Annotated in this window: 51 protein-coding genes (1 of these 51 running past the window's edge); 24 read left to right on the top strand and 27 right to left on the bottom strand. The window is 42.2% G+C overall.

The features are described from left to right. Nucleotides 1-946 carry the 5' portion of a molecular chaperone DnaK gene (dnaK, locus tag H6G32_RS13290; protein ID WP_190458924.1) on the bottom strand. 1,106 nt of this gene lie to the left of the window's left edge, so the window shows 946 of its 2,052 coding nt (coding positions 1-946); it begins with the start codon at nucleotides 944-946; its stop codon lies beyond the left edge, outside the window. Nucleotides 947-1,265: 319 nt separating this feature from the next. Here dnaK and H6G32_RS13285 point away from each other — a divergent pair, with 319 nt between their 5' ends. From H6G32_RS13285 to H6G32_RS13275, 3 genes are all read left to right on the top strand, one after another. Then, a complete protein-coding gene (locus tag H6G32_RS13285; RefSeq protein ID WP_190458922.1) occupies nucleotides 1,266-2,114 on the top strand; it encodes a M28 family peptidase in 849 nt (282 codons plus the stop codon). 159 nt (nucleotides 2,115-2,273) lie between these two features. Then, nucleotides 2,274-3,764: a site-specific DNA-methyltransferase gene (locus H6G32_RS13280; RefSeq protein WP_190458920.1), complete on the top strand. Its 1,491-nt coding sequence runs from the start codon at nucleotides 2,274-2,276 to the stop codon at nucleotides 3,762-3,764. Nucleotides 3,765-3,769: 5 nt separating this feature from the next. Beyond that, nucleotides 3,770-4,816: an XcyI family restriction endonuclease gene (locus H6G32_RS13275; protein ID WP_190458918.1), complete on the top strand. Its 1,047-nt coding sequence runs from the start codon at nucleotides 3,770-3,772 to the stop codon at nucleotides 4,814-4,816. A 19-nt stretch (nucleotides 4,817-4,835) separates the two neighbouring features. Here H6G32_RS13275 and H6G32_RS13270 read toward each other — a convergent pair whose 3' ends face one another. Beyond that, nucleotides 4,836-5,741, bottom strand: a complete 906-nt coding sequence (locus H6G32_RS13270) for a bestrophin family protein (RefSeq protein ID WP_190458916.1) — start codon at nucleotides 5,739-5,741, stop codon at nucleotides 4,836-4,838. 167 nt (nucleotides 5,742-5,908) lie between these two features. Between H6G32_RS13270 and H6G32_RS13265 the strand changes: the two genes are divergently transcribed. Further along, the gene (locus H6G32_RS13265; protein WP_190458914.1) at nucleotides 5,909-9,556 is read left to right on the top strand and encodes a hydantoinase B/oxoprolinase family protein; all 3,648 of its coding nucleotides are present in this window, start codon (nucleotides 5,909-5,911) and stop codon (nucleotides 9,554-9,556) included. Nucleotides 9,557-9,890: 334 nt separating this feature from the next. Here the strand turns inward: H6G32_RS13265 and H6G32_RS13260 are convergent, their stop codons facing one another. Then, nucleotides 9,891-10,508, bottom strand: a complete 618-nt coding sequence (locus H6G32_RS13260; RefSeq protein ID WP_242046583.1) for a hypothetical protein — start codon at nucleotides 10,506-10,508, stop codon at nucleotides 9,891-9,893. A 293-nt stretch (nucleotides 10,509-10,801) separates the two neighbouring features. On the opposite strand from H6G32_RS13260, the gene H6G32_RS13255 reads away from it, so the two are divergent. Continuing rightward, nucleotides 10,802-11,119, top strand: coding sequence for a hypothetical protein (locus H6G32_RS13255; protein ID WP_190458912.1), 318 nt, complete (start codon nucleotides 10,802-10,804; stop codon nucleotides 11,117-11,119). Further along, the gene (locus tag H6G32_RS13250; protein WP_309232588.1) at nucleotides 11,116-11,406 is read left to right on the top strand and encodes an aspartyl protease; all 291 of its coding nucleotides are present in this window, start codon (nucleotides 11,116-11,118) and stop codon (nucleotides 11,404-11,406) included. The genes H6G32_RS13255 and H6G32_RS13250 overlap by 4 nt, the downstream gene beginning before the upstream one ends. Nucleotides 11,407-11,579: 173 nt before the next feature. On the opposite strand, the gene H6G32_RS27405 is transcribed toward H6G32_RS13250, so the two are convergent. The 3 genes from H6G32_RS27405 to H6G32_RS13235 form a co-directional block, all read right to left on the bottom strand. Beyond that, entirely contained in the window at nucleotides 11,580-11,699 is a 120-nt protein-coding gene (locus H6G32_RS27405) for a hypothetical protein (RefSeq protein ID WP_190458910.1), read from the bottom strand. Between the two features lie 160 nt (nucleotides 11,700-11,859). Continuing rightward, the gene (locus tag H6G32_RS13240; protein WP_190458908.1) at nucleotides 11,860-12,213 is read right to left on the bottom strand and encodes a hypothetical protein; all 354 of its coding nucleotides are present in this window, start codon (nucleotides 12,211-12,213) and stop codon (nucleotides 11,860-11,862) included. A gap of 508 nt (nucleotides 12,214-12,721) precedes the next feature. Beyond that, nucleotides 12,722-13,786, bottom strand: a complete 1,065-nt coding sequence (locus H6G32_RS13235) for an NAD(P)/FAD-dependent oxidoreductase (protein ID WP_190458906.1) — start codon at nucleotides 13,784-13,786, stop codon at nucleotides 12,722-12,724. A 152-nt stretch (nucleotides 13,787-13,938) separates the two neighbouring features. On the opposite strand from H6G32_RS13235, the gene H6G32_RS13230 reads away from it, so the two are divergent. Together H6G32_RS13230 and H6G32_RS13225 are read left to right on the top strand one after the other, a co-directional pair. Next, complete coding sequence (locus tag H6G32_RS13230) at nucleotides 13,939-14,781, top strand: YaaW family protein (protein WP_190458904.1); 843 nt, start codon at nucleotides 13,939-13,941, stop codon at nucleotides 14,779-14,781. After that, nucleotides 14,763-16,178: an O-antigen ligase family protein gene (locus H6G32_RS13225; RefSeq protein ID WP_190459004.1), complete on the top strand. Its 1,416-nt coding sequence runs from the start codon at nucleotides 14,763-14,765 to the stop codon at nucleotides 16,176-16,178. Before H6G32_RS13230 ends, H6G32_RS13225 begins: the two co-directional genes overlap by 19 nt. A 193-nt stretch (nucleotides 16,179-16,371) precedes the next feature. On the opposite strand, the gene ung is transcribed toward H6G32_RS13225, so the two are convergent. From ung to H6G32_RS13210, 3 genes are all read right to left on the bottom strand, one after another. Further along, nucleotides 16,372-17,067: a uracil-DNA glycosylase gene (ung, locus tag H6G32_RS13220; RefSeq protein WP_190458901.1), complete on the bottom strand. Its 696-nt coding sequence runs from the start codon at nucleotides 17,065-17,067 to the stop codon at nucleotides 16,372-16,374. Nucleotides 17,068-17,399: 332 nt separating this feature from the next. Next, nucleotides 17,400-18,809 carry an ATP-binding protein gene (locus H6G32_RS13215; RefSeq protein WP_190458900.1) on the bottom strand — a complete coding sequence of 470 codons (1,410 nt, stop codon included), beginning with the start codon at nucleotides 18,807-18,809 and terminating at the stop codon, nucleotides 17,400-17,402. An 873-nt stretch (nucleotides 18,810-19,682) separates the two neighbouring features. Then, a complete protein-coding gene (locus H6G32_RS13210) occupies nucleotides 19,683-20,123 on the bottom strand; it encodes a hypothetical protein (RefSeq protein ID WP_190458896.1) in 441 nt (146 codons plus the stop codon). Between the two features lie 488 nt (nucleotides 20,124-20,611). Here H6G32_RS13210 and purB point away from each other — a divergent pair, with 488 nt between their 5' ends. From purB to H6G32_RS13190, 4 genes are all read left to right on the top strand, one after another. Further along, nucleotides 20,612-21,907 carry an adenylosuccinate lyase gene (gene purB / locus H6G32_RS13205; protein ID WP_190458894.1) on the top strand — a complete coding sequence of 432 codons (1,296 nt, stop codon included), beginning with the start codon at nucleotides 20,612-20,614 and terminating at the stop codon, nucleotides 21,905-21,907. 368 nt (nucleotides 21,908-22,275) lie between these two features. After that, nucleotides 22,276-22,824, top strand: a complete 549-nt coding sequence (locus tag H6G32_RS13200) for a DUF4126 domain-containing protein (RefSeq protein WP_190458891.1) — start codon at nucleotides 22,276-22,278, stop codon at nucleotides 22,822-22,824. 699 nt (nucleotides 22,825-23,523) lie between these two features. Then, nucleotides 23,524-25,533, top strand: a complete 2,010-nt coding sequence (locus H6G32_RS27295; RefSeq protein ID WP_190458889.1) for a histidine phosphatase family protein — start codon at nucleotides 23,524-23,526, stop codon at nucleotides 25,531-25,533. Between the two features lie 220 nt (nucleotides 25,534-25,753). Then, entirely contained in the window at nucleotides 25,754-26,188 is a 435-nt protein-coding gene (locus tag H6G32_RS13190) for a Crp/Fnr family transcriptional regulator (RefSeq protein WP_190458887.1), read from the top strand. Nucleotides 26,189-26,264: 76 nt separating this feature from the next. Here H6G32_RS13190 and hemH read toward each other — a convergent pair whose 3' ends face one another. Next, the gene (gene hemH / locus H6G32_RS13185) at nucleotides 26,265-27,431 is read right to left on the bottom strand and encodes a ferrochelatase (RefSeq protein WP_190458884.1); all 1,167 of its coding nucleotides are present in this window, start codon (nucleotides 27,429-27,431) and stop codon (nucleotides 26,265-26,267) included. A gap of 98 nt (nucleotides 27,432-27,529) precedes the next feature. On the opposite strand from hemH, the gene H6G32_RS13180 reads away from it, so the two are divergent. After that, nucleotides 27,530-28,153, top strand: a complete 624-nt coding sequence (locus tag H6G32_RS13180) for a class I SAM-dependent methyltransferase (protein WP_190458883.1) — start codon at nucleotides 27,530-27,532, stop codon at nucleotides 28,151-28,153. Nucleotides 28,154-28,667: 514 nt separating this feature from the next. On the opposite strand, the gene argJ is transcribed toward H6G32_RS13180, so the two are convergent. Both argJ and gatB read right to left on the bottom strand, forming a co-directional pair. Next, complete coding sequence (gene argJ / locus H6G32_RS13175; RefSeq protein ID WP_190458881.1) at nucleotides 28,668-29,909, bottom strand: bifunctional ornithine acetyltransferase/N-acetylglutamate synthase; 1,242 nt, start codon at nucleotides 29,907-29,909, stop codon at nucleotides 28,668-28,670. 355 nt (nucleotides 29,910-30,264) lie between these two features. Then, nucleotides 30,265-31,740, bottom strand: coding sequence for an Asp-tRNA(Asn)/Glu-tRNA(Gln) amidotransferase subunit GatB (gatB, locus tag H6G32_RS13170; RefSeq protein ID WP_190458880.1), 1,476 nt, complete (start codon nucleotides 31,738-31,740; stop codon nucleotides 30,265-30,267). 160 nt (nucleotides 31,741-31,900) lie between these two features. Between gatB and H6G32_RS13165 the strand changes: the two genes are divergently transcribed. Together H6G32_RS13165 and H6G32_RS13160 are read left to right on the top strand one after the other, a co-directional pair. Then, nucleotides 31,901-32,242: a hypothetical protein gene (locus tag H6G32_RS13165; protein ID WP_190458878.1), complete on the top strand. Its 342-nt coding sequence runs from the start codon at nucleotides 31,901-31,903 to the stop codon at nucleotides 32,240-32,242. 11 nt (nucleotides 32,243-32,253) lie between these two features. Then, nucleotides 32,254-33,015: a hypothetical protein gene (locus H6G32_RS13160; protein WP_190458876.1), complete on the top strand. Its 762-nt coding sequence runs from the start codon at nucleotides 32,254-32,256 to the stop codon at nucleotides 33,013-33,015. Nucleotides 33,016-33,259: 244 nt separating this feature from the next. Here H6G32_RS13160 and H6G32_RS13155 read toward each other — a convergent pair whose 3' ends face one another. The 7 genes from H6G32_RS13155 to H6G32_RS13125 form a co-directional block, all read right to left on the bottom strand. Next, nucleotides 33,260-33,787 (bottom strand): PEP-CTERM sorting domain-containing protein, encoded by a 528-nt coding sequence (locus tag H6G32_RS13155; RefSeq protein WP_190458873.1) that lies wholly within the window; start codon nucleotides 33,785-33,787, stop codon nucleotides 33,260-33,262. A gap of 122 nt (nucleotides 33,788-33,909) precedes the next feature. After that, nucleotides 33,910-35,835 carry an alkaline phosphatase gene (locus tag H6G32_RS13150; protein WP_242046582.1) on the bottom strand — a complete coding sequence of 642 codons (1,926 nt, stop codon included), beginning with the start codon at nucleotides 35,833-35,835 and terminating at the stop codon, nucleotides 33,910-33,912. 43 nt (nucleotides 35,836-35,878) lie between these two features. Continuing rightward, complete coding sequence (locus H6G32_RS13145; RefSeq protein ID WP_190459000.1) at nucleotides 35,879-36,079, bottom strand: hypothetical protein; 201 nt, start codon at nucleotides 36,077-36,079, stop codon at nucleotides 35,879-35,881. A gap of 87 nt (nucleotides 36,080-36,166) precedes the next feature. Continuing rightward, nucleotides 36,167-36,637 carry a hypothetical protein gene (locus tag H6G32_RS13140; RefSeq protein ID WP_190458871.1) on the bottom strand — a complete coding sequence of 157 codons (471 nt, stop codon included), beginning with the start codon at nucleotides 36,635-36,637 and terminating at the stop codon, nucleotides 36,167-36,169. Then, nucleotides 36,637-37,479, bottom strand: a complete 843-nt coding sequence (locus H6G32_RS13135) for a cation diffusion facilitator family transporter (protein ID WP_242046581.1) — start codon at nucleotides 37,477-37,479, stop codon at nucleotides 36,637-36,639. Before H6G32_RS13135 ends, H6G32_RS13140 begins: the two co-directional genes overlap by 1 nt. Nucleotides 37,480-37,816: 337 nt before the next feature. Then, complete coding sequence (locus H6G32_RS13130; protein ID WP_190458869.1) at nucleotides 37,817-41,521, bottom strand: CHAT domain-containing protein; 3,705 nt, start codon at nucleotides 41,519-41,521, stop codon at nucleotides 37,817-37,819. A 506-nt stretch (nucleotides 41,522-42,027) separates the two neighbouring features. Next, nucleotides 42,028-42,717 carry a hypothetical protein gene (locus H6G32_RS13125; RefSeq protein WP_242046580.1) on the bottom strand — a complete coding sequence of 230 codons (690 nt, stop codon included), beginning with the start codon at nucleotides 42,715-42,717 and terminating at the stop codon, nucleotides 42,028-42,030. Between the two features lie 312 nt (nucleotides 42,718-43,029). Between H6G32_RS13125 and H6G32_RS13120 the strand changes: the two genes are divergently transcribed. Continuing rightward, nucleotides 43,030-44,937: a DNA polymerase III subunit gamma/tau gene (locus tag H6G32_RS13120; RefSeq protein WP_190458865.1), complete on the top strand. Its 1,908-nt coding sequence runs from the start codon at nucleotides 43,030-43,032 to the stop codon at nucleotides 44,935-44,937. Between the two features lie 40 nt (nucleotides 44,938-44,977). On the opposite strand, the gene H6G32_RS13115 is transcribed toward H6G32_RS13120, so the two are convergent. Then, a complete protein-coding gene (locus H6G32_RS13115; RefSeq protein WP_190458862.1) occupies nucleotides 44,978-46,396 on the bottom strand; it encodes a glycosyltransferase in 1,419 nt (472 codons plus the stop codon). A gap of 251 nt (nucleotides 46,397-46,647) precedes the next feature. On the opposite strand from H6G32_RS13115, the gene ebsA reads away from it, so the two are divergent. Together ebsA and H6G32_RS13105 are read left to right on the top strand one after the other, a co-directional pair. Continuing rightward, nucleotides 46,648-47,022 (top strand): type IV pilus biogenesis protein EbsA, encoded by a 375-nt coding sequence (ebsA, locus tag H6G32_RS13110; protein ID WP_190458860.1) that lies wholly within the window; start codon nucleotides 46,648-46,650, stop codon nucleotides 47,020-47,022. 234 nt (nucleotides 47,023-47,256) lie between these two features. Further along, nucleotides 47,257-48,351 (top strand): phosphotransacetylase family protein, encoded by a 1,095-nt coding sequence (locus tag H6G32_RS13105; RefSeq protein ID WP_190458858.1) that lies wholly within the window; start codon nucleotides 47,257-47,259, stop codon nucleotides 48,349-48,351. A 75-nt stretch (nucleotides 48,352-48,426) separates the two neighbouring features. On the opposite strand, the gene H6G32_RS27290 is transcribed toward H6G32_RS13105, so the two are convergent. Beyond that, the gene (locus H6G32_RS27290; RefSeq protein WP_309232590.1) at nucleotides 48,427-48,570 is read right to left on the bottom strand and encodes a hypothetical protein; all 144 of its coding nucleotides are present in this window, start codon (nucleotides 48,568-48,570) and stop codon (nucleotides 48,427-48,429) included. 2 nt (nucleotides 48,571-48,572) lie between these two features. On the opposite strand from H6G32_RS27290, the gene H6G32_RS27285 reads away from it, so the two are divergent. The 4 genes from H6G32_RS27285 to H6G32_RS13085 all read left to right on the top strand — a co-directional run bounded on the left by H6G32_RS27285 (nucleotide 48,573) and on the right by H6G32_RS13085 (nucleotide 50,454). Beyond that, nucleotides 48,573-48,632 (top strand): hypothetical protein, encoded by a 60-nt coding sequence (locus tag H6G32_RS27285; RefSeq protein WP_309232589.1) that lies wholly within the window; start codon nucleotides 48,573-48,575, stop codon nucleotides 48,630-48,632. 108 nt (nucleotides 48,633-48,740) lie between these two features. Further along, entirely contained in the window at nucleotides 48,741-49,244 is a 504-nt protein-coding gene (locus H6G32_RS13095; RefSeq protein ID WP_015207643.1) for a hypothetical protein, read from the top strand. Between the two features lie 136 nt (nucleotides 49,245-49,380). After that, a complete protein-coding gene (locus H6G32_RS13090) occupies nucleotides 49,381-49,812 on the top strand; it encodes an MAPEG family protein (protein WP_190458854.1) in 432 nt (143 codons plus the stop codon). A 150-nt stretch (nucleotides 49,813-49,962) separates the two neighbouring features. Further along, complete coding sequence (locus H6G32_RS13085) at nucleotides 49,963-50,454, top strand: YajQ family cyclic di-GMP-binding protein (RefSeq protein ID WP_190458853.1); 492 nt, start codon at nucleotides 49,963-49,965, stop codon at nucleotides 50,452-50,454. Nucleotides 50,455-50,621: 167 nt separating this feature from the next. On the opposite strand, the gene H6G32_RS13080 is transcribed toward H6G32_RS13085, so the two are convergent. Both H6G32_RS13080 and H6G32_RS13075 read right to left on the bottom strand, forming a co-directional pair. Then, nucleotides 50,622-51,179 (bottom strand): glutathione S-transferase family protein, encoded by a 558-nt coding sequence (locus H6G32_RS13080; RefSeq protein ID WP_190458850.1) that lies wholly within the window; start codon nucleotides 51,177-51,179, stop codon nucleotides 50,622-50,624. Between the two features lie 14 nt (nucleotides 51,180-51,193). After that, nucleotides 51,194-51,658 carry a hypothetical protein gene (locus H6G32_RS13075; RefSeq protein ID WP_190458848.1) on the bottom strand — a complete coding sequence of 155 codons (465 nt, stop codon included), beginning with the start codon at nucleotides 51,656-51,658 and terminating at the stop codon, nucleotides 51,194-51,196. A gap of 367 nt (nucleotides 51,659-52,025) precedes the next feature. Here H6G32_RS13075 and H6G32_RS13070 point away from each other — a divergent pair, with 367 nt between their 5' ends. Continuing rightward, the gene (locus H6G32_RS13070; RefSeq protein ID WP_190458846.1) at nucleotides 52,026-52,748 is read left to right on the top strand and encodes a tetratricopeptide repeat protein; all 723 of its coding nucleotides are present in this window, start codon (nucleotides 52,026-52,028) and stop codon (nucleotides 52,746-52,748) included. Between the two features lie 194 nt (nucleotides 52,749-52,942). Here H6G32_RS13070 and H6G32_RS13065 read toward each other — a convergent pair whose 3' ends face one another. Further along, complete coding sequence (locus H6G32_RS13065; protein WP_190458845.1) at nucleotides 52,943-53,353, bottom strand: hypothetical protein; 411 nt, start codon at nucleotides 53,351-53,353, stop codon at nucleotides 52,943-52,945. A 255-nt stretch (nucleotides 53,354-53,608) separates the two neighbouring features. Continuing rightward, entirely contained in the window at nucleotides 53,609-53,704 is a 96-nt protein-coding gene (gene psaM, locus H6G32_RS13060) for a photosystem I reaction center subunit XII (RefSeq protein WP_006196319.1), read from the bottom strand. 157 nt (nucleotides 53,705-53,861) lie between these two features. Here psaM and H6G32_RS13055 point away from each other — a divergent pair, with 157 nt between their 5' ends. After that, nucleotides 53,862-55,115, top strand: a complete 1,254-nt coding sequence (locus H6G32_RS13055; protein ID WP_190458843.1) for an FGGY-family carbohydrate kinase — start codon at nucleotides 53,862-53,864, stop codon at nucleotides 55,113-55,115. 279 nt (nucleotides 55,116-55,394) lie between these two features. Here the strand turns inward: H6G32_RS13055 and H6G32_RS13050 are convergent, their stop codons facing one another. Then, complete coding sequence (locus tag H6G32_RS13050; protein ID WP_190458840.1) at nucleotides 55,395-56,594, bottom strand: McrC family protein; 1,200 nt, start codon at nucleotides 56,592-56,594, stop codon at nucleotides 55,395-55,397. After that, entirely contained in the window at nucleotides 56,585-57,553 is a 969-nt protein-coding gene (locus tag H6G32_RS13045; RefSeq protein ID WP_190458838.1) for an McrB family protein, read from the bottom strand. The genes H6G32_RS13050 and H6G32_RS13045 overlap by 10 nt, the downstream gene beginning before the upstream one ends. Between the last annotated feature and the right edge of the window lie 118 nt (nucleotides 57,554-57,671).

The following is a 57,671-nucleotide window of genomic DNA, read 5'->3' as shown; positions in this document are numbered from 1 at the left end:
TGACTGGAGTCCGTAAACGCCCTACCAAGTCACCGCACAAGCCCTCAAACTGCGATCGCGTCAGGCGAGTTTCTAAATGCTTGGGGCCATCTTCTGTGGCGGTGATGAAAGGTAAGTTAATATCAGTGACGCTGACAGCAGAAAGTTCTATTTTGGCTTTTTCTGCTGCTTCCATGAGACGTTGCAAAGCTTGGCGATCGCGTCTTAAGTCTACAGCTTCCGCCTCTAAAAATTGCTCTGCCAACCAATCTACTATTTTTTTATCAAAATCATTACCACCAAGTTGCGTATCTCCACTAGTGGCTTTGACTTCAAACACCCCATCACCAACCTCTAGAATCGACACATCAAAAGTGCCACCGCCCAAATCAAAGACTAAAATTGTTTCCGTATCACCCCGATCCAAACCATAAGCCAAAGATGCCGCAGTGGGTTCATTGAGAATCCGCAACACCTCCAACCCAGCAATTCTTCCTGCATCCCGCGTTGCTTGCCGCTGGGAATCATTAAAATAAGCAGGAACAGTAATCACTGCCCCCGTCACTGGTACACCCAAGTAGCGACTGGCATCGTCAGCCAATTTCTTGAGAACCATAGCCGAAATTTCTTCAGGGGCGAATTCCTTATTGAGACGGGGACAGGCAACTCTAATATTCCCCACTTCATCTTTGCGGATAGTGTAGGGTACACGCTTAGAATCTGGACTAAGTTCGCCATACTTCCGCCCAATAAAGCGTTTGACTGAAAAAAAAGTATTTTGGGGATTGAGGACGGTTTGCCGTCGTGCCATTTGCCCAACCACCCTTTCACCTTCTTTGCTGAAGCCAACGACGGAGGGGGTTGTTCGCATTCCTTCTGCATTGGCGATCACCACCGGCTTGCCACCCTCCATCACGGCGACTACTGAGTTGGTTGTACCCAAGTCGATGCCGACTACCTTGCCCATGCGTTACTCTTCTCCTAGCGTGTCTTATATATTTATGAACATTGGGCGAAACTACCTCTAGCTTTGTGCTAAATGATTAAACCCCCTCAATGGTATAATACTCATCATCAAGGCCAGAAGGGTGGGAATAGAAGCTTGAGGAGCTACTTGCAAGTCTAGGATAACATTGACAATGGTTGAGTGTGCCGAAGTAGCCGCAAATCTTGTAGTCCAGGAGCTTGATTCACAAGATATGATCAATGAAAAATTCAGATTTATAACAGCTGCTTTGCCCTTTCCCCCGTCCTGAAAAATATGATATTGCCAATAGTTTAAACATTTGAATTTAAAAGAGCGATTACAAACTCATCTGAGTGCGATCGCGCGAGAACGCGATCCTTACATGGCGACAGCCGGACACTTTTTTGTCCAAGAATACATTCGCCAACAACTTGTCCAATGGGGAAGTGTGGAAATCCACACCTTTCAAGTTAGGGGCAAAACCTGCAAAAATCTCATTTTAAATTTACCTTCCCAAGCTAGAGGACAAAAGCGGGATTTACCACCTATTTTAATTGGTGCTCACTATGATGGCGTACCCGGAACCCCAGCAGCTGATGATAATGCCACAGGTGTAGCAGTTTTGTTGGAGTTTGCCAAAAAATTTGCAGCCGTTCCAGCCAGATATCCCCTGCGACTAGTTGCCTTTGACATGGAAGAATACGGCTTACTGGGTAGCGCTGATTATGTAAACCTCTTGCGTCAACAACAGCAACCCCTACGCTTAATGATGTCTTTAGAAATGTTGGGCTATTGCGATACTACTCCTGGCTCTCAAAGTTACCCACCTTTTTTAGAACGCTTTTATCCAAATCGTGGCGATTTTATTGCTTTAATTGGGAATTGGCGGACATTGGGTGACTTAATTGGCCTAAGTCGGAATATTCGCAAAGCTGGTGTACCTAGTCAGTGGCTACCAGCACCCAATAAAGGTTTAATAGTTCCCCACACCAGGCTCAGTGATCATGCACCTTTTTGGGATGCGGGTTATCCAGCAATTATGGTGACAGATACAGCTTTCCTGCGAAATCCACATTATCACAAACCTAGCGACACCATTGCCACCTTGAATTTAGATTTTCTCACTGGTGTATGCGAGGGGTTAGAAATTGGCATTAGAAGTTTGTGAATATCAGTTATTTTTCAGCATTCAAAAATCAGCTAACTTTTAGCCGATAGTTTATTAGAGTATATATTTTGTGTGTACGATGTTTATTTGATCCAGCTTTCCGATATTTGTAGTTTAACGAAAGACAACTATATTTTTAATAAACTTTAAATTGATTTGATGAAAAATAATCAAGAATGTTCGGATTTAACATTAAACCAACCTGTATCAGTCATTTTGTCTTTAAACCAAAGAACTAATCTTTACCAAAAATTTAAATCAAGGATTGTTCATAACCCTTATTTGGATAGAACTTTGGTGAGCTTTCAGGGTAATAAACAAGTTCCCTTTTTCTGGTTTAAGTATAGAGAAGGATTTTCAGAACGTCTAGTTACCTATCTTCTTCAAACATTAAAACCACAGCCAGGTATCCTACTAGATCCATTTTCAGGAGTTGGTTCATCTTTATTTACTGCAAGTACATTGGGGTGGCAAACTACTGGAATTGAACTTTTACCTGTCGGCATTTTTGCAACACAAGCTCGAATAATAGCTCAGAAAATAAATATTGAATCATTAAATATTGTCATTTCTGAATTAAAAAAAATAAACTTCCAAAACTATTATGACAAAAGTTTCGCATTTAGTCATTTAGCAATAACCCGTGGAGCATTTTCTTCAATAAATGAAGAACAACTAGTTGGTTACATATCTTATTGCCATAATTTTGTTGCTAATCAAGACATACGAACCCTACTCATATACAGTGTGTTTTGTATTCTTGAAGATATTAGTTATACCAGAAAAGATGGACAATATCTACGCTGGGATGTTCGTTCTGGTCGTTCAAAAGGGAAAAATGAATTTAATAAGGGAGAAGTTTTATCTTTTGAAGATGCAATTTACCGCAAGCTAAAACAGATTACATCAGATTTCAATATCAGCCCTATTCAACTAGATTTATTTGGTGAGCAACTAAAATTGCAGTTAACCGATCAAAAATCCAGTCTTGTTAAGAATTTAGAGCCTAAAATACACGAAGGTTCTTGCTTAGACATTCTTCCAACTCTTCCAGAAAATAGTATTGATTGTGTTATTACATCTCCACCCTATGTTAACAGATATGATTACACTCGCACCTATGCCCTTGAACTTGCCTTTTTGGGATGCAGTGAAGAAAAAGTAAAGCATTTACGTCAACAAATGCTTTCATGTACTGTCGAGAACCGTGAGAAGAGGAATTATTTACAGGATTATTATACTAATAGAGGAAGATATCAAGATTTTTTGAGAATAGATTCAACTTTTAAAGAACAGGCTGCTTTACAAGAAGTCTTAACTATATTAGACAATTATAAAAAAGAAGGCAAATTGAATAATAAAAATATTGCCAGAATGGTACATAATTACTTTTATGAAATTTGCTTTGTTATCTATGAATTAGCTCGTATTGTCAAATCTGGCGGCATAATCGCAATGGTAAATGACAACGTTAGATATGCTGGAGAGGAAATTCCTGTAGACCTAATTTTATCTGATATAGCAGAGTCTTTTGGACTGAAAACGCGATATATTTGGACATTAGGGAGAGGAAAAGGCAATAGCAGCCAGCAAATGGGAGATCATGGTCGAACAGAATTACGTAAATGCGTGTATATTTGGGAAAAGTAACCGCTATGACATTAGAGGAAATAAATCCCTTAACTGAGGCGCATCGCCTAAACTATCGGTTACGTTCAACCTTCTTTTATCGCAAACTTAAAGAATATAAAACTCTGTCTTTTAGAGCGAGAATAGATGCATTATTACCAGTCAAGCATTTATACAGTTGGGAAAGTTGGGTAAATTGGGGTATTGGGGAAGAAGCATTCACCTATATCAATGAGCATCCTAGCTTGCAACTAATTCAGGTATTTTGCCACCCCAGGTTAATTCGAGAACACTCTTCATTAATAGCTTACTATCGTAATATTGCAGCACTTTCTCAGAAAGCTGTTAAGTATTTAGTAGCAGTAGACGTAAAGAATATTGAAACTGATGAAGAAAATAAATATTCTCTAGCAGAAGACAAAGCCTTAGTGCTGTCTCGACTTTGTAATGAACATATATCGCTCATTATTGATAGTGCTATAGAAAATTTGACTGAGGAAGAAATATATGGAATCCTACTAGCATCAACAGGAACACAAATTGACGGTTCATGGCGTAATGCTATTGGGGAAGAAGCAGAAAAAGTTGTGCAGCGACTTCTGATTAAAGAGGCAAAAGAACGCAATATTATTGCTGCCTTTATCCCACGTAAAGGTATGGTAATTGAAGTATACAACCCTGATAGAATTGAGGAAAAACTAGGAAATATAGAAAGTTATCGGGGTCTAATGTTGTCGAATCATACCTCTATACTTTTTTCTAGTGAGCCAGATATTTCACTTTTGAACAATGAGGGTACAACAGTTGGTGTAATTGAGGTTAAAGGAGGAACTGATCCTGCTGGCGCACTAGAACGTTATGGCGCTGCTAAAAAATCCTTTGAAGAAGCTTTTCGTAAGAACCCAGAGGTTAAATCCATACTCATTGCTAGTTGTATTACTACTGAAGTAAATATTCGGATTCACAATGATCCAATAATATCTGCCTATTTCAACTTGACAGAAGTACTGAGCAAAGATTTAGAAAAATATGAGCAATTTGTTCAAGAAGTATTTTCAATTCTAGAAAAATAAATGGTTGTGGATACTTTACTCATATTTTTTTTGTATATGATTGCACGCTGGGAGTAAGGCTGATTAAATCGTTGAGATTGCGCTTCGCAGTGTTGCAGATTGTATCTAGGGGTAAATCGTTGACATCGTAACCAAAGGGGTTTTCTATTTCTAGTCCGATGGCTTCAATACCAAATAAGGTAAAACTAACTAAAGCAACAATTAAACCTGTCCACCAACCGAGACTCTCCACCATTTGAAATGGTAGCAGCAAGCAATACAGTAATAGCAATTGCTTAAGATGAATAGCGTAGGCTAGAGGTATAGGTGTTTTTAATATCCGTTCGCAAGCGCCTAAATTATCCACCAGATTATTCAATAATTCTTGCATGGATGTTAACTGGTAGCTATTTAGGCAATTACGGTTATATTGTTGCTGTAAATAATCTCCAATCCAGAAAGCAACTTCTAGGGGAGGATTATTCATCAATTTTAGCTTGATATACTTAGAATGTGATATTAATTCTTCTATCTCACTATCTACAGGTTCTCCCCGTAAATGTAATTTAGTTGCCACGGCAAAAGCTATTAATAAGTTCAATGCAGCAATTTTATTGTATTTATCTTCTGGAGAAATTTCATCGACAGATACCCAAATTTGCCGTGCCAGATTTCGGACATTATTTACTATAGAACCCCAGCATTTTCGACCTTCCCAAAAGCGTTCATAAGCTGTATTTGTGCGAAAAACAAGTAATAAACCTAAAACAATACTAGGGATAACGCTGCCTAAAATAGGTTGAGAAACTGGGAATTTTAAATGGTACATTATAGAAATAAAAAAGCCAAAAAGCCCACCCCATAAAACTCGTTTATAAATTGCCGAGACTACTGAGCCTCTAAGCTGAAAAGCCTGTTTAAACCATTGTAATTTTATGTTTGTCATGCTGTTTTGCCAAAGGAGTATTTGGTAACCCGATATGGTGTAGACCTGATAATTTTAAAATGATAACTCTAATTGATTCAGTCAGGCTGGATTTGTAGCAGTCAACATAACGCAAGTATAGTTGCGAAAAGCATAGACATCATATTTCTTGAGAGGGTGGAACCTATATGAATTGGGAATTTTGGATTGATCGGGGGGGGACATTCACTGATATTGTGGCGCAACGCCCTGATGGGGAGTTGGTGATTCATAAGCTGTTGTCAGAAAATCCCGATCGCTATTCTGATGCAGCAGTGCAGGGAATTCGGGAAATTTTGGGAATTTCTGCTGATGCGCCGATTCCCGCCGATCGCATTTCGGTGGTGAAAATGGGAACTACAGTGGCGACAAATGCCTTGCTGGAGAGAAAAGGCGATCGCACAGTTCTAGTGATAACCAAAGGCTTTGGAGATGCGCTACGAATCGGATACCAAAACCGTCCCGACATTTTCGCCCGTCAAATTATTTTGCCAGAAATGCTTTATCAGCGGGTAATTGAGGTTGAGGAACGTTACAGCGCCCAAGGTGAGGAATTAATTCCCCTAAATCTGGATACTGTTCGCCCCCAATTACAAGCAGCTTTTGATGATGGGATTCGTTCTTGTGCGATCGCATTTATGCATGGTTACCGCTACACCGCCCATGAACAGCAAGTTGCTACCCTAGCCGAGAATATGGGATTTACTCAAGTTTCTGTCTCTCACGCTGTTAGCCCCTTAATGAAATTAGTTAGTCGGGGTGATACAACTGTTGTTGATGCCTATTTATCGCCAATTCTGCGGCGGTATGTGGATCAGGTGGCGAGTCAGTTGGGAAATAATGTTTCCCTCCAGTTTATGCAGTCGAATGGAGGACTGGCTGACGCTCATAATTTCCAAGGGAAGGATAGTATTTTATCAGGGCCTGCTGGTGGGATTGTGGGGGCGGTGCAAACTAGCCTGATGGCGGGATTTAACCAGATTATCAGCTTTGATATGGGCGGTACATCTACGGATGTGGCTCATTATAATGGCGAATATGAGCGCACTTTAGAAACGGAAGTGGCAGGGGTGCGGCTGCGAACGCCGATGATGGCAATTCACACTGTAGCGGCGGGTGGTGGTTCAATTGTGCAATACGATGGTTCTCGCTATCGGGTGGGGCCAGAGTCGGCGGGAGCAAATCCGGGTCCTGCTGCTTACTCCAAAGGGGGGCCCTTGACGGTAACTGACTGTAATGTGATGGTGGGGAAGTTGCAACCGGCGTTTTTTCCCAAGGTGTTTGGACTAAATGCGGATTTGCCTTTAGATGCAGAGGTGGTAAGGCGTTCCTTTGGCAAATTGGCGGCGGAAATTGGGGATCACCGCACACCGGAAGAAGTAGCCGCAGGTTTTTTGGCGATCGCCGTTGATAAAATGGCAAATGCGATTAAAAAAATCTCTCTCCAGCGCGGTTATGATGTGTCTGAGTATACTTTGTGTTGTTTTGGCGGCGCGGGCGGGCAACACGCTTGTTTAATTGCTGATGCTTTGGGGATGAAGCAGGTTTTTATCCATCCCTACGCTGGGGTGTTATCTGCTTATGGTATGGGTTTGGCGGATGTACGGGCGTTTCGAGAACGGGCGGTGGAATCGGTTTTGAGTGCTGGGTTGGATTTGGAGGGGGTTTTGGCGGTTTTGGTGAGGGAGGGGGAAGAGGAATTGAACCGCCAAGACGCCAAGGACGCCAAGATAGAGGTTTATCGGCGGGTGCTTTTGCGGTATGAGGGGACGGATGGGCCGTTGAGTGTGGATTTTGGTGATGTGGTGGCGATGCGAAGTCAGTTTGAGGGGTTGCATCGTCAGCGTTATGGGTTTGTTGCACCGGAGAAGCGGCTGATTGTGGAGGCGGTTACGGTTGAGGTGGTGGCGAGGCATGATGCGCCGGAGGAGAAGGTATTTTCCCGTAGGGATGATAATCAAGCTGTGCCGATGGCTACAGTGCAGATGTATACGGCTGGGGAATGGTGGAATACGCCAGTTTATCAGCGGGAAGATTTGCAACCAGGTGATTCTGTTTTTGGCCCAGCAATTATTGTGGAAGCAACTGGTACGAATGTGATTGAACCCCATTGGAAAGCGGAGTTAACATCACGCAACCATCTAGTATTGCAAAGACAAACCAATTCTCAATTTTTAATCCAAAATCGTTCGACTGAGCGCTCACGACGAAGTCTAAAATCTAAAATCCAAAATCGCCCTGATCCGGTGATGCTGGAGATTTTCAATAATTTGTTTCGTGCGATCGCCGAACAAATGGGCATCACATTACAAAATACCAGTTCTTCAGTCAATATCAAAGAAAGGTTAGATTTTTCCTGTGCAATTTTCGATGTTTCTGGACAATTAGTGGCAAATGCGCCCCATATTCCCGTACATCTCGGTTCCATGAGTGAAAGTGTGCAAGCTTTGATTGCAACTTATGGCGACACTATCAAACCTGGTGATGTCTTCGCTTCTAATAATCCCTACAACGGCGGTACTCATTTACCAGATATTACCGTTATCACCCCGGTATTTGTTTCCTCTCCTTTAAAGGGGGATCTTCCTCTGTTTTATGTCGCCTCACGGGGACATCATGCAGACATTGGTGGAATTACTCCCGGTTCGATGCCACCTAATAGCAAAAGTGTAGATGAAGAGGGAATTTTATTAGATAATTTTCAGCTTGTTGCTGTTGGTGAATTCCGCGAACAGGAATTAGTAGAACTACTAGGAAGTACACCTTATCCAGCCAGAAATATAACTCAAAATATCGCCGATTTAAAAGCACAAATTGCTGCTAATGAGCGGGGTGTTCAAGAACTGTATAAAATGGTAGAACACTACAGCCTAGAAACCGTCCAAGCTTATATGGGGTTTGTGCAAGATAACGCCGAGGAATCAGTACGGCGGATAATTGAAGTTTTACAGAATGGGAGTTTTAGCTATACATTAGATGATGGTAGCATTATCCAGGTAGCAATTACTATTAACCGGGAAAATCGTAGTGCCAAAATTGATTTTACAGGAACTTCGCCCCAGCAGCTAAATAACAATTTTAACGCTCCAGCCGCAGTATGTAAAGCAGCCGTTTTGTATGTTTTTCGTACTTTGGTAAATGATGATATTCCCTTAAATGCTGGGTGTATGAAACCATTAGAAATCATCAACCCCGTCGGTTGTATGTTAAATCCCCGTTATCCTGCTGCTGTTGTGGCGGGAAATGTGGAAACTTCCCAAGCAATTACCGATACTTTATATGGTGCGTTGGGTGTATTAGCAGCTTCCCAAGGAACAATGAATAATTTTACATTTGGGAATCAACGCTATCAATATTATGAAACCATCTGCGGTGGTTCTGGTGCAGGTGCTGATTTTGATGGAACAGATGCTGTTCACACTCACATGACAAATTCCCGCTTAACAGATCCCGAAGTTTTAGAATGGCGTTTTCCTGTAATTTTAGAAAGTTTTGCTATTCGTGAAAATAGTGGTGGTGAAGGAAAGCATCATGGGGGAAATGGTGTAATCCGTTGCCTACGTTTTCTAGAGAAAATGACAGCAGGAATTTTGTCAAATCATCGCGTGATTGCACCTTTTGGTTTATATGGTGGTGAGGTGGCTAAAGTTGGTAAAAATTATGTTGAGAGGAGTGATAGAACTGTGGAGGAATTAGGAAGTAAAGCAGTAGTAGAAATGAACGCGGGAGATATCTTTGTAATTGAAACTCCCGGTGGTGGAGGTTATGGAGAGATAGATAAGCTGACAATCCTATAATTTGCATACGATCATTCAATCTAACTCTTGTGGGGTGGGCATCCTGCCCGCCCTTGATGTTCAAATTAAAAGCCCAACAGCTTACAGTACTTCACAAGTGAATAAAGTACACAACACATCTTAATATTATAAATCTTGTGGGGTGGGCATCTTGCCTGCCCTTGTGTACCTCCCTCAGATGAAATATGCTATAAATTATAGCCTAAATGTGTGTAGAGACATTGCATGTAAAATCTCTACATTTGTAGGAGAGATGTTTTCTACTTCAATTTTAAGACTTTTCCAACATCTTTTAAAATAACTTTGCGTTTTCGCCAAATGAAAGAATAAAAATTTACGGTTTAAAAGAACCACGAAATGAGTAGTCAGCACGGGAACCAAAAACCTGTAAATTCCATGTTTTAAAGTTTTCGGCGGAAGTGCAATTATTTCCTCTTCCTTGTAATACCAACCGAAATTTTGTATCAGGGGTTATCCCTTTAGTGAAGATACCATTTCCTGAAAGTTTACCTTCTAAACGCAATTCCTGATAGAGTAATGCACCACTGCCTCCACCTTGACTATTATCGTACAAATCTGTTTTGAAAGAAACTGCGTTGCGGGGAATGGTTAAAGTTAAAATTCCGGTTTTTCCTTGTTCATCTTTAAACTGTAAATTCCAGCGGCGTTGATTTTTGACTACTGAAAAAGTGTAATTGGCTGAGTTTGAAGATATCCCCACATTCTCATCCCTTTGAGTTTGGTTAACTTTGGCGGTTGGGGAAAACTGCAAACGATTGATTTCATTAAATTCATAATCACTAATTTTTTGGGAAGTTTCTGACCATGTACCTACATTTGCACAACACGCACAGGCGTATACTTTGGCGGGGAACATGAGAAACATTCCTAGAAAGGTAAATATCAGGTAATAGTTTATTTTTGATAGTGAATACTTTGCTGTTGTCTTCATTATTAGCATTTCCATTATCTCTGTTTGGTGTAGTTTGCTGTTAGATATGATTATATGATAATCAAAAAGAGCTTTTATAATATCAACAGTTACCAAATAAGAAATTTTACAGTATTTTTTAGATGAATACACTTGTTGCAATAAAGCGTACACAATGGCGGGCTGTCCGGCCCACCCCACAAGAGATTTACAATTAATATTTACACCTCATTTAGCTGCAACGTGCCTATAATGTAGATACCACCAAGAAAAGCTTTGTGTTTTGGGGTGAGATAGAATTAGGTAAGTAAGTTATGACTCAAGCAAAACCTGTTCGCCGTTATCGTCAAGGTAGAATCTTCCCAGAATTTACAATAGCGCCGGAAGAATTAGCTAGAAGAGAAGCTGAAAAAAAAGCTCATTTACAGCGCTATCGAGAAATTTTTGATAGTGTAAGTCCTCAATTGATAGAGGAACATTACAATTGGTTTTTTATTATTGAACCAAACAGCGGCGACTATTTTATTGATCCAGATCAGAATGCTGCTGTAAAAAAGGCTCGCCAAAAGTACCCCAGTGGGATGATTGGTATTATGCGTTTGAATGAAACAGGAACTTGCGGAAGAATATGATTGTTGGCAAGTTCGGCGAGATTGGAGAGTTAATTTTTGAAATTGATTTAATTACTGCTGATGGAGAAAGTTTTCCTGTTGAAGCTTTATTAGATACTGGTTTTACCACAGGTTGGTTAGCACTTGATATCCAAGATGTTCAAACTTTAGGTTGGTCTAAGATTGACAGTGAAGTTATTATGCAGATGGCGAGGGGTGAGGATTTATTTGACTTGTATGAAGGAAAAGTTGTACTTGATGGACAGGAAGTACATCATTCCTGTTTTAGCTGGTGCAGGTATTCGTGAACCTCTGTTAGGTTTGCAATGGTTGAAATTATTGCCGTTATCTGTAAATTTTTCAGCCGCAATATTGACTTTGGGGTGAAAAGACAAGTGTTTTTAAACTAACCGCTACAGACGCAGAGGACACAGAGAGAATAAAGAGAGATTTTCACGAATGGTTTAGGACTTCTATATAGCTATTTTGGTCTAATGAAAACTTGAACTTTCATATCATCTGTAGTTTTACTCAAATCCTTTTCTAGTTCACGAGGATTTGAAATTCTTCCCTCTATATCGTAAACAAAGCTGTAACTCATCTATTCTGAAACCTGTCACTCTTTTCCCTGTGCCTCTACGGTTTGTAAAACAAAATCTCACAACTCAACGGTGAATATTGATTAGCAAAAAAAGCCCATACCACAGATGTTAATCATGATATGAGCTTAAACCACAAAAAAGTCCTAAAAGATCCAAATATTAACCAAACCAGTTAGCAGGTTCACAAACTGGTTTAACTAGTTCCTGTAGCTGATTATTCATCCATTCTGGTTTTTCTTGGATGATTGAGCAAATACCTTGGTGAATTAAATTTTGTAGGTGTAGTTCTTGCTCAAAGGAATTGCGGGGTAACTTGTAGTTTAGGAGTGGCGTTTGCTCTTCAGAAATACCGCTGTAAAAGCTAGGAAGACGATTGAGAATGAAGGTAATTAACTCTTGGCGTAAGTTAGGATTTGCAAAAGCTTGTTGATAAGGATGGTATGGATATGTATCCAAAACACTTTCAATTTCGCTGATGACTGATTGGTGTGGTAGGTTGACTAATGTTTTCATGATTTCTTATTTCTTTGTTAATCTAGTTCGTGAGTTGTAGGGCACACAAATTATCTCAATGCCAACTGCCTTAATAACTAGTTAGAGGAAATTTTAGTAATAGATATCTAGCCTCTAACCCAAAGTTTTATCACGGTACTATATCAGACATTTGATTTTGCTGATTTTCGGTTAAAGTCTATCCCCTGAAAATAGCCATCAATAGACTGGTAAAGCAGCGTTATTTTATATCTATAGTCCTAATTATTTCAGATTTTCAGAACTTTGACCAAAAATACACAAAACGCAGCATAAACAGTCAGGGATCAATTTCAGATGGAATAAATCAATGTTAATTAGTGTAAAATGTTCAGAATGTGAAACTTCCTATGTAATTTACATTACTTATGAAAATTCTGAAAATTTTGATTTTTTGTAGTTGATTAAACGGAATTTTTTGATATAGGTTTGGTAAGTCACAAAAATAGCAACTTACCATTCTGATAATTAAGTCTAGGGAAAGATGAAATTATGAGTTGAAAAGTTCAAAAAACTTCACGTTGTCTAGGGGTAAATGCCGCAATTGATGGTTAATTTCACCAGCTGCTGCTAGTCCAGAAAGCATTGCACCTTCTACAAGATTACCCCCACACCAATCACCACAGCAAACTAAAGGTAGGGAACAAGTGGCAGATAAAAAAGCTGCATTCCAAGGTTGGATAGGAAAGGCATAACGCCAGCGATGTACTTGCAGCCAGTCGGGATTGAATAGCCAAGGAAGGGATAAGGCCTCAGCTGCTTTTTGCAACATATATTTGCCAATTGGTTGTAAATCTTGAGTTTCTAGGTGAAGTTGGGCGAAATTCGCGCTACTTTGCAGTACAAAATGTGGTTGCTGGGGGTGAGGGCGCTTGCTGCTATCTAAACCAATCCATGCTAAATCGGCATGATTGACAAAAGTCAGGGCTTTCCAATTTGGGAAGGGCTGGGAGGTGGGAGGATATCCAGCCATGACGCTGATAGATGGGGAAAATTCTACAGAACCCAAGTTATCCAAGAACTCTGCATCTAATATAGTTTCACTCAAGGGTGCTAAGAGGGCCAAAGCTTGGGGTGCAGGTATGGCGACGACTACAGCTTTAGCGGTGATTTCTGCGTTGCTAGATTCTAAGGTGAGACGCCAAGTATTTTCGGGTGTTGGGTTGATGGCGATCGCACGCTGATTTAGTAAAATATCTAAACCTTGGGCGAGAAATTTAGCGATCGCACTCATGCCCTCTGGTGCAACATAACAGAGTGCGGAGTTCTGGGTTGTGAGTCTTGAGTCAGAATTGAATTGCTCAACTTTGTCTGTCCAAACTTCGATAATTTGACGTTTTTCCAACAACTCCACAAACCGTTGCAATAATTCTCCCTTTGGCTTCAAATAACAAGTCCCATGATCCGCCACAGTTCCCTGCAAGCGCCGTGTGGCGACTCTTCCCCCTAAACCACGAGACTTTTCTACAACCACCACCGAATATCCCGCTAAACTTAACTGCTGGGCACAGACTAAACCCGCCATACCAGCACCAATTACCGCAATATCAGTCATAAAACCTCAAAAATCAAGGGTGAAAAATTTTCCCATCTGCTGTATTGTTTTCCCAACAGAGGTTAGCACTTCGACACAACACTACTCATGACTGCCAAAGGCTAATAGTAGAATAGGTTACAGAAAAGCTGCACAGAATTGAGGAAGAAAAATTGGATGAACTGAGGACGGTACTAGAATTAGCAACTGAAAGTGAATTGCAGGACTTAACGGCAATTCTCTTTAGTCGTAAGTTTAATCCCCTGGATTATGTTCACACACCCGAACCCATTCAAGTCCAAAGCCAAAACCGCGAGGCTTGGCTAGACGCACTAGAAAATCGCTTTCGTTTTTTAGCAGCAGATGGAATGACTGTTTTGCGGGGACGCACTAACCAAGTAAGTTACCGACAAGCACTTATTCAAGTATGTAATTATCTAAAAATTCCCTATTCTCAACAGTTAGCAACTGTTGATTTAGAAGCAGAGGTATTTTTGCATCTATTAGGAAAGGTGTGGAAAAAACTGCCGGAACGGGAAAAGCAAAAATTGACTGTCCGGGTGCAGCGCCAGTTGGTCAAATCTGACCTCAAACAACCACTACCGCTGTTATTGCAACGTGATCCTTTAGGGTTAATTTTTAAAGGTGGTAGTGCCTTTGCTGTGACTTCTGTCCTCCAGCCCTTGGTACTCAAACAAATCGCTCGTCAATTTGCTCTTCATTTTGCTACCTATCAAGTAGCTAAAGAAGCTGCAATTACAGGTACTCAAGCAGCGTCAACCCAGTTTAAAAACTATGTCGCTGTGCAAATGGCGCGGCGGGGTATGACTGCCAATGCAGCTCGTTATGGGGCGGCTCGCAGTGTGTTTGCCGTTGCTGGGCCAGTGATGTGGGCTTGGTTTTTTGCCGATTTGGGATGGAGAGCGATCGCTACTAATTACGGTCGCATCATCCCCACTATCTTCGCCCTAGCCCAAATTCGTCTCACCCGTGCTGAATCTTGGGAGCTAGCTTGAACAAGGCTTTTTACCATCCCAACCCTAGTTTACAATCCCCTTGGAACTGCGCTCAACTGGGATTGTTTGTCTTTCCCTTGAGTCCATTTCTGGGGGCTGTGGGTTTAGGTTTTGCAGTATTATTCACTTGGCTGCAACAATCCCAGACAATTAACCGTCGCCCCCTGAATTGGGGATTGGCACTCCTCAGCGTATTTCTGCTCATCACCGCTGGATTTGCTGAAAATAAAATAGATGCTCTCCTCGGTTTATTTAATTTTTTGCCATTCTTTCTCGTTTTTATCGGACTTAGCGCCCTGATTCAGACCCCCGCCCAATTACGGCAAATGGCTTGGATTTTGGTAATCAGTTCCTCTCCCATAGTCATTATGGGCTTTGGGCAGTTGTTTTGGGGCTGGTCTTTGAATTTACAATTTTTGTGGATTGTTTTAGAGTGGACGATCGCACCCACGGGAGAACCACCAGGCCGGATGGCTTCAATTTTGATGCACGCTAACAGTTTAGCTGCCTATCTGGCGTTCATTTTCATCTTGGCATTAGGGTTATGGTTAGAACAATGGCAATCAGGTATTGGATATCAGCTATTGGATATCAGGTATTGGATATCAGCTATTAGCAAGAGACAAGGGAAAATTTTCTCCCATAATTCCCCTCCCTCTTCCTTATCCCCAATCCCCTTCATCTTCTTAACCGTAGCGGTGGTGGCTAATTTCGTAGCCTTGATTTTGACCAACTCCAGGAATGGATGGGCGATCGCTATTTTTGCCTGTTTAGCTTTTACACTCTACCAAGGTTGGCGGCTGCTGGTGGGTTGTGTCGCTGCTATGGTCACTGGTGTGCTATTAGCAGCTTTTGCTCCCAATGCGATCGCCCAATTTTTTCGCCAGTTCGTTCCTTATTCCATTTGGGCACGGTTAAATGATGATATGTATCCAGATAGACCAGTCGCCCTCATGCGAAAAACCCAATGGGAATTTGCCTGGTCTTTAAGTCAACAGCATCCTTTGACTGGTTGGGGGTTACGCAGTTTTAGTGGACTTTACAAAGCACACACGCAGATTAACATAGGTCATCCTCACAACTTGTTTTTAATGCTATCTGCTGAAACCGGCTTTCCCAGCGCTCTTTTATATTCTGGCTTCATCGGTTGTATTTTGATTGCAGCTGTTCAATTGCTATGGAAGTCACAAGATATAGAGCCAAAAGACAGATTAATATTTTTTAGTTATCTTCTAGTCCTAATCGGGTGGATGCTATTTAATACAGTAGATGTCACCTTATTTGATTTCCGATTAAATCTGTTCTCATGGTGGCTTTTAGCTGCTGTTTGTGGGGTTTCATTAAAGTTATCCAAAATTGGCGGTTCCTTATCCAAAATCTACTCGTTAGATGGGTAAACTCGGTGCGCAGCGCGGCATCACCCAAGATTTTGGGTGAAAACGAGATTCTCCAAGCCGCTTTCCTTGCATTGGCCGACCAATATTGGACAGGTTTTTCCCAAGGGTAGGATATCGCTACCATCGAGATTCCAGGCTAAAAGCGGCTAAAAAATACTCTGATGCCAATGCCTAAGATGGCCTACCCCTAAGCCTAATTCTTTAAATTTTCAATGTCTGGAATCTGCCAATCAATCTCTAATTTGCCACAGGAACGCAATGCTGAATTGATCGCGGAGAAGGGTTTGCTGCCAAAAAATCCATTACGTGCAGAAAGGGGCGAAGGGTGTGCCGATTGAATAACAATGTGCCGATTTGTATCTATCAACTTGAGCTTCTTTTGTGCATACCCGCCCCATAGAACAAAAACAACAGGATCGGACTTTTGATTAACCTTACTAATTACCGCATCTGTAAAAGTTTCCCAACCTTTATTCTTGTGAGAATTTGGTATATGTGCCTTCACCGTTAATACCGCATTTAGCATCAGCATACCCTGTTTAGCCCAGGTTACAAGATAGCCATTATTCGGAAGATCAAACCCAACATCTTCTTTAAGTTCTTTGAAGATATTAACCAATGATGGGGGCGGTTTAATACCCGGCCTGACTGAAAAACATAAACCATGCGCTTGGTTCTCATCATGGTAGGGATCTTGCCCCAGCAACAAAACATTCACTTTTTCGTATGGTGTTAATTCAAAGGCAGAAAAGACATCTTCATCAGGTGGATAGACAGTATCAAATAGCCTTTCGTCTGCCAAAAAATCTTGAAGTTTACCAAAGTAGGGTTTATCAAACTCTTCTGTAAGTACCGCCTGCCAAGAACCGGGAAGTTTAGAAATTTTCATAGAAATCTTACTTTAGAGATTTGGCATCTTAACATATCTTTTACTAGAAATCTATCAAGAATTAAAATCAATTATTTATTTCTCGTGGATCTACGGCTACGGTATTGTTTGTATTAATAAATAATGAAATAGTCCTGGAAAATAAGCTAAACCAGATATAGTTTGTATAGTGTGAAATTATACATTTATTATAGGGTAGGCGTCGCGCTACGTGCCGCTACGCTAAAGCCTGCCCAGAATATACAATTTAAATTGGGAACAGCTTATCCTCCCAAGCTTTTGCATTTTTTGCCTCTTATGTAGGTTTATTGACAATCATGCAAATAAAATATCTATGGGAGCAGTTGTTGATTTTTACTTTCAGGTCTTACTGGAATTTTAATTATAAACTCAGCCCCTTTTCCCTGAGTAGATATACAGTTCAGTTGACCACCGTGCTTTTCGACTATAATTTGATAGCTGATAGATAAACCCAATCCTGTCCCTTTACCAACACTTTTGGTGGTGAAGAAAGGGTCAAATAAGCGCTTTTGAATACTCTCCGGTATTCCTGGCCCATTATCGATAATGTGAATAATAATGTGATTGTCATCAGTGACTTCAGTCCGGATGTGAATCGTCAGCGGCTTTGGAGTTACAGGAGCAAAATCAAAACAGATAACTGATAACTGATAACTCTCAGAAAGAGCATCAATAGCATTTGCCAAAATATTCATAAATACCTGATTGAGTTGCCCAGCGTAGCACTCCACCAAGGGAAGATTACCGTATTCTTTAAAGACCTTAATCTCTGGGCGATCAGGTTGATATTTTAGACGATTTTGTAAAATTATTAATGTGTTGTCAATACCCTCGTGAATATCAACCGATTTAAATTCAGCTTCATCTAGGCGCGAAAAGTTACGCAGGGATAAGACAATTTCATGTATTCTATTAGCACCGACCATCATAGAAGATAACAATTTGGGTAAGTCTTCTATAATAAAGTCCAGTTCAATTCCCTTCATTTCAGCTTGCATTGCCACATAAGCATTAGGATACTGCTGCTGGTAGCATTGCAGCAGGTATACCAGGTCTTGAACGTATTGAGTAGCGTAGGAAAGATTGCCGTAAATAAAACTAATAGGATTATTGATTTCGTGTGCAATACCAGCTACAAGTTGTCCCAATGCAGCCATTTTTTCATTCTGTAGTAATCGGGTATAGTTATGCTGAAGTTCACGAAAACCTGCCCTAGCTATTCTGGTTTTTTCCTCTTGTTTCTCTAGTTGAGCACGTGTTAAAACTTGAATTTGAGAATAGGCTAAAAGTAACTGATGAAAATCAACTAGTCCATGTTTGAAGGACTTAGTTTTTACTAAAATTGGCTCATAGACAAGTTGTGGCGATCTCTCCAGTGCTACCTGAGCCGCTTCTACAATAGGCGTGTCCTCAGCAAATACAAATACTTTTGGCTGAAGAAAATTGTAAAGACTTTCGATAGGTCGTCCAGCAAATAGCCCCAAACCGTAGGGACGGCTCATTTGCTCAAAAAATATCCGCCGTGAAATCATTCCCTGATATTGCTGATTCCTAGTCAGGATAATTCCTGGTAATAAAGGCTCTTGCTCAAAGAGTGTAGCTAATTCATTCCCTGGACGATCTATCTCGATTTGAACCGCCCAAACTGGTACTTCCTGCAAAGTTGACTCTAGTTGCAGATCCAGATCATCAGCATTTTTAATGCTATGCATAGCCAGCATCTTTCAATCCTTGACCAAAAGGTAATATTTATGCTCGGTATAATTTGTGGTACTGCTAAAGGTAGTTTTCCCACAATGGGTTCGCAAATCTTTGCATTATGCAAAATGTTACAACAATTTTTAGTACTGTCAAATAGATATAATTTTCAGAAGTGCGGGGTTATATACCTCTTTCATATTTTTCGTTAATATGAAAAGTGCTGTAGGTTTTTTTTGAATAGTTTAGGTTGATTGTCAATAATTAAGTGATTGCCTCCGGCACGCTAGGTGAACACATTTTCAATGTTACGCAAATTATTAAAGTTCATGGACGCAATGAATTTTAACCCTTAGTCATTAAGCAAAAGTTAAGGAATACATATCAAATTGGTTATGTTCAGAAGCGATCGCCTAATTGGTTGTGTAATTAGCTGCCCTTATTATTTGCTTCTTGATGATTGACCTTCTGAGTATGCTGCTCTCCTTTTTGCTTAAGCGCTCTTCACAACCAGAAGTTGAGGTTATTTTTTATACAAAAAACTTAGGCATTAAACTGGGTCGGGAAATAAAGCCTTATTTTTTAAAATTATCTGTGCGTTCATTTCCGGTGGACGCTTTGCGCCATCGCCTTCACCAATTTTTAGATTATTGTCTAGCGAGCGCATTTTGATTTTTAGGCATTGCGCGAACTATTACATATTTAGAAGCAGAGTATGAAATGCAACCCCATCCTACCATGAGGCGGCGGCAATTCAGTATCCAACTCTAGATAGAATGTCGTGAATTCTAGCACCTAGTTTTTAATTCAGAGTTACAGCTTACAGCCGAATGCCACGCTGGTTCAGCGCCAATCACTCAGTTTTAAAGGTCTCAAAATTTTGATTCACTGGTAATTTAGGAAGCGGCGGGTGAGAATGTGGAGTTAAAAAATTGTCTCTTTTCTACTGGTTGATATCGGCCAATTTTTGACTCAAAATTGGAGAGATTTCCATATACTGCTAACAGTAAATCAGGGTCAATAAGAATCAAGCCATGCACCTGTTTTTCCAGAGAGAGATTTTTAGTGACAACTAAAACTGCTTGCCCATCGTAGTAAAAAATGGGAGGATGAAGGCAGTTAGTATTATAGGGGCTATATATCCCAGAAGTGTTACCATATAATCCAGCAGAGTTGCGGATGCTGTAGATTCCATTAGAACTACCGTAGTCTCCATGAAGATTATTGATGGAGTATGGATTATTTTGATCGCTCGATATTACGCCCAAGAATTGTCCATCAGCAGCCCATAATTGAGCCATACCATCAACAGCAGCAAAAAATTCTAGATTTAACATTTGTGTCTTATGGTAGATGCCTACCTCTAGCTTCCACCATACTATTAATATTTTCTACAGTGATGATAACGATTTTTTTTCTATAAGATATGTTTTGTATAAGTAATTCTACATAAAATATTCCAGATGTCTGCCGCAGATTAATTCATCAATACTTTACAGCTAGGAAAATTTTAGGAAATTACTTCATAAAATCTCTAAAAAAGTTGATGAACCAAGACGTATAACTTTATATATGCTGTTAATAACAGTTCGCTTTCATGGTGTGGGTTGATTGATCAGGGTAAACCATCGCCTTAACCGTTATCAGCTACCCTAGGGGAACGCCAAGGGCATACATCTACATGTAGCTTGTGTTTCAGTCGGGGTTTAAATCCGACGGTCGGAGAGTGTCAAAGGCTAGTTCCATTGCTGAACAAAAAGGCGATTAAAAAATGATATATGCTAATTAAACTGTAAAATATGACGGTTGTATTCTGTGCCAGACCGTGATTGAGCGTTATACTTTGCCCGAAATGGGCAATCTGTGGAGCGAAGCCTATAAGCTAAAAACCTGGCTGCAAGTGGAAATCGCTGTTTGCGAAGCTCAGGCTGAGTTGGGTTACATTCCCTCTGGTGCGGTTGAGGAAATTAAGGCAAAGGCGAATTTTGACCCACAGCGGGTGCTGGAAATAGAGGCTGAAGTCCGTCATGATGTGATCGCTTTTTTGACAAACGTCAATGAATATGTAGGCGATGCGGGTCGCTATATTCACCTGGGTTTAACTAGTTCGGATGTGCTGGATACGGCGTTAGCGCTGCAATTGGTTGCTAGTTTGGATGTGTTAGCGCAACGCCTAGAAGATTTGATTCAGGTAATTCGCCACAAGGCACGGGAACATCGGCAGACAGTGATGATTGGGCGATCGCATGGGATTCATGCAGAACCGATTACCTTTGGTTTTAAGCTGGCTGGGTGGTTGGCGGAAGTGTTGCGACACCAAGAACGGTTGCGAATTCTCCGGGTAAACATTGCTGTGGGGAAGATTTCTGGCGCTGTGGGAACTTATGCCAATATTGAACCCCGTGTAGAAGCGATCGCTTGCGAAAAACTCGGTCTCCAAGCCGATACCGCTTCCACACAAGTTATTTCTCGCGATCGCCATGCCGACTACGTGCAACAATTAGCCTTATTAGCAGCATCTATCGAACGCTTTGCGGTAGAAATTCGCAATCTGCAAAAAACAGACGTTTTGGAAGTAGAAGAATTCTTCGCCAAAGGTCAAAAAGGCTCCAGTGCCATGCCCCACAAACGTAACCCCATCCGTTCAGAACGACTAACGGGAATGGCGCGACTTGTGAGAAGTCATGCCGGCGCAGCTTTAGAAAACGTTGCTTTATGGCATGAGCGGGATATTTCCCACAGTTCTGTAGAACGAGTAGTTTTACCAGATGCTTGCATTTTAACACACTTTATGATTTTAGAGACAATTGATCTGGTGAAAAACCTCCTGGTCTATCCCCAGAACATGGAACGGAATCTCAACTGTTATGGAGGCGTTGTCTTCAGCCAGAAAGTACTACTCGCCTTGGTAGACAAAGGCAGCAATCGTGAAGAAGCTTATGCGATCGTCCAAGAAAACGCTCACGCTGCTTGGAACAAGCCAGAAGGCAATTTCCACGATTTGATTAGCAAAGATCCTCGTGTTCTTCAAAAATTGTCACCTGCTGAAATTGAGAACTGTTTTGACCCACAGAACCATCTCAGGTATTTAGAACAGGTTTACCAACGTTTGGGCATTTAAAACTAATGGGTAATTGGTAATTTTTGCACCCATTACTCATTACCCATTACCTATTAGCTCTTCCCAAAACTCAAATATATGTAGTACAACATTAATATATATATATTAAGTAGAGCAACGTAAATAATTAAAGGTTTGTAGTAAGCGGCTCTGTGCCCTACTTTGATGGCTAAAGCCCTCACTACGACCTAGTTTGAACATTTGTTACTTTCCTTAATATAGTTTGTTTTTTTTGCATACTTACTTAATACCAACATTATTTACTATGGGAATGCAGAATAATTTTAGTATGGTTCGGACACTATGACGGGCAAACCTTCGTTTAAATAACGACCAGTTGCTTATTTAGTCATGCCTTAGATACTCTGATGATAGAAATCCTCGCCACACTATCTGCTTCAGCAGCAGCAGGAATGAGAATAGGTATGCCCTTGCTAATCATTGGACTGTTGCAGGGCAGTAACCTCTGGTCAGAAGTCCCGTTATTATCTCACATTTCCCCCCATGTTTTGCTATGGTCACTCACTAGTTGGTCGGTGTTTGAGCTATTTGCATCCAAAAGGCTACTAGGACAAAGACTCCTACAAGTGGTTCAATTACTATTGTCTCCTCTTGTTGGGGCGATCATGGGGTTAGCAGTAGCTTCAGCAACGTCAACACCAAACTGGCTAATTGCCTCTATTGGTGGTTTGTTAGCCTTTGTACTCCAGCTAGTGCAAATTGGTTGGTTCTATCGCTTGCGTGGCTTACCGTTGTGGGCAGTCTTTCTGCAAGATACCTTGTGTATAGCTTTAGTACTTTTTGCCTTTGATGCTCCCTGGCAAGGAGGATTAATTGCTTTAATCCTCCTTTGGTTTGCAGTTCGCAGTGCCAAGCAGTGGTATGAGTGGTCTCACAGAGGTAGAAGGAAAAATTAAGCTTTTCCGGTCTGAAGACACGAGGATTTATTCTGCATTAATCAAAAAAACGCTTTAGGAATTAATTAACTGCTTCAATAGGACTGAGGCGTAAGTTCCATTTGACTTGACCATTTCCTGAAAGCGGTTCCATTTTTTTAGGATTTACGCACATTCCACGAATTTTTGGCGTTCTTGGCACGGCAGTTGCTACAAGGTCTCGAAGCAGAGCAACACACTGCCTCGCCTTGGCGGTATGCCGACCGCACGCTGTTCGGGTTCGATAAATTAAGCTTTTTGGCGATTTTTGCGCAAGTCCTGTTCTTGTTGCCGATCCGAAACATCGCTAAACTTTCTTCTACCATCTTGCCCCTAGTCTACACAGGATATAAGACGTAAAGACATTGTAGAGACGCTTGGGTGTCGCGTCTCTACAAAAAGTGGATATCATACCATTAGTTCACCCAAAAAATAGAAAGTAAATTCCCTGAAAAAATATATGCAAACAAATTTCTTTCTTTGCCGTCAGCTTTGAAGACATAGTACCTAATACAGCAAAGCTATCAGTTATCTGATAGCTGTAGTCAGTGTTTCCCTATTTTTTAAAATTTATTAAATCCTTACTTAACTTATAAAAGCTCACTGAAAGACCTATTGATAAATTAGTTATTTAGCCTTATTGTACTTTAAAATAGCTTAGATTAAAAACGCTTAAAATTTGTGGTAAAAACTAATAATTCTGCCAACGCCTCTATTGCACAAAAGGATGATTATCCTGGATGTGCGTACTTTATTCGGCATGGTGAGAGCACCAGCAACGAACGCAACATTTTTGCAGGAGTACTGGATGTTGACCTGACCGCATTTGGTAGGTTGCAGGCACGCCGTGCAGGTGTTGATATTAAGAAAAAAGGTGTTAAGTTTGATGCAGTATACGTCTCTCACATGAGACGTGCGCGGCAAACTTGTGAAATTGCCCTGGCTGAAAGTGAGGCATTGAAGTCAACCGATATTCCTGTTCAGATAGACCATCGGATTAGCGAGAAATCCTTTGGCATTTTTGCCGGTCGTAATCTAAATCTGCTTCGTCTTGCCCTTGGCTACGAAGGTTTTGAGGAAATGTTGCATTCCCATAACGAAGCACCCCCGGCTGGAGAGAAGATTTCACAAGTTTACGGACGCGCGGCTTCTTTCTATGAGGAGCGGGTTGTACCTCACTTAAAACGGGGTGAAACTGTTTTAGTTGTGTGCCACCAATATGTATTGGAGCCTTTAGCACTTTATTTAAGTGATTTACCACCAACTGCTTATAAACACCTGAAACTCCCTAACGGTAAAGCTCTCAGTGGAGAGGAGTTAGTCAAGTTTCGTGATAAAGAATCGGGTGGTGCTGCTTCCCTGCGGAAAGAGATCAACGATCTTTCTATTATGTGGGCAATTTTTCTCTATGCTGCTGCTTTCTTACTAGGATGCTTGGTAAGGACAATAAGCGCCTCCTCAGCAGGAATTCCATCAGAGCTATTTCGAGGGATAATCGTTGCTTGTCTCGCGGCTTCAACGTTTTATACCTATCTGGACATTGACTTTGCAGCGAGTAAACGCAAAGTAACTTCAACTGTCAAGTATATAGTCTACGCCTGGATGTTGGCCAGATGGGCAGTTGGGCTACTTTTAATATTTTCTGGAATCTTGTATCAAGGTCCCGGAGATTTGTACAAAGTTATGTGGGTGCTTTTTTGGATGGTTCCACCCGCACTTACTTCCCCAGTTTTATCGGTACTCTGGGGCGGTAATCTTTATCCGTCTGCTATCTTATCAAGGACGTTATCAATCATCGCACCAGTTGCACTAATTGTGACATTTGGCTTGGCAAAACAATTACCAATTAACAGTTCAAGCCTGATATTTTTTGGTGTGATTCTCATTGTTGGTTTGGCAATACCGGGAGCTTTAGCCCAATTTTGGCGTGACAAATCTCCTGTTGAATCAAACCACCATAGTAAGAACTGGAAATTTATTGGAGTGCTTGCTGTCGCCTTAATGGCTTTGGCAACAGGGTTTCAGTTTACTCCATCAACATTCCTCAGCGATTTATTTTTCTCAACGGATACAAACCGCTCTCTAGCCTGTCTGCAACAACTGGCAGTAGCAACATTAGTCTTTGTCTTAATTCGCATCTTTGCGGTATTAACTTCAGTGTTTACAAAAGGCAAGCTGAGTAAGGCAGAAGCTAGAGATGCTTATATTTTGCTTGTTAATCCCAACTTTTTCCTTTGGGCCGCTCTTTTCCTCGGAGTTAGTGCAACCGCCAATCCCGAAGCCGTAAAATATGCAATTTTTTGGGCAGCACTTGGGTTCTTCTGCATACCACTCGTCGAGCAAATATTGTTTATGAATTCATTTGGGAATGAATTATTGCGAGAAACACTGCGTTCTTCGAGAATGGCCACAGAAGATGTGAGAAAACTTTTCCATCAATTGGATACAGATGGCAGCAATGCACTCAATAGAGAAGAGATTATGGAGCTTTTAGGCCGAATAGAAGATATGACAACAGGCGAACGCTCCTCTGAAGATATCAGGAGCTACGTAACTGATTATCTTTTTGCCACTCTTGATTCCGATAAAAATGGCACGGTTGATTTAGCAGAGTTAGAAGATTATGTGTCAACCTACGGGTTAGTTGCTAACCTTAACGTTGTCTCTGCTGCATCCAAGGTAGGAACATAATTTGCGTTCAGGAAAGCCACTAGCCAAATTACCACATTTTGTGGGATTTAGTAAACACAATTCTGGCTAGGTAAGGCAGTAATTCCTGATTGATAATTCGTAATTTGTAATTATTACCCCTCAATTACGAATTACGAATAACTAATTTCCTTTTGTCCTTTCAAAATAAACAAACGGACAGTAATCAAAAGAAATAAGGCAAATAGTATCAAGAAAATTTATGCCTCTAGCTAGAGAGCCAAAAAATTTGGATGACTTAGCTAAGGGAACTATCTTACAGCAGTTCGGTGCTGGCGAGAAAGTCATCCGACAGGGCGAGCCTGGTAATGCTTTGTATATTATCATTGCGGGTCAGGCTCTAGTCACCGTCACGAACGAGTTGGGCATGGAGTTGGCGGTAATGACTATCTTGCGTGGTGAGTTCTTTGGCGAGATGGCACTATTTAGTGGGGAACCAAGTCCGGTATCGGTCGGCGCTGTTGACGATTTGCAAGTTCTTGTGATCTACTCAGATGCTGTAAATACGATGATTGAACGCCAACCAAGCTTGGGGCGTGAGATTGGTCAAATTATCGAAGCGCGAAGCAAAGCGGTAAGTATGGCTCAACAGGCAGAGAGAGCAATTATTTTCGGGGGAGATGGGACTGGCAGTTAAAATAACTCAATGCCCGATGCCTCTATTACCAGTCAAGCCAAGTGGCTTCCGTGCCCTTCGGCTATTCTCTGGTGATTTATTGCAACAGTCCAATTATGTGCAGTAAACCTTGACCAGTAACCAACTCGATTACTAAGGCTATAAAGCCTAGCATAGCAATCCGACCATTCCATACTTCGGCGCTAGTAGTCAAACCCCATTCCCATTGCTCTTGGGGGTACATTTTGACTCTTTTTTTCATCTGGGTAACTTGTGAAAGCTTCAGGCTGGGTCTTTCTAGGGAATCAATCACCAAGTCTGCCAGTGCTTTAATAAATACCGGATGGGTGTTGGGAGCAGCTGCGCGACGGAAGTTGTGAATTCCTGCTTCTTCGGCTATTTCTCGATACTCAATATCGATTTCTTGTAGTGTCTCGATGTGTTCAGAAACAAAACTAATCGGTACGACTACCAAATCCTTTACCCCTTTTGCTCCTAGTGCTTTGAGGGCATCCTCTGTGTAGGGTTGTAGCCATTCTACTGGGCCAACGCGACTTTGATAGGCTAAGGTGTGGGGATTGGGGCGATTGAGGGTTTGCATGATCAGAGCAGTACATTCCTCAATTTCTTGCTGATAGGGGTCACCGGCTTCTTCAACATAGCTTTTGGGAACACCATGAGCGCTAAAGAAGATATGCACCTCATCAGGGTTGGGATATTGATTGAGTTGTTGGGTGATTAGTTCCGCCATTGCCTGGAGGTAGCCTGGTTCTTTGTACCAGGAGGGAATGACGGTGTATTTCAGGGGCTGAAGTTTGGGGTTTTCTTGCCAAAGCCTGTCTAAAAGCCGGAAACTGGAACCACTGGTACTGATGGAAAACTGGGGATACAGTGGCAGTATTACCAAGCTTTCGATATTGTCTTGGGTGAGGAGTGCGATCGCTTCTTCTGTGTAAGGATGCCAATAACGCATACCAACGTAAATATTGGCTTCTTTACCCATAGCACCCAGCTGTGCTTTCAGGGCTTCCCCTTGCTCTTCAGTGATGCGTCGCAGTGGTGAACCGCCACCGATATGCTTATAGTTTGCCTGAGATGTTTTCTGACGCCGCGTAGCAATCAACCAAGCTAGGGGCTTTTGCATCCAGCTAAAAGGTAGGCGGATAATTTCTGGATCAGAAAAGAGGTTATACAGAAATGGCCCGACATCTTCTAATTTATCAGGGCCTCCGAGATTGAGTAATAATACGCCTACACGACCCATAGCAGTTACTTTCCCCTAACCTTTCAGCTTTTTTACTAATGTTAACAATATATCTATATCTTTATTAAATATAAAGCTTTATCTACAGGAAAGATAAAATGGCAACAATTTTAAGGGATTGGAGTTACCGCTATCAGTGGCTATATGATGGAATATCGCGGTTAGCCGCCCTAGCTGTAGGCGGTGAAGGGCGTTTTCGCCAAATAGCTTTGCAAGGCTTAACAATTCACTCAGATACTCAGATATTAGATGTATGTTGCGGCAGTGGTCAAGCGACACAAGTTTTAGTTAAATATTCACAAAATGTAACAGGACTGGATGCTTCACCCCTGTCTTTGCAAAGGGCACGGCAAAATGTCCCTAGTGCTACTTATGTGGAAGCTTTTGCTGAAGATATGCCCTTGGCAGATAATCTATTTGATGTGGTGCATACCAGCGCGGCTTTACACGAAATGCAGCCGGCGCAATTGCGAAAAATCATTAATGAAGTTTATCGGGTGTTGAAGCCGGGTGGAGTGTTTACACTTGTGGATTTTCACGCTCCCACAAATCCGATCTTTTGGCCTGGGGTATCTCTGTTTTTACTGTTGTTTGAAACAGAAACAGCTTGGGAATTGTTGAAAACTGATTTACCTGGCTTGTTAAGAGAGATTGGTTTTGAGGTGGATGAGCCAACTTTGTATGCGGGTGGAAGTTTGCAGGTGATACAGGCGCGAAAGTAGATTGTTAGATTGAAAGTATTGTCAGTAGGTTCGCTGAAAAAAATCAAATCATGTAACGGTATGTAAAGTTGTCTCAATGGGAAATTCTGGTTAAGTTTCAGGCCTTTTACAAAACGCAATACATTCCACTGAGAAAATTTTGGAGTTTTTTGTGTTCTGCTGTCGGGGTTTCGTCGTTAACCACGGTGGAAATTCATCGTAATTTTGGGCTTTTTTAATGGTGTTCTGATGCGTCTCTTTACGCATCCTACCCCTAGCCTGGGTTAGGGAACGCACGGATGAAGATTTTCAATGAATAAAACCAGCCTACATATTTAACATTTTTTGTCAATGCGTAAGCCCTATTTGCATTTTTGAATTTCTGAATCTGAGTATCAATAGTTGCCTGAGTACATGGCTGCGCCCGGACGTTACTGTTGAGCAAAAAAGGTAACAATAAACTGAGGAGCGCAGCGTTAAGGCTGATGGGAAGTTTCTCGGAAATGCCCTTAGCTATGTATTTACTAACTGAGATTTAAGTTGTGTACTCTGCGTTAATTTTCACATAGTCATAACTCAAATCACAACCCCAAGCCTTACCCGTACCATGACCATTGCCAACGCTGACGGAAATTAACACGGTATCATCTTTGAGATAAGCACCCGCAGCTGCCTGTTTCAAATATGCACTGGCTGCGGCACGGTCAAAAGGCAAAGGTTGACCATTCTCCAACATTAAAAAATCCCCAAGCTTGATTTGCAGATTTGCTTCTTCAAAGGGTATACCTGCACGTCCTGCAGCGGCGGCGATGCGTCCCCAGTTGGGATCACGGCCAAAGATTGCAGACTTAACTAAGGATGAGCCGGCAATGGTTTTGGCGATTTGGCGGGCTGATATTTCATCGTGAGTGCCTGTGACTTGGACTTTAATGAGACAGGTTGCGCCTTCACCATCACGGGCGATCGCTTTTGCTAAATGCTGGCATACTGCTGTTAACATTGCCTCTAATTTTTCGGCTTCTGCACCCATATCGATAATGGCTGGGGTGCGAGATTGACCATTTGCCAGGGCAATTAAGCTGTCATTGGTGCTGGTATCACCATCAACGGTGATGGAATTAAAGCTTCTATCAGCCGCCCTGGTTAACATTTGCTGCCACAGGTTGGGGGAAACAGCAGCATCACAGGTGACAAAAGCCAGCATGGTTGCCATGTTGGGATGAATCATCCCTGAACCTTTGGCAATCCCACCAATTCGTACGGGGCGATCGCCTATAGTTGTTTCTAAAGCAATGGATTTAGTCACCAAATCTGTGGTGATAATTGCCGTAGATGCTGCATTTGAGCCTGTTTCTGAAAGTGCTGCTACCAGTTTGGGAATGCCACTACTCAAGGCATCCATTTTAATTCGTTGACCGATGACGCCAGTAGAAGCTAGTAGAATCGAATCAGTAGAAATATCCAATTCTTTTGCCAACAACTCGGCGCTTGCTTCAGCATCACGCACACCTTGATTACCTGTAGCGGCGTTTGCTTGTCCAGCGTTACAGAGTATAGCCCTAGCGCTGTGCTTGGCTTGTAAGCGTTGCTGGCAATAGTCTACGCAGGCAGCTTTAACTTGGCTAGTGGTAAATACACCAGCGGCGATCGCATCCACGTCTGACAATATTAAAGCTAAATCGGGCAATCCTGAAGGTTTCAGCCCGGCAGTAATTCCTGCCGCTTTATACCCCCTAGCCGCCGTGATGCCACCAGTAATTTCCTGCCAGTCTCCCATGATTATTCCCCACAATTATTAGATTAGGTAGGTCGGTGGATTGCTGCTCCGTTCCTTCCTCACAACCGTGCTTGCGAATTTTAGCGCTCACGGCTCAGGTTCGTCATTCATCCATATTGTGAGTTTATCTGCTGATGGCAGTAATTAAGCAGCTGTTGGTGATAATTCAAAACCCGCCACCCTTGATTAAAAGACAACAACAAAAAAGGAGAGCTACCTAAGTTGCTCTCCAGATCATCAGGGTTCATCTACATAACACACTATACCATTCTAGTGGTGAGGGGTTAGACCCATAATTGTGAATCTTTCTAAACAAATCTGATATATTTTGCCAGCAATACACAAAGAAGGGGCGCTAGGCATTGAGTTTCTTTTCCACCAATTCGTTAGTTAGTTTGGGATCAGCACGTTTACCGGTCTTTTTCAGCACCTGTCCGACAAAGAAGCCCTTGAGGTTGGTGTTACCGTTGCGATACTTTTCTAGTTCTTTGGGGTTAGAGGCGATCGCTTCATCCACAATTGGTTCTAAAATAGCAGGGTCGGTAATTAGCTCCTGACCGGCAAAAGCTTTTTCGGGAGAAACACCACTCAGCAAGTCTGACAGCTTTTCTTTCGCTTGGGCGTTGCTGATTTTACCCGTTTCAATGCGGGTGATCACATCGGCTAAATTGGTGGGAGTGAGAGCAATTTCTGTGATGCCGAGTTTTTGCTTGTTGAGATAGGCAGCGATATCTTGCGTAATCCAGTTAGCAGCAGCTTTGGGATTTGCGCCGGCAGCGATCGCACTTTCAAAATATTCAGATACAGGATGATCTTCTGTCAACACCCGCGTATCATAAGGCGAAAGCCCCAACTCACCTTCATAACGATGGCGTTTTTGGGCTGGTAGTTCCGGTAATTCACTGAGCCAATGCTCTAATTCTTGATCTGTGACCTCAATTGGTGCTAAATCTGGTTCGGGGAAGTAGCGATAATCGCTAGAACCTTCTTTAATCCGCATACTAATTGTGCGTTGAGTCCCTTCTTCCCACAGGCGAGTCTCTTGAACAATCTTCTCCCCCGCTTCATTAGCAGCGATTTGGCGCTCTATTTCGTAGTCTATCGCCTTTTGGATAGCACTAAAAGAGTTCATATTCTTGATTTCTACCTTCGTCCCAAACGCCTCTCTTCCCACAGGACGGACAGAAATATTCACATCACAGCGCAGTGATCCTTCTTGCATATTGCCATCACTGACACCGAGATAGCGGACAATGCGGCGCAATTCTTGGGCATATTCTGCCGCTTCTTGTCCAGAACGCAAATCAGGTTCGGAGACAATTTCTACCAACGGCACACCTGCTCGATTGTAGTCTACCAAAGAATAAGTAGAACCGGAAATGCGATCGCTCCCCGCGTGTACCAATTTGCCAGCATCTTCTTCCATGTGCAAGCGAGTAATCCCAATGCGTTTGCGCGTAGAATTGCCTGCATCATCTACCAATTCAATCTCTATCCAACCATGTTCTGCGATCGGCAGATCATATTGTGAAATTTGGTAATTTTTTGGTAAATCAGGATAAAAATACTGCTTACGGTCAAATTTGCTATATCTAGCAATTTGACAATTTAGCGCCAAACCCGCTTTCACAGCGTATTCCAACACCTTGGCGTTGAGTACGGGTAAAACCCCAGGTAAACCCATACACACAGGATCAATATTAGTATTGGGTTCACCACCAAACGCCGTTGAGCTAGAAGAGAAAATCTTAGTGTTTGTACTTAGCTGACAATGGGTTTCTAGTCCAATAATCGCTTCGTATTCAGTTTTTACAGTGGTAGCAACAGTCATAATATCTCGATTTTCGTCATAATCCTTCTTTAGGCTACTATTCTAGCGCTGTCGGGAGTTGCCCTAGTTGACAATCTGTACCCTGAAGGAAAATTAACTAAGTTAAGGATTACATTAAACATTTCAGATATATTGATTATTACTAGAATATTTAGAGATAATGGGAAAAAAGACACCTACTCATAGGGGTAGGATACAAGCTCAAGGGGGTGGAGTAGAAAAGTCATGCTCTTGGGCACAAGCAACTCCACTGACAAAAACAGAGGGGGAAAACCTAGTAAATGAGCTAGAAAATAGCCTCACTGACCCTGAAATGGAAGTACGACAAGAAGCATTTCAGCAAGCAAGGGATTACATTAATCGTGCTGCAAAGGCTGGTGGTGTAGATGCTCAAGTTAGTAAAACATTCCCAAACGTCTCAAAAGTTCGCTCTGATATCCGTGTTGATATAGAAGTAATTAAAGGTAAGGCTTTTGTGCCAGACCCAGAAAATATATATTAGGTAAAATGTCTATGGCAAATCCTGCAAAAAAAACGATTTATGAATTGTGGCTAAGTGGGGACGGTAGCTATGACTTCTTTCCATCAACGAATGAAAGTGCCCGTGCTTTGCTAGATGATAATGCCGAACTGATTAAAAAAATTGAAGCTGATACTTGGGCAGCAGCTAGAAAACAACAATATGAATTTCTAGGATGGGGAAAATATCAACCTGTTTGTGATATTGATGAAAAAGATAAAGATGTTTCTATAACTGATTCAAAGGGTAGAAAAAGTACCTTTAAAATCGACCAATCCTTCAATAAAAATGAAGTTCATCAATTAATTAAAATTAGTTTTAAACAATTGCTTTGGTTGGAAAAAGAGAAGATAGTAGTTCCTAAATCTCAGAATAAAAAACAAGGTAAGTTCTATATTTTTCCACAACTTTTACAGTTACAAGCCTATCTACTGATTGAGCGGGATCGAAGTATTGCTATTAAGCCGAATCTTCTCAAAAAGGTTTTGAGGTTTTATATTGATACCTTTGGAGATAATAAACTACATCAAGCTTTTCCTTATTCAATTGGGTCAATGGTTAAAACTATTCAACCTGATTTGTCAGATGTTAATCATATACTTAATGAAGTAAAACAAGTTGATTTTAGTCGTCAAAATGCATATACGGTTCATATTTATCCTAGTTTGGTAAATGTTATTATTGCTTTACATGAAAACGTACAGTCACAGTATGATATAGATTTTGATGAATTTCAGCAGATGCTAGTAGCTTAAGTTAATATAATTTACATACATATTCTGAATATTCAACCTGCATTTAAATAACTAAATTACAGTTTAACAATGCGATTAGCATTATCGATAATTTAGATTATAGGAATAATTAGGATAAGGCAAATCTTCTTAAATCAAAAAATATAGCGGTTCTCACTTTGTTACATTCAAGTCAGAATCGCTATATTTACGAAGTAGCCGTATCCAATAAATTTAAGTTATTGTGTTACTAACAGCTTCTAGATTAGGGACTAGATTTTGTACGTAATGACCTAGTAGAAAATCCCATTTTTTTGAACATAAATAAAAACAGCCCAAACACAGGAGCTAAACCAAAGATACTAGTTGGCTCTGGAACAGAAACATCAGTGTAAGAAACCGTTTGATCACTATTTCCAGTCGCATCACTAAGAACAATAAAATTTTCGGCGTTGACTGTAAAGGCATTGGTGTAAAATTGTAACCCCAAACCCTGTTGATCAATTCCTCCCAATAAATTGGTCAAAACCTTCGCTAAAGAATCATCAGCTTGGGTGTAGGAATTGCCATCGTAGTTAGCAGAAATTATTAAACCTTCAGCAACAGTTACTTCTTGATCTGATGCAGCAGCAGAGTCAAAAGAGAAAGTACCTGTGAACGGATTTCCAGCATTAGAGCCAGAGAAATCATAAGTGATGGTTACAGCTTGGGCGGGGATATTTTCCCCTACAGCAAACATCAGAGCGGTTCCGGCCGTGACAACTGCTAATTTCTTGAAGATGGAGTAAGTCATTTATTTCCTTCAATCAAAGGATGAGGTGTAAAAAACCAGAATGGTTTAATCAAGCAGAGACGTTATTCATCCACGTCTCTGCAAAATGAAGCTTTTGAGTTAGTCTTCAGTGAAGCGGTAGATTAATTTGGCGAACTCGTCAGTGCAGTCTTCATAGTTTGAAATATCTGGGTCTGATCAATTACTCCCCGGATACCAGGCACATTGTAAGTACCAGAGCTATCTGTCATTTGGAAACCTTGACCCAAGAATCTAGTTAGAGTTGTAGAGTAAGCGCCTTGGTAGTAAACAGGCACAATCCGTCGGCTGTGGCTACCCCAGAGATACTTCTTACTTGGGTCAGATCCCCAGAAGTGACCAGCTTCTGTTGGGTTGTGTTTGTTGAAAGTGATGTCTTTAGCGTTATATTTCAAACCTCTAGACACATCTGGATCTTGAGCAGCTAACTTCGAGAGGAAGTCATTATTTAAAGTTAGGTAGTGGTCATGGTCAGCTGTGACAAGCAGCAAGTTCTTGCTCCAACCGCCATTATTATTAATCCAGCTAATGACTTCCTCAACTGCTTTATCGAAATCATTCATCGTACCAATTAGGTTATCCATGTTGTCATCATGGGCAGCCCAGTCTATATCACCTCCCTCAATCATTAGCCAGAAGCCGTCTGGGTCTTTACCGAGAACGGTTAGAGCCGCTTTGCTCATATCTGCCAAAGTGGGATTTTCGTTAATCTCTCTGGCAATGAAGCTAGCGTCAGTTTCGCCAGGAGATAGAGGACGAACAGTATCAGGGTTAGGAGTTTGATTCGCAGAAGTTGTGGAACTAAAGACGCTAAATTGACCTAAACCTGTTGTGCTGTAGTCCCCTTTAGAAGAACTCGTAGGAATGTTGCCATCTTGACCACGAGCGCCATACAGACCAAATAACTTGCCGCCAGTATTTGGGTTGACTGATGCAGCTGTGTTCAACAGTGTCTGAGTTGCATTAGGGCCACGCTCCAAAAAGGTATAGCCGTAAAGATTGTTAGGATTTGATGAAGCAGGAGCTGAACAAGCGGCTTCATTGCTCAAGGCTGTTTTACCAGTCAATTCTTTGTAAGTAGATGCCTTGATGTAAGTGTAGCTAGTGTTATTACAGACTGGGCCTGAACTGCTACTGTTCTGATGATCTAAGGGATGACCGCCGCCCAAAATAACATTAGGCTGAAAGTTCAGCAATGCCTGTTGCAAAATACTGTCTTGATTGGCCTTGTTGGGATCGTAGTCACTATCGTACTTACTACGACGATTGACGAAAGAGACAGCAGCACCGGGAGTTGCGTGGCTGACTGGTACTGAAGTAACGACTCCTGTAGACTTACCTTGTTCTTTGGCAATTTCTACGATGGTTTTCAGCTTCTGCTCGTAAATGTCTACGCCCATCGCGTTATTAAAGCTCTTTACACCTGTATAAAGAGTTGTAGCGGTGTTAGCAGAGTCGGGATAGCTATACTTGATGTACTCTTTATCATAAGTACCAGAATTAGCAGGGGATAAGGGAATCCAAGGAGCCGGGCCTCCCTTAGTTACGTCATAGCCTGCTAAGTTACCTGGTAGTAAAGTGTCGCCATTGGCTGTAGTACCGGGATTAAAGGGAGTGGGCTGAAATGTGAAGTTTGGGCGGAGGGGATTGGCACCTGTGGCGGCATTATCAGGAGTTGTAGCTGGATATCGGGCTGAGTTACCCGTTGATTTTGCTTGATTTGATGCGCTTGCAGTATCTCCCTGAATTGTGGTGCCGTAGGTAGTCACCAGTCCATATCCCGTGAGAGTTTGGAAGCTGAGACCGGTGCCTTTACCGCTGGTGTAAAATGGCCCACCTTTGGCAACAGCAGCGGCCCGGGCCATATTCCAACCCATACCATCGCCAATCATGATAATTACGTTAATTCCATTACCAGCGGCTAGGGCTGGCTGAATTGCTGGATTACCAAATACCAGCAGCATGGTACAGAAAAAACTAGCCATAGCAAAGGCTAGCAACCGCCTGTACTGTCCCAAAAATGAACTCATTGCAGTGCCTCTTAACGTTAATTGAGTAAGTATTAGCAGTTAACTATTGATAAAAATTGGGTTCCAGATGAGTAGTAGCAAAGTCGGAGGTCACAATTGACTGATTAGAGGATGGGGCATAAATCTGGTTAGCGGCAGTAGCGGGTTGTTGGTTTGGTGTTCCCAAGGACAACAGGAGGGCAAAAACTAGACCAGATATGAACCAAGCCAATAAGCGCTGGTACTTGTTGAGTAATGAAATCATCACAGTGTCTCCTTTGTGTAAGTTAAAATTTTGCTTGATGCTGGTTAGCCAAAAAGTTTTGACGATGCAACTAGATGAAAACTACCCTTACTGGTAGAAGTTAGGTTCATTCTCAGTTATGTAAGGCACAGAGTGAGGGACTACTGTAGATTGGGATGAAGATGTCGGTTGGGAATATTTGACAAAACCTAAAAGATGTGAAGCGCTGCTAAAGTACTTTACCCAAGGTTGAATTCTGGGGTCTTTCTGCCAATTAGTTTGAGAGACGGTTACTGATAACAGCGGCACTAGGGAACCATAATGTTCGCCTAGAATATTAACGGAAAGGTTTTTCACCTCAGGACTTGACTCAAAGGTTTGCTGAATAGATTTTTTAGCTAAGGCTTCTGCTTCTTGCACCAGGGTTTGGAAGCTTTGGTTTTCTTGGGAGCTGAGAGTTAAGTTCAGTTGCCGAGTTTCTGCACGCGCTGATATTGCTAGAGTAAAAAAGACTGTCACACAACATAGCAAAATCTGGGGATAAGTTGCCCAGTTTCGCGAGAGCAGACTTAATCTCATTAAATAAGCTCCTGTAAAGATGGAAATAATAGCTTTTCAGCCTGCTGGCGTTCGCGTAGCGCAGCTTGCTGTTCGCTACAATCTTCTGCTTGCAGATTACATAAGCAGGAACCATTGCCAATATTGGCGACTTTACCGCGCAGAGAATTAATGCTCTGAATCACAAGATTTGCGGCAAAAAGAGCTATCAACCCTGCCACTACTAAGCTGATGACTCCATCGGCCCAAGTCCAATTCAGCCAGATAACTGCGATCGCCGCCAGCACCGTTCCTACTGAACTAACTAAATCCGCCAAGATGTGAAGAAATACGCCCCTGATGTTGAGATCATTATGGCTACATCCATGTAAATAGAGAGCGTTAAAGCTGTTAACCCCCAGACCAAGTAATGCAGTTACTAACATCGGTAAGCCAAGAATTTCTGGAGATGGAGACTGTAGCCGAACTAGGGCTTCTTTAACTATCCAGGCTGCTATGCAGGCCAAACCTATACCGTTAACCAACGCTGCCAGAACTTCCAATCGATAGCGTCCAAATATAGTTCCCTTAGATATAGATCGAGATAGCCAAATGGCCACTAGTGCCAGACCCAAAGCTGCAACATCAGAAAGAATGTGCTCTGCATCTGCTAAAAGGGACAGGCTATGGCTCAAAATTCCTGCGCTTAATTCCACACCAAAAAAAATGCTCAGTAAAATCAAAGCTGTCCACAGCACTTGGAGCTTCTGCTTAATTTGGATTGATTCCATTGCATCGGAAATTAAAAACTGATTGGAAGCTGGTTTGAATGCCAGACTATGAGTTAGATGCTTTTGTACAGAAAGCACCATACGTAGTACCATAAATACCTCCATCACTTTATCAGTATCATAATTAACAAATTGATAAGGTATGTTTAATTTTTATATAAATTTGACCAAATTTTTACCAACATCTTGTTGATTATGAAAATCATTATCAAGAGCATAACAGTTTTGATTAGGAAAACTGTGATTAGTAAAAAATTAATCGAACTACAAATAACAAACTCTTGTATTTAATTGCTATATCAACTGCAATCTAAGCGAAGGCTTTACTGATAGATCATACTCCGTTCCACTGGCAATAATATGGTGTGAATTAATTATGCTGTGCGTCCTGAAGGAATATTTTCTTGAATCCAAACTTGTTATTAAATATTTAACGAGATATAATATTACCTGAAACTGTAAAAGCAGCCCAATAGTAAGGGTGATTATAAAGCTTTTGTTCAGGTTCTAATTTACTACTTCTGTACATTTGTGTTGCTAAATAAGCCCTGGTTCTAAAATCCTCTGGCTGCAAAATATTCAGTAAATTCTCATACCATTTTGTTAGTTCAACCGCAGTCAGATCCTTGAGCCATGCTGTTGCTTCAGCTAAGGCTGTAACTGCCGATTTATTTGGTTGTAATCTTCGGTAAAACTCTATCATTACCAAAGCAGTAGCAGATGACTCTACAGTCCAAATTGTACTTACTACATGGGGAACTCCCCCACTCAAGAAGCCAGTGGCTAAACCCACATATTCGCTATTGATATTGTGGTTACTAGTACTGAGATTTTCACAAGCCCACAGGGTAACTAGGTTGTAGCTTGCTAGAGTATGTTGGTAGATTTCTTCTAGAATCAGCTTGTCTTCATTAACTAATGCCAGTTCTGATTTTTTGGGTTCGCTAAAATTGTTGATGCTATGACCTGTAAAATTAAATATATTGTAATTTGTAAATAAGGCATTTTCTACATTATTTTTAGTAGCCTGCAAACCCTGGATACGTTGGGGGTTATCAAACATTTGGCTCACAATTTCTGAAGCAAATCTAGTAAATTTCGGTGCGGTAGAACCTGTATCGTTGGGCTGTTCAACGCTGAGTAATTGCTGCTGTGACCATGATGATAATGAATTTGTTTTTCTAAAAACTCCTCTTTGAATGCTAGGCAGATATGTAATAGTGCAATTTAATTCTAAATCTGGTAACTCTTCTTGGCAAGGGCGAAAAATATTAAAAAGTGCATGGACAGGTAATCTATATAAGTCACGGTGGGGGATTAAAATCAGTTGAGTAATCCCTTCTAGTTCTTGGGCAATAGTGGAAATATTCAGGATATTTTTTAGATTTTCTAACCTGTTTTCCATGTCCACTCGCCAGGAATGGTCGCTTTTAGTTTCTTGGTCTTGATGGCGATATTCTTGGTATTCTTGATGCCAGTCTTCTACCCAATTTTCAAAGTCAATCAAGCGCTGCACTGCTTCGGGTAGAGGCAATTCATTTAGACTATTAGTGGTTTGAGCTAAGGGCATTATTGCCCCTAAATCTTGTATGGGTGTAAATAGCAGGATGGGTGATGGGGCTTGGTCTTTAATAATAAAAGTGTGTAGGGCGGCTGGGCTGATATGCCAGTAAACAATTGCTGTTGTAGGATTGAGCAGTTGTTGAACTGAGTTATATTTGGGGGAGTAAATATCATCACGCCAACCAGAAAGCAGCCAGGTTGAACAAGTATTTTTGCCCTGTTCGGCGATTTCCCAAGCTTCTACTAAATCACCAGCATCGACGGCTAAATCAACTGCTAATTGCCCCAATCCGGCAAATTTGAGAGCTAGCTGTTTTTTAGTTTCATCAGGGCGAGTTGGTTCATTTAGTAATTGTCGCCATAAATCTATGCCGCTTTGTTGTAATTCTTCTGCTGGTGCTGTATATCCTAAAGCTATCAGCACTTTAATCAGCGATTGCAAAACCTCTAGATGCAATTGGGGAAAATCTTCTGGTGTCAGGGTTAATAGTGCCTGATCGTACTCAGCTATGGCTTGGCCCCAATAATCGCGGGGTGTGGAATGTTTTTTTCCTTGGTCGTAGTGAGTATTAGCGATCGCTAAATGTAATCTGCCCCAACCTTCTGGGTGGGTATCTGGGCGCAGATGTGTCAATCCTTCTTCGTAGCTGGCTAATTTTCCTTCATAGCCTCTGAGATTCAGAGCGGGATTGGATGTCCTAGTAATTAAACTTTCTGATGGGTCAGGATTAACTAAATTACCTGCGGCTGTACCTCTACCCATCCAAGCTTCCCAGTAGTCAATTTTAATTTGTAAGGCGCTGTCATAGGAGGCGATCGCTTCGACAAATCGTTCTAAATAAAACAGTGCTACTGCTTGGTTATACCAGGCGAAGTGGAAATCAGGTTTGATGGCTATTGCTTGTTGATAGGAAGCGATCGCTTCTTCACGTCGTCCTAAGTTATCTAGGGCTATACCTCGGTTATACCAGGCTAAATAGAGTTCTGGTTGAATTGAGAGGGCTTTATCCCAAGAATCAATAGCCTCTGACCACCGTCCTAAATTAAACAGGACTACACCCCGGTCAATCCAAACGTCTAGGTAGTCGGGTTGAATTAAAAGCGCTCGGTCATAGGAGGCGATCGCTTCTGGATATTGCTCATCTACAGCCAAGGCTACCCCTCGGTAATACCAGTTTTCTGGGTCTTGTGGTTGCAGATTTAGCGCTTGGTCGTAACTGGAAATTGCTTCCCATAGTAGTCCTAACTTTAGCAGCGCCAAACCCCGGTTAGACCAAGCTGCTGGATAGTCCGGTTTGATGTCTATGGCTTTGTCGAAGGAGGCGATCGCTTCTTCAAAGTTACCTAAGGCTCCCAAAATTCCCCCCCGAAGGTACCAAGCTTTATAGAAGTCCGGTTTCAGTTCGATAGCTTGGTCATAATTGGTGATCGCCTCAGCAAAATATTCTAAATGAAACAGTGCCAAGCCCCGATTAAACCAATATTCGTAGACATCCGGTTGAAATTCAATAGCTTGGTCATAATTGGCGATCGCTCCTAATAAATCTCCTGCTTTGGCTTGCTGAAGACCTTTGTAAAACCATGTTTGAGCTTGGGTAGTAGCATTTACTAGGGCTGTCGGTTGGGAAATCACAATTTGGCGATCGCTGTTAGCCGGAGGTGCGGCATCACTTTTTTGAATTGCCAATTCTGAAGCAAGTTGCTGAACTAAATTGGCACTCTGATCCAACCGTACTAACAACTCATCTAGGGCAGATGCGACCTTTGGCTCTAAATTCACCAATAACTGATCAGAGGTTTCTTCCGCAGTAGATGCAGAGGGAGTGAGGATAGTTGTTGCGGTTTCGACCTCTTCCGGGTCATCCTCCCAGATTAGTTCCCCTAAATCGCTGACCTCATCAGCCTCAACTGGAGCGAAAAATTCTACTGCTTCTGAGTTGACCTCATCAGCCTCAACTGGAGCGAAAAATTCTACTGCTTCTGAGTTGTCCGTCAATTTTTCTTCAAAGACTTGGGGGGCTGGTGTGATAGTTGCAATTTCTTCCTCCTCATCGTGCCATAAGTGATCGCCCCATTTGCGAAGTAATTCTTGCCCAGGAGAGTCTAGCAGATTTTCCGTAGGCTCTGTGGATTCCACCAATAGTTCTAGCTCCTCATCCCCATAATCTTTGCGTGAGTTCCGCCTCAACACCTGGATGCCAATGTCGTAAGCAAGTTCGCCAATTTTGCCTATTCCCAGTTCACCCAATTGCACCATTCGCGTTGCTAACTGATGATTTGGTGCAGGTGAAGCTAGCAATTTTTCGCCAAACATCAGCAGCCAATCTAGCCAACGCTCAACAGTAATACGATTTTCCATCCGCTGCAAATACTTCAGCGCCCACTGTTGTCCTCTGGCTTGATGCACCCCTTCTAGCAATTGGGTAAATAAAAGCTCCAGATCCGCATTGGTGAGTTCCGGTGGTGTTTCTACCACCTTATATACCCCGGCAGAGTTTAGAGAATGAGTCTGCTGACTGTCAAAAGGATGCTTCAAAAGCCTGTTAAAACACTGCGATAGCCACCTGAGCATCTGCTACACTCTTGGATTTTGTCTCTCCTAGATTGTAGCTATCGTTGTGTTAAAAAAATCATGAATTACAGGATATTACGGGAAGAAGAGAAAATCACTCAGATGTAGATCACACTTTTAAAAGTGCTATCTGCTTGTCCAAAGTCATCAGTTAGACGATGTTAGCCTGTGGACTGGTGAGTGCCGACACTACCACAGTGAAGCAGGAAGTAAACACCAAAAACCTTCTAAGGCAAGTTATCTGAGATACAGCACTTTGCTCAACAGTCAGGTACAAAATTAAATCCTATAACCCATGCCCCGTAAACCTTTTGGATATTTAGGTGTGGTAATGCAACAAGAAAAGTGCTGTAATTAGTCTAGATAATTAGATTTGGATAAGTTTTACATAACGGATACGCTATTCCAGTTTTAACGGTTCACAGAAGCTCAGACTTCATCCCTAGGCAAGTCTGAGTAGTTCACAACCTTTCCAGTAGAGACAATAGACACAACCACTGGATAGTTTAATTATCAGGTTGCGGCTCTTCCTCCTCTTCCTCTGGAGCAGATTCATCATTAGCCTGCAATTGGTCAATCAATGCCTGGATTAGAACTTCTGGATCATCTGTCACCATTGCCAACTGTTCAGCAACTTGCTGGCGTAAGTGTTGATCCTGCTGCAACATCAGAAATAACTCGTCTAGGGTAACGGTTTGCAGCGCTTCCCCTGAGAGGTTTTCTTCTATTTCAGAGGAAGTTGCTTCATCGGTAATGGTGACACCCAGAGCATCAGGTCCTTCATATTCCCATATTGGTTCACCTTGATTGCGGGTCAACAGCTGCATACCGATATTGTATGCAACATCACCAACTTCACCGACACCCAAATCACCCAACTGCACCAACCGCGCTGCTAATTCATTATTAGGTGTCCGTGCGGCTAGCAGTTTTTCACCAAAACGCTGTAACCACTCTACCCAGCGTTCAGTTGGGATGCGATGCTCAACATTATACAGCCACTTTTGCGCCCACCCTTGTCCTCGTGCTTGATGGACTCCTTCCAAAAGATCGGTGAACAGAAACTCCAGATCCGTATCGCTAAGGGGTGGGGCTAGTTCTTTTTGCACATTCACCCGATTTTGGGCGGGAGTCTGTTTCCCGCCAAATAAGCGTTGAAAAAATTTTTTGAGCCACTGAACTAGCCGCCTGAGCATCTGCTGCACCATTAATTGTTGGTTGGTTAACCTAATTTACATTCTCCCACGGTGCTAAATCTCTTAACTAGAAATTTCTCACTTCTACAGGATAAATGACTGCAAAGGCAATTGGGGGCTGGAAGGGGCAATTTATCGAATTAGTCTAATTAACCAATCCCTTGGGAAAAGCCTGACGAATTTTGGATAACTTTAATGAAACCCCAGCATTTTCAGAAACGGGGAATCTCCACGAAGTTGTTAAAATAGGTGAACGCCAAACTCGACTGGGCGCTGAAAACCAACCTTGAAAGGCATTGAAACTCTTGCTCCATGGCTTACGAACCCCTACACCACAAGTATCGCCCAAAGAGTTTTGCTGAACTGGTGGGACAAGAGGCGATCGCTACCACCCTCACCAACGCGATCGCCAGCACGAAAATTGCCCCTGCCTATTTATTCACTGGGCCCAGAGGTACGGGGAAAACTTCTAGCGCCCGGATTTTGGCAAAATCACTCAATTGCCTCAAAGGTGACAAACCTACTGCTGAACCCTGCGGCCTCTGTGATGTTTGTCAGGGAATTACTAAGGGCTACTCTACAGATGTGATTGAAATCGACGCTGCCAGCAACACTGGTGTCGATAACATCCGCGAACTGATTGAAAGGGCGCAGTTTGCCCCTATGCAGTGTCGGTATAAGGTTTATGTGATTGACGAGTGCCATATGCTCAGTACCCAGGCATTCAATGCGCTACTAAAAACCTTAGAAGAACCACCTAAGCACGTAGTTTTTGTATTGGCGACAACCGACCCACAGCGGGTATTGCCCACGATTATTTCTCGTTGTCAAAGGTTCGATTTTAGACGCATTCAAATAGAGGCGATGGTTAAGCATTTAAGTGCGATCGCTAAAATAGAAAATATCGAGATTTCTGCAGCAGCTGTCACCCTAATAGCTCAAATTTCTCAGGGAGGATTGCGGGATGCCGAAAGTCTACTTGACCAATTAGCTTTGTTATCGGGGGAAGTCACACCGGATAGCGTTTGGGATTTGGTCGGTTCGGTAAGTGAACGGGATTTGCTAGAACTGTTAAGTGCGATCGCTCAAGATAATGCCGAAGTTGTTCTAGACTATACCCGAAAAATTCTTGATCGTGGTCGGGAACCTCTAACCATTCTCCAAAATCTCGCCGGCTTCTACCGCGATTTACTGATTGCTAAAACCGCACATCACCGCCAAGATTTGGTCGCTTGTACTCCACAAACCTGGACAGCACTAGTGGAGTTAGCCCAAAAGTTGGACATTAAGCTAATTTTGGTTGGACAGCAACACCTGCGAACAGCAGAAGTGCAAATTAAAAACACCACCCAGCCGCGTTTGTGGTTGGAGGTTACATTGCTCGGATTGTTACCCAGTGCAACGAATATTCAGCCACAAGCCCCAACTGTCTCACCACGAGTTACCACACCTGCTGTATCTCCCACCTATTCTCCAGCAGTAGTCGAAAATAACCAAGTTTCTGCACCGCCAACAAATCACAATTTAGCAGCTAACTCAGTTTCACCACCAACCCCAGAACCTGTATCTGTTCCTGTACCACCTGCAATAATTGAACCAGTAAGCTCAGTAGTACCCTCATCTGATTACACTCAAGTTTGGCAACAGGTGCGTAGAAATATCCAGCAGTTTTCCACACAAGCTTTACTGGGGCAAATGTGCCATCTCATTGAGTTCGACGGCGCTGTGGCGCGTATTGGTGTCCAAAGCAAGTGGTATGAAAAAGTTAAATCTTATCTGCCCATAATTAAAGCGGCTTTCCAGCAGACTTTTCAGCGTGAAGTTCAGGTAAATTTGGAACAAGGAACTTCTGCAACTCCTACCTCAGCTAAAACATCCCCTCCACCACAAAACTCTAATCCCGTTCACCAGCCAGCTACAGCCAGCTACGAGAGGCAAATGCCCCCTCTAACGCCACAACCTGCACCACAACCACCAGCGCCAGCAAAAATTGAGCCAGTGACGACAAATACAGGTATGGTGCAAACTTTACCACCGCCGCAACAACCCCAAACACCCGTACCTGATTACCAAACTAATGAAGTCAAAGAAGCCGCTCAACGTCTAGCAGATTTTTTCAAAGGTGAAATTGTCAGCTTCTCCAATGATGGACTAGATTTTTCTGAAACTGCCACTGTGCCTGAATCAGTATATGAATCAGAAGTTGATGATGATTGGTAAAAAATAAAGGATGAAAAATTGCTCCTTCATCCTTTTTGCCTTATACTTTTTCAGTGCCTGTATGGACGGTTTTCACCCATTTTAGGCGTTTTGGTCTAACTGACATCCGGGCAGTAGTGCTGCTCATGACGACTAACCAGTGCAACATATATAAACTGCCACGCAATGTTTGAAGCAGCATCAGAAAATAAGTAGAAACCTTAAATTCCTGATTTTGACGTATCCGCTTCAACCCAGCAAACATCCCCACCACGGACATAGTGACCGACAAACTAGTTACGGAACTTAACATTGGTGGACGATGGCGGGCAACTGACATTAATAAATCAGGGATTGCTGCTGTAGGCAAGATATACATAGTCAGCATAAATATCAGCAAATCCCAAGTTTTCCGCGTACCCATGCGGTTTTTGAGAATTAGATCCCAATAATCTAAATAGCGCTGATATCCGCCTTCTACCCAACGGTTGCGCTGATGCCAGAGTGCGATCGCATTGGTGACACCTTCTTCTTCCACCGGTGGGTAGAACACACAATCAATATCCCAGTTGTCGAGATGGAGGCGGATTGTCAAGTCCAAATCATCAGTGATGGTTTCCTCATTCCATCCCCCGCAACTTGCCAAAGCTGTGCGTCGGACAAATTGACCATTACCCCGCAGTTCACCAATACCACCAATGGCAGTCCGCTGTTGTTGTAACCAGGTATCCAGCGCCATTTCTGCCATTTGTCCCTTAGTCCAAAAATTTTTAGCGGCATTGGCGATCGCTTTTCGCACCTGCACCGCCCCCACTTTTTCTTTTTGAAATAAAGGTATTACCTGTAGCAATAAATCTGGTGTCACCTGGGCATCAGCATCAAATACGGCGACTATCTCCCCCTTAGTCAGCGGTAGCACCTGATTCAACGCTCCCGATTTACCGCCCACAGCTTGTGCTGATCGCCTTAGCACCTTGAGTTGGTCGTATTCCTGCTCCAGTTCTGCTAATAACTGCGGCGTCTTATCGGTGCTGTTATCGTCAATAATCCAGATTTCATAATACCCATTGGCATATTCCAGACTGCAAAGACTCTTGACTAATTTGCCAATTACTGCTTCCTCATTTTTCGCTGCCACCAAAACAGATACAGAGGGCAAATCTCCCTGCATTTCTTTGGGATGATGGCGGGGTTTAGCAAACACAACCACCAGGGCATGGATGCCTAAAATAGTTGTTAGTCCGAGGATCAAGATATAACCCCAGGAAGCTAAATGCAGAGCGATCGTACCACTCCAGACTATAGACAAAACTAGAGCGGCTTTGCCCCTACGTCCTTGAAATCGGGATGATGGCAAAGACACGGCATCTGTTTCTATCACTAATTCCTCCTCTGCCGATAGGTCGGACAACAGGGAGTCGAGTGGATCAGAAGCTCTCTTATTATAAGAATCGTTTTCGGGCCAGGAATTCGCTGGCATAGGTTACTTGATTGAAAAACCAGTATTTATCTACCGTTGTATTTAAGGAGTTGTCGCCATCTCCATCGAGCAATTTTACCATTGATAGCAGACAAATCCACCCGTGTTGTCTTGGATTGTCTGAATGAATGCTGGGAAATCAAAGTCTCTCACCATCGACTCGACTGTGTGTAAAGACACATCTTTTCGGGAATACTATTGATAAGCACTAAACATCCCCAGTTATCAACTAACTTCAGGAATACTCAACAATGTCTATTGAGCAACTCCAACCTGTTACTCAGCAACAAGCCAGTGTTTATTTACCTTACACTCAGGGCACAAAGCGCAATTTCTTGCCTCTTGCCATCAGTCTCTATCAAAAAGGCGTGCTGGAAGGACACCGTAAAATAGAAGCCAGTGAGCATATTCCCTTCGTCGCTACCTGGAATGTTGCTACCCTGCCCTCAGACTTAACACGCTGCCGAATGCAGTTTGATGGTAACGCGGATTTGAGTTATGAAGTGATGCTGGCAAGTTTCGAGTTTATTAATTGTTTAATTGAACTTATGGAAAACTATAAACGTTATCGCAATACTGATTTTTCACAAGCTTTTTACCGCAAGCTGCTGCGGGTAGACGAATAAAATGGGGTTTTCCCCAGGCACAGCCGCGAAATAGATTCTGGTGGACTCTTGGGGGTGTAAATTATGTAGCTCCAATAGCAAAATTTGCCAAAACTTCTGTCTAGCGCTGTGCTACATGTTCTGGCGCAGAATTTTGGCAAAACCCACTTAGAGCGCCAGCCGAACATCAGAAGCGACTAAAATTAGGGAACACCTAGCCAGGTTCTATAGATTTTTGAAATTAGGAGTATTCATGTGCCAACATCTGCTAAATATTTGCTGATTGGATCAATTGAGGCTTATAGCGGTAAATCTGCAACAGTTTTAGGTTTGTCTCATCAGCTACAACAAAAAGGACTGGATATTGCCTACGGCAAACCATTAGGTACTTGTTTAAATGTATCTAGTGGAACCGTGGTTGAAGAAGATGTCCAGTTCATTACTCAGAGCCTAAATCTGGCGGCCAACCGGGTTGCACCGACAATGCTGGCTTTAGATGAAGTCAGTGTCCAAAAACGCTTATGCGGTGAAGACAACATAAATTATCAGCAGTCTCTAATACAGCAGTACTTACAAATGTCCCAAGGAGATTTGGTATTGCTAGAGGGTCCTGGTGATTTAGCAGAAGGTAAATTGTTTGGCTTATCTTTGCTGCAAATGGCTGAAGTATTGGATGCTGCTGTGCTGCTGGTAGCCCGCTATCAGTCTCTACTCACGGTTGAGGCGATCTTGTCTGCTGCACAGCGTGTAGGCGATCGCTTAATTGGTGTTGCCATCAATGAAGTTCCTAGGGAACAACTAGAAGCCGTTAACACTTTGTTGCGCCCGTTTTTAGAACAGCAGGGCATTCCCGTGCTGGCAATGTTGCCAAAAAGCGAATTGCTACGGAGTGTCAGCGTTGGTGAACTGGTCAAGCAGTTAAATGCCGAAGTTCTCTGTCGCAGCGATCGCCTAGATTTATTGGTGGAAAGTTTAGCAATTGGGGCGATGAATGTGAACTCCGCTGTCAAGTATTTCCGCAAACGCTGGAATATGGCAGTGGTGACAGGGGGCGATCGCGTCGAAATTCAGCAAGCAGCTTTGGAAACTTCCACCCAATGCCTGATCCTGACCGGACAACTACCACCTCCCGCCTTCATTCTCAATCGCGCTGAAGAACTAGAAATCCCCATTTTGTCCGTTGACCTCGATACCCTGACCACTGTGGAAATTGTTAACCGCGCTTTTGGTCAAGTCCGTGTCCACGAAATGATTAAAGTCGAGTACCTCCGCCAATTGATGGCAGAATATTTTGACACAGACCGCTTGTTATCTCAACTAGGCTTAAGTCCAGCTAAGGCTTTGTCATAGCCTGAACAAATTTCCTGGCATTGCTAGTTTATTGAAAGCGTAAATCCTGACCCACTAAGTTAAATGGCTGTTTGACTACCTAGCATCCAACTCGCTCTCGTCTGCTAGGCGGCGATGTGCAGCTTCCCTGGGCCCGATAACTGGGACGTGTTTAGTTGCAGCAGTGCCTTCCCTATCCTGAAAAACTACCAGAACCAGCAAAGTTTCAGTATCTATCACTCCTGAATGGTATCAGTTATCAAAGATATTGGCTAGCTTGGTGTGATCAAGCAATTAAGTAACTGAGCAAATCAATCGAGAAAATATAGCAATATCTAACTCAGGTAGGCTTCGCACCTACACGCTCTTTGGTAAAATATCTAGGTTGTTCAATCTGATTAAATCCATCTTTGAGCCAGTCTACAGACCTCATTAATCTTGATACATTAGCCCAAGAACTGGCGACGATCCAGCAAACAGGTTCTAAGCGCATTGCCTTGCTGGGTTCACGTCATGTGCCAATTACGCATCAGAGTCTGATTGAAATGATGACATATGCCCTAGTTTTATCGGGCAATCGCGTCATCACCTCTGGTGCTACAGGATCTAATTCAGCTGCCATCCGGGGGGCAACGCGGGCTGATCCGAATTTGCTGACGGTGATTCTACCCCAAAGCTTAGAACGCCAGCCCAATGAATCGCGCCAGCAACTAGAGCAGGTAATGCATCTAGTGGAAAATCCCAGTAACGACAATCTGTCCCTAGCAGAAGCTAGTTACCTGTGCAACAAGGAGATCGTCTCCCGTTGCCAGCAACTTATCTGCTTTGCATTTCATGACAGTCGCACTCTGCTACAAACTTGTAAAGATGCAGAAGAACAAAGAAAAGTGGTGACGCTCTTCTACTTTGACTAACTTAAAACGTAGTCAGCGCGAAGCTCATGAGAGAAACGGGAACTTACCAAAGGGTAATGGGTAATAAGTTGTCCGCATTACCCCTTACCCATTCACAATTACCAACTAAAAACTACTACCACTACTTATTAGGTTGATGTCGCTGTCGCAACTGCCTGTATCTGCTATTTTTTTATACTCTATCGCTGCCGCTGCCGTTCTGATTTATCTACCATATTTGCTGGTAGCTTATGCTCGTGCCCTTGTTGGGTATGATCTCTCTGCTCCTCGCGCCATGTTTGATAAATTGCCACCTTATGCCCAACGAGCTACCTGGGCACACCAGAACTCCTTTGAGGCGTTTATGATTTTTGCTGCAGCAGCATTAATGGCTTATGTTACGGGTGTGAATTCTCCTATGGCAGCAAACGCTGCGATCGCCTTTGTCACAGCTCGGTTGCTATACTCAATTTTTTATATTTTGAATATACCCCTTCTGCGATCGCTCATGTTTGGCATTGGCTCCTTTGGCTCTGGCACGCTCATCTACCTAAGTATCACCCAAGCAACTAGCTCCCTTGGGCAATAGGGGATTGGTAATGGGTAATTGGTAATTGTTCATTGGTCATTATCATTTATATAAGCCATTACCCATTACCCATTACCCATTACCCATTACCCATTACCCATTACCCATTACCCCATTCTCAAATTCAACATCTCACAACCAAAATTTTTTATGGCCTCTACATATTCCTTTGACATTGTGAGTGACTTTGACCGCCAAGAATTGGTCAATACTGTCGATCAAGTTGTGCGAGATATCAAAGGCCGTTATGACCTGAAAGATACTCAAACTACAGTCGAATTAGGCGAAGAAAACATCACTATTAGCACTGACAGCGAGTTTACCTTAGACTCTGTGCATACCGTACTGCGGGAAAAAGCTGCTAAACGAAACCTCTCCCAAAAAATCTTTGATTTTGGCAAAGTTGAATCAGCTAGCGGCAACCGCGTGCGTCAAGAAATCACACTCAAAAAAGGCATCAGCCAGGATATTGGTAAACAAATCTCCAAAGTGATTCGTGACGAGTTCAAAAAAGTACAAGCCTCAATTCAAGGTGATGTTGTGCGGGTTTCTGCCAAATCTAAAGATGATTTGCAAGTTGTCATGCAACGAATCAAGCAAGAAGACTTGCCTGTGGCTTTGCAATTTACCAATTATCGTTAAAAAATCCGGGTAATGGTGGGCGTCAAACAATTTTGGATTTTGGATTTTAGATTTTAGATTCACCCCAGCAATCAAGTCAGGGGCTTGCAACCCTTTTTAAATTTTAGATTTTGAATCTTCAAGTCCAAAATCCAAAATTTAAAATTCGGTCATTGCCCACCCATTAATTAGACACGTCCGCCGATGCTTTTTTGAAACGCTGATCGCTCAGACATCTGCTTAATATAATTTAAGATTGCTGGGTAGGCACCAAGGTCTAGCTTCAGCATCAAGGGAATGTAACTCAGGATAGACCCTACTGCCACATCGGCAACTGTGAATTCATTCCCCAGCAAGAAAGGCTGCCGTCCCAAAATTTCGTTCAGGGGAGTCAACAAACGGGGTATTTCCCGCTCCCGATTGGCTTCCACAAAAATTCCTGTAGCTAGGGTAGCATTGCCAAACAACACCCATTGATTAAGTTTAGCGCGTTCTTCTGGTGAATGTGGGGCTTTGACATACTTATCGGCAAGATACAGCAAAATTGCCCCTGATTCCCAAAGCTGGAAATCTCCATCAACAATTGCCGGCACTTTACCCATTGGGTTAATTGCCAGATACTCAGGTTGGAGGTGTTCACCTGCCTGCATATCCAGCTTGACAAATTGATATGGAACTTCTAGCTCCTCTAGATACCACTGGACAATTGATGCACGACTAAAAGCGCCACCGTAGAGTTTCAACATAACAGAACCCAAGATTAAAGAACTTTATGAGTGTGAGAATGCTGTTTGATATTGTCTTCTTTAGTAACAGCTCTGGCAGCATTTAAGACCCGTTTGCGCTCAGTAGAATACTTTAAATCAGTGTTGGTTGTGCCTAGGGGAATTAGGGCTTTTGCACATTCACGACGCTTGTAGGTGCGAGCTGAGGCAAATGCCCTTGGCACAAATTCATCTCCAAACTGAGCCGACTCTGGGAAGCCATCTGGCAATAAGAGTGTGTCACCATCCAGTACAGATCCCAAGGTTGTCGCATAAGCTAACTTATAGGACGTAGGAATGCCCTTTAAGATTGCTTCCAAAGCCGCTGAGGGTATAGGTTCTATGACTTCGATTTGATGAACTTCTCCATCGTCCTTGTAAAAGCAGGTTGCCAAGCCGAGGACAATGTAATCATCAGTTGCTAAGTCAGAAGCATTGGGATAGGAAATTGCTGTTGTCATCAGAAAATTTTCTCAAAACTTAAAAATCAAATCTAGTTCGTGGGGGCTATGGAGACGCAGACAGATTGCTGTTGCATTGAACTCTTGCCTATCTCTATTGAAGGGCTTGTTGGCATTCTACCAAGTTGTCGCTCTCAGGACTTGACTAGTCTTGAGGATTAATCTTGACAATTTCTGGAATTTAACTTGGGGATGAAGTATCTATTAATAGGTTTAAGGATAAATTGTTGGAGTAGGTTAACTTCAGTCTTGATGCTCGCGCTCAAGTAAACATAGACTCCCGAACAAGTGACACAGTGGCAACTCTACTAGCAGCGAAAAAAACTATAATTTGATTTCACAGAGCAAGCAGCTCAGGCAGGACAGTATGGATATTCACTCATTTTTAGCCCTTGGTGAACAAGAAAATATACGATATAAGTTAGTTAAAAATAAGAGTCTTTACCCTCAAGAACACGGAGGGCGTGGTACGGTTGAATCTTATGTAGAGGACAACTACTTACGCTCTTGTGCTTTGGAGTCAGCTCAACAAGGGGATTACTCTAAAGCGATCGCACTATTAAGCCAACTTATTTACCGCCACCCCCAAAATGCAGTTGATTATAATAACCGGGGGCTGATTTACTTTCAGAGTGGTGAAACCCAAAAAGCTCTAGGCGATTATAACACAGCGTTGCAACTAAATCCCCATTTAGCTAGTGCTTATAACAATCGGGCAAATTACCATGCCGCTTGTGGGGAATTAGCCGTAGCACTGACTGACTACGATCTGGCCCTAGATTTGAATCCCCGCCATGTTCGGGCTTGGATTAACCGAGGTATTACCTTACGTGATTTGGGACAATATTATGAAGCAGTTGAGAATTTTGAGACTGCACTGCTGTTTGGTCAACTAGAAGGGCATATTTGGGCTGAACGAGGCAGGACTTATCATCTTTGGGGCGATTGGAATTGTGCGATCGCCGATTATTCCCGCGCCCTGACACAACTACCATCCCTAAACAGTAGTAGGGATGTTTCTGGTTATCGCTTGCATTTACAACTAGAAACTTGGTTAAACGAGCTACTGTCTCCTGAGCATTTTAATTAGTTAATTACTTAATTCAAAATTTGTCTCTGGCATCCTCAGCTGACCAAATTCAAAAAATGATTTTTAAACTTTGAACTGGAGGATCATGTCCCTGTATGGCTAGGTAGCCAATAAATGAATAATTAGCGATTAACTATTAGCTGTTAGCACCAATACAAATTAATTACAAATTTATCAAATCACCTCAATTGTACTTAGGGTGACGAATTTGATTGTTCAACTTCTTTGCTTTCCTGATTCAGGATCACTATCTGACGCTGGTTAGGGTCAAATCGGTATGCTTGTTGTTGCATGATACTTTTAGCTTGGCGGGGATCAAAATTACGGCTAAATTCTGCCTGCAAATTATTAACACGCCCTTCCATCAGCTTGACCTCAGTGGTGATTTCTCGCAACTTTTCTTGCTGTAACCAGTGATAGGGTAAAAGTTGCACTAGAGCAGATACAGCTACGGCGGAAAGTCCTAGGTTAACCGCTATCTTGGCTGTGGTTTCCAGTCCCATTACCTGGTAAGAACGTTGGCGAAGATGTCGTTTTGGTCGAGGTACAACTCGACGTTTTGGTTCAGGTTGTAGGGCGGGTCTGGATGATTGTAACGCGTTCATGATGCTAAAAAGAGCCTTGCTAATTGAAGGGAAGCACCGTCAAAAGCACACTGGCGCTAATTGCGGCTTGATTTAGCTGCCATGTTACTTCATTTTTGGGAAATTGCTACACGTGTTGGATGAGTTAATAGATAACCTGCCACACGGAGGAATGGGTAATGAGTAATGGGTAATGGGTAATGGGTAAGAGTTTTTTTCTCAGTACCAATTTCCCATTTACAGTACTCATTACTCATTCCCCGTCACATTTTGAGGCTATTTGTAAAGTTCTGTGGCTAACCGCCAAGCCAGAATTCCTGGAATCAAGGCCACAGCTAGAGCGATGTACACTTGAGTATCTGATATGGGCATAGTGGTAACTCTCCTAAACTCAATAAATTTTCAACACTTCGTTTACTACTTTTCACTGTTTTGCCAAGATTGGGGAATATCTTGTTACAAGATGCAACAAAAACAATGATTAGAGACCATTGATTAGTGACTTTTTATTATACAAATTAATCAGATTATGGGTTTGAATCTGGGGATCGACTTTGGCACATCTGGCGCACGGGGCGTGGTGATTGACGATGGAGCTACTATCCTAGCTGAGGTGCGTTATCCTTGGGAAACTGGAGGGAGCGCTGACTGGGTAACTTGCTGGCCAACGGCCTTGTTTACCTTACTGGAACTCACTCCTGGGGAATTGCGGCGAGAAATTAGGGCGATCGCCATTAATGGCACATCTTCCACTATTTTGCTAGGAGATGCTGCCGGAAACCCTGTAGATGCACCACTATTGTACAACGATGCACGGGGAGCAGGGATGCTAGAGCAGTTGAAAAGCGTCGCCCCAGCCAACCATACCGTATTGAGTGCCACCTCTAGCCTAGCCAAACTGCTGTGGATGAGACAATTACCCTCTTTTAGCGAAGCTAGATATTTAATGCATCAGGCAGATTGGCTGGCGTTTCTCCTCCATGGGCATTTGGGCATTAGCGACTACCACAACGCCTTAAAGCTGGGTTACGACGTTGAAGAGTTAAAATACCCGCAATGGCTAGAAAACCTGCAAATACCCATTCAGCTACCGAAAATTTTAGCCCCTGGGACACCAATTTCCGAATTACGGCCAGAAATAGCGGCTAGATTTGGTTTTCCCCGTGATTGTGTAGTGTGTGCGGGAACGACTGATAGTATTGCCGCTTTTCTCGCCAGTGGCGCACAATTGCCTGGTGAAGCTGTGACTTCCCTTGGTTCGACGTTGGTTCTCAAACTCTTGAGTCGTACCCGTGTTGAGGATGCCAGGTATGGGATTTATAGCCATCGGTTGGGGGGTTTATGGCTGACTGGAGGGGCTTCTAATACGGGGGGTGCGGTGTTAAGGCATTTTTTCACTGATGAGGAGTTAGAAAGCCTCAGCCGCGAGATAGATGCCAGCATTGCCAGCGATTTGGATTATTATCCTTTATTGGAGAGTGGCGATCGCTTTCCGATTAATGATCCCCACCTACCGCCAAGATTAGAACCGCGCCCAGACAACTCACAGAAGTTTCTGCATGGTTTGTTACAAGGTATTGCCCGTATTGAGGGGCGAGGGTATGAATTATTACAACAGCTAGGCTCTGACAAGTTGAAGCGTGTTTATACTGCTGGTGGTGGTGCGGCGAATTCTACGTGGACTAATATTCGTCGGCGTTATTTAAAGGTATCTGTAGTTGCGTCTAAGCACACGGAAGCAGCTTATGGGACTGCGCTTTTGGCGATGCGGGGCGTGAGGTGATAGGGGATTTAAGGATTTAGGACTTACTTCCTTTGGAAATTCAACTTAATTTTGGGCTTTTTTAATGGTGTTTTGATGCATCAGGGGGCCCATCCTACCCGTAGGGTGCGTTCCCTAACGAACGAATTAAGATTTTCAATGAATAAAAATAGCACGTATATTTAGCATTTTTTGTCAATGCGTAAGTCCTAGGATTAACGAACCGCAGAGGCGCAGAGGGGAGACAGCGCGTTGCGGGGGTTCCAAGAGTTGTAGCGACTGCCGTCGCAGAGAGAGGAGTTAGGAGGGAGGAAGGAGGTTTTTTAGGAAGGTTTGGCCTGCGTGATTGAGATTATCTTGCAGGGAAAAGGTGAGGCTGCGAACTTGGATATTGTCGCTTTTAATATTTAGTGGCTGTGTCAAGTCTTTCGGGTATATCAAAAAGGCTTGCTTACACTGTGTTGTGTTAGCGTAGCTGATCATCTGATGAATATCAGAACTTGCGGCTTTCTCTGGAGTTTTATATTTGGTATCTAAAACTGCTACTGTTTTGCCTGTAGCAGCATCACACAATAGTAGGTCTATACTAAACTGTCGATTCTGACCAATTTGCATTAGATGTTGCTGTTTAAAAAAATAGCCTTGTGGTGTGTTTTGCTTAAGCCATTCTGTCACAAATATTTCATATAAACGCGCCATATCGACAAGAAAGGGTAGGATTTCGTGATTTCCCCTTTCATGACTTGGCCCAATGTTTTCTAAAAAGAATCGACAAAGATAATGTAGTATTCGATAATCTTCATTGAGGCGGTTATATTGTCTTTCAATACAGTCTGCTGAATTGCAAGGTTGTAGAGTTACCATCCCTTGCATAGCGTGATAAGCTTGTCGCACTATCAGTGATACTTTTTCTGAACAAAAACGGCTATGACCAATATTAAAAAGTGTCCAAAACAAAATTTGGTTTTCTATAATATCAGCAGTGTGTTCTTCATATTCACATTTTAGTTTAACATTCCAAGGCTTTTGAATTATTTGTTGTAAATTTATCCTTCCTCGCCCATAGGAAAGCTGTTCAGTTCTAGGTATATAAGCACGATATAATCCTTTGCGACATCTTTCTATAATTTTTTGAGCTAAAATATAAGCTAGCCGATTATAAAAATCTTCTATAGATTCACAATCCATCAGCCCTTCAAGAAAGCTGAAACTCTTTAAATTATAAGCATATTCCAGCATTCCAAAGAGGTTTTGAATAGGCACTTTGGGATTAATTTTTAGAGCAAATCCGGAATTTAAAGGGATATAGCCAACCCATCCCTTAGCTTTTATTTGCCACTTATTACGAGTTTTATAGCTAGGAAATTCTACATCTACTTGAGTTTTATGTTTCTTATATAACTCAATTCCAGCTAAATCAGATATTTCATCCTGCTGAAATGATTTAGTTTCATATTCAGTTATTTGAATAATTCTTGATTGTGCTGGGTTTATATGCATAGCTGTTTCTCGATTTTGTCCCAGCGAAATTCATCTACCTTTTCTAGCTGGTTAAAGAAGTATTCCTCTAAATAAGGCTCAATTTCCATTCGCCAAATATCTTCTATATCATCACGCAGGTTATCAGTCAAAAAGAATGAAACACCAATTTCATAATTTTTATCTGCTATAGCCTGATTTACTTGCTCCAAAATATTAATCAAATCTATAACTGCAAAACCAGTTTTTAGGTGATATTTTATTAGCACATCATAATTAGGGCGAAGTTCGATAAATGCAAAGCGGCGACGTAACGCATGATCTATTTGTGCTATAGACCTATCTGCTGTGTTCATTGTGCCAATAATACGCACATTTTCGGGAATACGAAAGGTATTACCTCCAGCTAATGGAATCTCTCTTTCACGGTATTCTAACAGATACATTAGTTCACCAAAAACTTGCGCTATATTTGCACGGTTTATTTCATCAATGATGAGAACACAAGTATCTTGGCAAGATTCAGCTTTTTTACAAAATTCTAAAAATCTGCCCGGAACAAGTGGATATGTCAAATTACCATCTTGGCTTTGAGGACGGATACCTTGAATGAAGTCCTCATAAGAATATGCTGGATGAAATTGGACTAACTCATAGAAACCATCACTTTCGCTTATTAGGTGCTTTGCGAGTTTTTCAACGATAAATGTTTTGCCTGTACCTGGTGAACCACAAAATATGGCTTGCTTTTTGCGATTAATTGTGCGTATCCAGCTTTCGATTTTTGTTTCTTCAAAGCCGATTTCCACAGCAATTTGGGATAAATTATATTCTATATAATTCTGAACTTTGTTCTTAAATTTGCAGATACCTTTCAGATTGTTATGGTGAAAATCGTATTCTTTCACAGATACCAGCCAATGACAGAACATATCGAATAAGTCATCGTCTCTTAAAGCTGGTACACCAACCAGGCGCATATATTCAGGGTAAGCTCATCTAATTTGGTATAGTATGAACTTGACAAAAAAAACAAGATAAACATCAGCGAGCAAATAAAAAATGTACTTGACATGAGAGCAAAATAAGTGAGATGAA

It is taken from the genome of Cylindrospermum sp. FACHB-282 (genome assembly GCF_014697195.1).
Taxonomy (GTDB): Bacteria; Cyanobacteriota; Cyanobacteriia; order Cyanobacteriales; family Nostocaceae; genus Cylindrospermum.
The sequence above is the reverse complement of the archived record's forward strand: the minus strand, read 5'-3'. Positions and strand labels throughout refer to the sequence as shown.

Bases quoted from the DNA above. Each gene is read 5' to 3' on its own strand.
- H6G32_RS13280 (WP_190458920.1), top strand. From the start codon at position 2,274: ATGAAAAATAATCAAGAATGTTCGGATTTAACATTAAACCAACCTGTA.
- H6G32_RS13275 (WP_190458918.1), top strand. From the start codon at position 3,770: ATGACATTAGAGGAAATAAATCCCTTAACTGAGGCGCATCGCCTAAAC.
- H6G32_RS13270 (WP_190458916.1), bottom strand. From the start codon at position 5,741: ATGACAAACATAAAATTACAATGGTTTAAACAGGCTTTTCAGCTTAGA.
- H6G32_RS13265 (WP_190458914.1), top strand. From the start codon at position 5,909: ATGAATTGGGAATTTTGGATTGATCGGGGGGGGACATTCACTGATATT.
- H6G32_RS13260 (WP_242046583.1), bottom strand. From the start codon at position 10,508: ATGAAGACAACAGCAAAGTATTCACTATCAAAAATAAACTATTACCTG.
- H6G32_RS13255 (WP_190458912.1), top strand. From the start codon at position 10,802: ATGACTCAAGCAAAACCTGTTCGCCGTTATCGTCAAGGTAGAATCTTC.
- H6G32_RS13250 (WP_309232588.1), top strand. From the start codon at position 11,116: ATGATTGTTGGCAAGTTCGGCGAGATTGGAGAGTTAATTTTTGAAATT.
- H6G32_RS27405 (WP_190458910.1), bottom strand. From the start codon at position 11,699: ATGAGTTACAGCTTTGTTTACGATATAGAGGGAAGAATTTCAAATCCT.
- H6G32_RS13240 (WP_190458908.1), bottom strand. From the start codon at position 12,213: ATGAAAACATTAGTCAACCTACCACACCAATCAGTCATCAGCGAAATT.
- H6G32_RS13235 (WP_190458906.1), bottom strand. From the start codon at position 13,786: ATGACTGATATTGCGGTAATTGGTGCTGGTATGGCGGGTTTAGTCTGT.
- ung (WP_190458901.1), bottom strand. From the start codon at position 17,067: ATGAAAATTTCTAAACTTCCCGGTTCTTGGCAGGCGGTACTTACAGAA.
- H6G32_RS13215 (WP_190458900.1), bottom strand. From the start codon at position 18,809: ATGCTGGCTATGCATAGCATTAAAAATGCTGATGATCTGGATCTGCAA.
- H6G32_RS13210 (WP_190458896.1), bottom strand. From the start codon at position 20,123: ATGTTAAATCTAGAATTTTTTGCTGCTGTTGATGGTATGGCTCAATTA.
- H6G32_RS13200 (WP_190458891.1), top strand. From the start codon at position 22,276: ATGATAGAAATCCTCGCCACACTATCTGCTTCAGCAGCAGCAGGAATG.
- H6G32_RS13190 (WP_190458887.1), top strand. From the start codon at position 25,754: ATGCCTCTAGCTAGAGAGCCAAAAAATTTGGATGACTTAGCTAAGGGA.
- hemH (WP_190458884.1), bottom strand. From the start codon at position 27,431: ATGGGTCGTGTAGGCGTATTATTACTCAATCTCGGAGGCCCTGATAAA.
- H6G32_RS13180 (WP_190458883.1), top strand. From the start codon at position 27,530: ATGGCAACAATTTTAAGGGATTGGAGTTACCGCTATCAGTGGCTATAT.
- argJ (WP_190458881.1), bottom strand. From the start codon at position 29,909: ATGGGAGACTGGCAGGAAATTACTGGTGGCATCACGGCGGCTAGGGGG.
- gatB (WP_190458880.1), bottom strand. From the start codon at position 31,740: ATGACTGTTGCTACCACTGTAAAAACTGAATACGAAGCGATTATTGGA.
- H6G32_RS13165 (WP_190458878.1), top strand. From the start codon at position 31,901: ATGGGAAAAAAGACACCTACTCATAGGGGTAGGATACAAGCTCAAGGG.
- H6G32_RS13160 (WP_190458876.1), top strand. From the start codon at position 32,254: ATGGCAAATCCTGCAAAAAAAACGATTTATGAATTGTGGCTAAGTGGG.
- H6G32_RS13155 (WP_190458873.1), bottom strand. From the start codon at position 33,787: ATGACTTACTCCATCTTCAAGAAATTAGCAGTTGTCACGGCCGGAACC.
- H6G32_RS13150 (WP_242046582.1), bottom strand. From the start codon at position 35,835: ATGAGTTCATTTTTGGGACAGTACAGGCGGTTGCTAGCCTTTGCTATG.
- H6G32_RS13145 (WP_190459000.1), bottom strand. From the start codon at position 36,079: ATGATTTCATTACTCAACAAGTACCAGCGCTTATTGGCTTGGTTCATA.
- H6G32_RS13140 (WP_190458871.1), bottom strand. From the start codon at position 36,637: ATGAGATTAAGTCTGCTCTCGCGAAACTGGGCAACTTATCCCCAGATT.
- H6G32_RS13135 (WP_242046581.1), bottom strand. From the start codon at position 37,479: ATGGTACTACGTATGGTGCTTTCTGTACAAAAGCATCTAACTCATAGT.
- H6G32_RS13130 (WP_190458869.1), bottom strand. From the start codon at position 41,521: ATGCTCAGGTGGCTATCGCAGTGTTTTAACAGGCTTTTGAAGCATCCT.
- H6G32_RS13125 (WP_242046580.1), bottom strand. From the start codon at position 42,717: ATGCTCAGGCGGCTAGTTCAGTGGCTCAAAAAATTTTTTCAACGCTTA.
- H6G32_RS13120 (WP_190458865.1), top strand. From the start codon at position 43,030: ATGGCTTACGAACCCCTACACCACAAGTATCGCCCAAAGAGTTTTGCT.
- H6G32_RS13115 (WP_190458862.1), bottom strand. From the start codon at position 46,396: ATGCCAGCGAATTCCTGGCCCGAAAACGATTCTTATAATAAGAGAGCT.
- ebsA (WP_190458860.1), top strand. From the start codon at position 46,648: ATGTCTATTGAGCAACTCCAACCTGTTACTCAGCAACAAGCCAGTGTT.
- H6G32_RS13090 (WP_190458854.1), top strand. From the start codon at position 49,381: ATGTCGCTGTCGCAACTGCCTGTATCTGCTATTTTTTTATACTCTATC.
- H6G32_RS13085 (WP_190458853.1), top strand. From the start codon at position 49,963: ATGGCCTCTACATATTCCTTTGACATTGTGAGTGACTTTGACCGCCAA.
- H6G32_RS13080 (WP_190458850.1), bottom strand. From the start codon at position 51,179: ATGTTGAAACTCTACGGTGGCGCTTTTAGTCGTGCATCAATTGTCCAG.
- H6G32_RS13075 (WP_190458848.1), bottom strand. From the start codon at position 51,658: ATGACAACAGCAATTTCCTATCCCAATGCTTCTGACTTAGCAACTGAT.
- H6G32_RS13070 (WP_190458846.1), top strand. From the start codon at position 52,026: ATGGATATTCACTCATTTTTAGCCCTTGGTGAACAAGAAAATATACGA.
- H6G32_RS13065 (WP_190458845.1), bottom strand. From the start codon at position 53,353: ATGAACGCGTTACAATCATCCAGACCCGCCCTACAACCTGAACCAAAA.
- psaM (WP_006196319.1), bottom strand. From the start codon at position 53,704: ATGCCCATATCAGATACTCAAGTGTACATCGCTCTAGCTGTGGCCTTG.
- H6G32_RS13055 (WP_190458843.1), top strand. From the start codon at position 53,862: ATGGGTTTGAATCTGGGGATCGACTTTGGCACATCTGGCGCACGGGGC.
- H6G32_RS13050 (WP_190458840.1), bottom strand. From the start codon at position 56,594: ATGCATATAAACCCAGCACAATCAAGAATTATTCAAATAACTGAATAT.
- H6G32_RS13045 (WP_190458838.1), bottom strand. From the start codon at position 57,553: ATGCGCCTGGTTGGTGTACCAGCTTTAAGAGACGATGACTTATTCGAT.